Genomic DNA, 55,628 nt, shown 5'->3' with positions numbered 1-55,628 from the left:
TGCAGGACAACGAATTCTGGGCGGCGCAGTTCGAGGAGCACCGATCCCGCCTGCGGGCCGTGGCCTATCGGATGCTCGGCTCGTTCGCCGAGGCCGAGGACGCGGTGCAGGAGGCCTGGTTGCGGGTCTCGCGCGCGTCGGGCGACGACGTGGAGAACGTCGGCGGCTGGCTCACGACGATCGTCTCGCGCCAGTGCCTCAAAATGCTCCGCTCGCGGGAGACCCGACGCGAGGACCCGCTGGACGTGCGGGTGCCCGATCCGGTCGTGGAGTCCGGCGACGGGGTCGACCCGGCCGAGCAGGGTGTCCTCGCCGACTCCGTCGGGCTCGCGCTGCTGGTCGTGCTGGAGGCGCTCGACCCCGCGGAGCGGCTCGCGTTCGTGCTGCACGACATGTTCGCGGTGCCGTTCGAGGAAATCGCCCCGATGGTGGGGCGGACGCCGGCCGCGGCCCGGCAGCTGGCCAGCCGGGCCCGGCGGCGGGTCCAGGGTGCAACGTCTGGCGGGCAGCCCGATCGTGCCCGGCAGCGGGAGATCGTCGACGCCTGGCTCGCGGCGGCACGCGGCGGTGACTTCGCGGGGCTGGTCGCGCTCCTGCATCCGGACGCCGTGCTGCGCGTCGACACCGGCGGCGCGGGTTCGAAGCTCGTCCGGGGCGCGGCCGAGGTCGCCGGGCAGGCGACGATGTACCGGGCGGCCGGGCTCCGGGCGCGGTTCGCGGTGGTCAACGGCGGCCCCGGCATCGTGTCCACGATCGACGGCCGACCGGTGGCGGTGCTGGCGTTCACGGTCGCGGACGGGCTGATCGTGGAGATCGACATCCTGGCCGACCCGCAACGTCTGGCCGCGCTCGACATCGCGCCCTGACCGCCACGATGTCGTGGTCATGAGCGGGGCGCCGCAGGGTTCGGTCACGAGGATCGAGCAGCGCCGGCTCGATCGCGCGTGACGCCCTCGGCGCCCGCCGGCCTCCCGGTCGTGGCACTGTGACGGCTCGTTCACCCGGGTCGATCGAGGAGTGGTCATGGAACGGCTGCGCTGCGTCCCCGTCGACGGTTCCCCCGAACGGGTCGACGAACTGGTCGCCGCCGTGGACGCCGCCCTCGGCGGCGGCCCGCCCGTGCTCCCGGTCGGCCCCGGCGCGTCGGTGACACCGGCCGCCGAGCCCGAACCCGGCACGGCACTGGTGATCGCCACGTCCGGTTCGACCGGTGGCCCCAAGCTCGTGGTGCTCCCCGCCGCCGCGCTGCGGGCGTCCGCGCTCGCCACCGCGCAACGGCTGGGCGGGCGGGCGCGGTGGCTGCTGGCACTGCCGGCCGAGCACGTGGCGGGCGTCCAGGTGATCGTGCGCGCGCTGCTGGCCGGGCGGCCGCCCGTCGTGCAGGACGTGCGAGGCGGCTTCCGGCCCGAGGGCTTCGCGGCCGCGACGGCGGAGCTCGGCGACGGCAGGCGCTGCACGAGCCTCGTCCCCACCCAGCTCGGCAGGCTCCTGGACGCGGGGCGCGCCGGCCTCGACGCGCTGCGCAGCTATGACGGCGTGCTCGTCGGCGGGGCCGCGCTGGACCCGGGGCTGCACGCACGCGCGGGCGCCGCCGGGGTGCGGGTGGTCACCACGTACGGGATGAGCGAGACGTCGGGCGGGTGCGTCTACGACGGGGTCCCGCTGGCGGACGTGCGCGTCGACCTCGGCGCCGACGGCCGCATCCGCCTCGGCGGCCCCACGCTCGCCGGCGGCTACCTCGGCGACCCGGAGCGGACCGCGGATGTCTTCGCGGACGGCTGGTTCCGCACCGATGACCTGGGGCGGTGGCGCGACGGCCGCCTCGAGGTGCTCGGCCGCGCCGACGACGTGATCAACACCGGGGGCGAGAAGGTCGCCCCGGCGGCCGTGGAACGCGTGCTCGGGGCGGAGCCCGGGGTGCGCGCCGCGTGCGTGGTGGGGCTGCCGGACGCCGAGTGGGGGCAGGTCGTCGCCGCGGCCGTCGTCCTCCGGCCCGGCGACCCGGTGGACGAGAACCGGCTGCGCTCGGCCGTGCGGGCCGCACTCGGGCGGGCGGCGGTGCCCCGCGTCGTGCGGGGCGTCGACGAGATCCCGCTGCGCGGGGTGGGCAAACCGGACCGCGCAGCGGTCGCGCGCCTGCTCGCCGATGTCCGCCACCCGGGCCGAGAGCTCCCCTAAACGCCACTCCACCCCATGGTGGCGCTCACTCTGCGTTGATTGACCACTACCCGTCCATGCGATCTGCTGCGCCCCAAGCGGCACATTCGTCACAGCAGTCACACGGGGAGCATCGGCATGAGGTGGGGTACGGCGACGGCACTGCTGGCCATCACGAGCGCGCTCAGCGGCGCGCTCGCGGTCGGGGTCCCGGCGCCCGCCTCCGCACGCGAGGAACCTCCTGCCACCTGGTCACCGGATCTCGCCGCCGGCGACGCCGTCGGGGTCACCGTGGACGGCGGCACTGCACGCCTCGATCCCGCGGCGGCGTTCCCGGCCCCCGCCGGGGAGGGCCGGTCCACCGAGGCCGAGGCCGAGGCCGAGCCCATGGGTCTGCTCACGCTCCCGGTGCGGGAGCTCACGACCCCGACGGACCGGATCGGCGCCGCGGTCACGGGCGATGTCCCGCCGGGCGCCACCGCCACCGTGGACGTCCGGGGCAGGCGCGCCACGGGAGGCTGGTCCGAGTGGGTGCCCGCGATCGGAGGCGCGGAAGGGTCCGCCGCCGTCCTTCCCGAACCTGCCTCGGACGTGCAGGGCAGGCTCGTGCTCACCGGCTCGGACGCCGCGGCACCCGCGGTGCGTGGCGTCACGTTCACCGCCCTTCCCCCGACCGCACCGCTTGCGGAGTCCGGGGCCGAGCAGGTGCTGCCGTTGAGCTACCGCGTGTTCGCGACCCGGGAGGGCCTCGTCGGGCGCACCACGGCGAACGGGCACGTCATCGGCCCGCGCGACCACTTCGTCGCGCTGCCGTCGCGACGGGCGCTGTCGCCACGCGGCACCAGCGACTACTCGGTGAAGGTGTGCGCGCCGAACGGGCGCTGCGCGTTCGCACCGGTGTGGGACGTCGGCCCGTGGAACACCCGCGACGACTACTGGAACCCGCCGCACCAGCGGCGGGAGTGGCGCGACCTGCCGCAGGGCCTGCCGCAGGCCCAGGCCGCCAAGGAGAACGGCTACAACCGCGGCAGGGACCAGTACGGCCGCAAGGTGGCCAACCCGGCGGGCATCGACCTGGCCGACGGGCTGTTCTGGGACGCCCTCGGGCTGCAGAAGAACTCCTGGGTGCAGGTCGACTACCTGTGGACCGGCCTGCTGCGGCTGTCGAAGGTCGGCGCCGAGCAGCCGCTCCGCGCGGCACCGGACGCCGAGGCCGAGGTCGTGGGCGTCGCCGCGGAAGGCGCCGCCGTCCCCGTCGAGTGCGCGCTCGGCTCGGGTGAGGAGCGCTGGCTGCGGGTCGGCGTCGACCAGTACCTGCCCGCCACCGCGGTACGCGACGTCGGGAAGGTGGACGACTGCGCGCCCGAGGGTGCGCCCCAGGACACCGGCGAGGACACGGACGAGGACACGGGCACACCCGCGAACGCCGCGGAGGACGCCGGATAACGTTCCTGCCGTGGCGACCATGGTGCAGTGGATCGAGGGGGCGCGCCCGCGCACCCTCCCGATCGCCGTCTCCCCGGTACTGGTCGGCACCGGTGCGGCGATCGGCTCCGGCGTCGTCGCACCGGGCCGCGCGCTGCTGGCGCTCGTCGTCGCGCTGGCCCTGATCGTCGGCGTCAACTACGCCAACGACTACTCCGACGGGATCCGGGGCACCGACGACGAGCGGGTGGGTCCGCTGCGGCTCGTCGGGTCGCGGGCCGCGGCGCCGTCGGCGGTGCGCGCCGCGGCGATCGTCGCGCTGTCGGTCGCCGGCCTCGCCGGGCTCACCCTCGTGTCGTTGAGCAGGCAGTGGTGGCTCATCACCGTCGGCGCGCTGTGCATCCTCGGCGCCTGGTACTACACCGGTGGCAAGCGACCCTACGGGTACGCGGGGCTGGGTGAGGTCGCGGTCTTCCTCTTCTTCGGCCCGGTCGGCGTGCTCGGCACGGTGCTCACCCAGAGCGGGCCGCCGGGGGCGCTCGCGATCGTCGGTGCGGTGGGCGTCGGGCTGCTGGCGTGCGCGGTGCTGGTGGCCAACAACCTGCGCGACATCCCCACCGACGAGGTGGTGGGCAAGCGCACTCTCGCGGTCCTGCTCGGCGACACCGACACGCGCAGGTTGTACGCAGCGCTCGCCGCCGGGCCGTTCCTGCTGTCGGTGGCCGCGGGCCTGCGCAGCTGGCCGATGCTGCTCGCGCTGCTCGCAGTGCCGCTCGCCGTGCTGCCGATCCGTGACGTGCTGGGCGGCGCCACGGGCCGGAAGCTCATCCGCGTGCTCGCCCAGACGAGCCTGCTGCTGCTGGCCTGGTCAGCCCTGACGGCCGTCGGGCTCCTGCTGGGGCGGTTCGTCTGAGGCGGACGGCCCCTCACCGCGCAGCCGCGCCCGGAGCGCGTCCCGCTCCGTGGCCCGCCGGTGCTGCGCCGCGGCCAGCGCGGTGTCCAGCCGTCCGCGCAACCCGCGGAACAGCACCATCGACAGCGGCAGCGCGACGATCAGACCCACGAGCACGCTGATGACCAGCGGCGCCCCGGCCACCAGCAGGAGCGCCGTGACGACGGCGACGAGCCCGAGCCGTGCCAGCGTGTAGAGCGCGACCGTGACGCCCAGGCCCGGGTCCTGCCCGGCGGACGGAGAAGCCATACCCCGAGGGTACGACCCCTCGCCGCGAACCCGGCGTCCGGAACCGGCGACGCACGCGGCCGCCCGCCTTGTCCGCTTCGTCCTTGAAGAGGCCTTTACCTCCGGACAACCGTTCGAGTACCCGGGGTCCGAGGTGTCACGATGGCCGGGAAACAGTTCGCGGTGGAGGTCCCCACATGGCAGTGCCAACGTCAGCGATGGTCCAGTCCGGCAACAACGAGCGCCTGCTCACCCCGGGCGAGGTGGCATCGCTGTTCCGCGTCGACCCCAAGACCGTCACCCGGTGGGCGTCGGCAGGGCGCATCGGCTCCATCCGCACCCCTGGCGGGCACCGGCGCTTCCGCGAGTCCGAGGTGCGCACCATGCTGGCCGAGCTCACGAGCGAGGCCACCGTCGCGCCCACCCGGCCCTAGTGGATCTGGTAGCACACTTCACGTCCCTCATAGTTCACCCTCCGCTAATCTCGGTTGCGGAGGTGGTTCCATGTTGTTCCTCATCGCATTCGTCGGCGCCGCCCTCGTAGCGCTGGTGCTGTGGAAGGCGATGAACCCCGGCGGCATCGAGGTGGCGCGGGTGGCCCGGCGGCCCGTCGTGCGACCCGCCCGGCCCCGGGTGAGCGGTCCGGACGACGATCCCGACTTCCTGCGTCAGCTCGACGAGAAGGTCCGCAGGCGCGACGAGCCCCCGTCCGCCTGACCACACGGTCGGGCGGACGGGTCAGGCAGGCGGATCAGACGGGCGGGCCCTCGAAGGCGTCCGCCACGGCCGCGGCCAGTTCGAGCAGCGCCAGGCGCGTCGCTGGCTCCAGCCGATCCAGGTCCACCTCGGCACCTTCCTCGAGGTGCGCGTCGAACGGGATCCGCACCACGGCCCGGCAACGGGCGGCGAAGTGCTCCGCCACGCGGTCCAGGTCCACCCCGCCGGACCACCGGTGCACGCTGTTGATCACTGCGACCGAGTTCCGCACCAGGTCCCCGTGCCCGTGCGCGTCCAGCCAGTCCATCGTCGCCGAGGCGCTCCGTGCGCCGTCGATCGAGCCGGACGACACGATGATCAGCTGATCGGCCAGGCCGAGCACGCCGTACATGGCCGAGTGCATGAGTCCGGTGCCGCAGTCGGTGAGCACGATGTTGTAGAAGTGCTCGAGCAGCGTGACCGTGCGCCGGTAGTCGCCTTCGCTGAACGCCTCCGACACCGCGGGGTCCTGCTCGCTCGCCAGCACCTCCAGCCGCGACGGGCCCTGCGAGGTGTAGGCCCGCACGTCGGTGTAGCGGCGCACCCGCTGCGCGTCGCGCAGCAGGTGACGCACCGTGGCGCTCGTCTCCAGCGGGATCTTCTGGCTGAGCGTCCCGCGGTCGGGGTTCGCGTCCACGGCCACCACCCGGTCACCACGCAGTGACGCGAACGTCGCCCCGAGGGTAGCCGTCACCGTGGTCTTGCCCACCCCGCCCTTCAGGCTCAGCATCGCGATCTTGTAGCAGCCCAGCAGCGGCTGGTTGACGCGCGCGGTCAGCTCGCGACGCCGGATGTCGGCAGGGCTCTCCCCCGGGTTGATCAGCCGCCCGGACAGGACGTAGACCATCCGGCGCCAGCCCGACTGCGGCGGTCGCTTGGTCGGGCGCAGGAGGCGGGCCGAGGACAGGTCCGGCCGTTCGGAGTCGCTGCGGGCGCGCTGCGCCTCCTGCGCGGCCACCGCGCCGGGGTCGGTCCACCGCGGGGTACCCCGCGGCGGGGTGCGCCTGGCGGGGTCGGCAGCCTCCTCCGAGCGCGCGGCCGGCAGGCCCGTCGTGGGCTCCTCGTCGGCCTGCAGCGGCGGCGCCCCGGACGGCGGGGTGGCCGTGTCGACGTCACGCGCCTCCGGCTCGGATGCCCGCGGGGCGGGCGGCTCCGGCGGCGGCACATAGGGGCGCGTCGCGCTGGCCGGCGCGGCCCCCCAACGTTCCCGCACGTAGCGGCCCACTGACCCGTCCGGGTAGTCGCGCTCGTTCCCGGACTCACGCTCCGTCATCGGTACATCCCGCCGAACCCGTTGCGTCGACCGTTGAACCCGTGCATGGAAGCCGACGGTAGTCGCGTGACTGCTCGGGGTCGAGGCGCGGACGGGTGTCGGCGCGTCTCGTTCCTAACCGACCCCGGCGTAGCTGTGCAGGCCGGCGACGACCAGGTTGATGAAGAACAGGTTGAAGATCATCGTAGCGAAGGCGACCACGTTGATCCACGCGGCCCGCGCGGTGCGCCACCCCGCGGTGGCCCGGGCGTGCAGGTAGCCGGCGTAGATGACCCACGCGACGAACGCGACGGTCTCCTTGGGATCCCAGCCCCAGAACCGGCCCCACGCCGCCTCTGCCCAGATCGCGCCCGTGATGATCGCGAACGTGTAGAGCGGGAACGCGATGATCGTGGTGCGGTAGGCGAGCCGGTCGAGCACGTCCGCCTCGGGCAGCTTCGCGATCAGCCCACCCGTCCGGGCCGACCGGCGCAGGAGGTACAGCAGGCTCGCGACGCCGGGCACCAGCAGCAGCCCCGACGAGATGCTGACGGTCGTGACGTGGATGACGAGCCAGTACGACTGCAGGGCCGGCATCACCGGCGCCGCGGCCGTGTACAGCGACGTGCCCCCGAGGAACATGAGGATGACGACGGGGAGCAGCACGAAGATCCCCGCCGGTCGGGCCGCGAACGCCCGTCGCAGCACCACCAGCCACGTCACCACGGCGGCCAGGCAGATCGCCGAGATGAACTCGTACATGTTGCCCATCGGCCAGCGGCCGGCGGCGAACCCCCGCAGGACGATCGAGCCGAGGTGCAGCGCCGCCCCGAGCACGACCAGCGCCACGGCCATCCGGCCGAAGCGTTCCGACCTGCTGCGACCCCCGGGCTCGTCCTCGACGGCCGGCTCCCCGCCGACCGTGCTCTCCGGGCCGCCCGCCCCGACGAGTACGGGCTTCGCCGAGCGCTCGGAGGCGTGTTCGGCCCCGTGCAGGACCATGGCGAAGACGTAGATCCCGGCGGCGGCCATGTACAGCCAGTCGCTGTACGTGGCGAGTTCGAGGAGCATCAGTCGTCCTTCTCGGGTGCCGTGTTCTCGGAGGCGGTGGTCGGACTTCCCAGCAGCGCTGCCCGCATACGGTCGAACTCCTCGCCGTAGCCCGCCCGGTCGGTGCGGGCCAGGCCGCCGATCTCGACGACCGTACGGGCGCCGGCGTCGGTTGGCGTGATCCGGGCCCAGAAGCGCCGCCTGCGGATGCTCAGCGACAGCCCCAGGCCCACGAGCACGAGCACGGCGAACACGAGGACCCAGACCTGCCCGGGGTCGTGGCTGACCTGCAGGTTCACCCAGTCCCGGACGCCGTCGAACGTCACGACCGTGCCGTCGTCGAGCGTGACCGACTCGCCCGGCACCAGGTTCTCGCGCGCCACCCGGACGAGCTCACCGGACTCGATGTTGCCCTGGTCCACCTGGAAGATCGACTGCCCACGGCCGTCGTCGAGGCCGAGGTCGCCGCGGAGGACGTCCACCGCCACCTCGGGCGCGAGCAGGTCGGGGAACACCGAAGTCACGACGGCGCCACCGGAGCTCGTGGGCGCGAGCAGCCCGGTGATCGCGAGCTGGCTCGTGCGCCGTTCCTCCTCGTCGGTGATGCCGGGCGGCTCGAACTTCGTGGCACCCTCCGACAGCAGGGTCGCCTGGTCGACCGGGCGCCACTGGACCACGCCGGTGCGCTGCTCCCCGCCCGGGAAGGTGACGGTGAAGATCGGCGCGTACCCCTGGCCGAGCATGTAGACGCGGGTGCCGTCGAGCCGCAGCGGGTGGTTGACGGCGATCTCGGCGGGGCGCCACTGGTCCACCCGGCCCGCCTCGAGGTCGGCGGCGGTCTGGTAGCCCACGGTCGTGCGGTAGCTGTCGGCCTGCCCGCTCGGCAGGAACTCGGCCTCGACGTCCTCCACGCGGAGGCAGAACGGGTCGAGGTTCGTGCCGTCCACCCGCAGCCCGGCGCGGAAGCTGTCGTAGCCGAGGATGCTGGTGTTGCAGAACTGGCCGCCGTTCGACAGCACGATGACCTGGCCCTCGTAGCCGAACAGCTTGCCGGCGGCGAAGCCGAGGAGCAGCCCGATCAGGCTCAGGTGGAACAGCAGGTTGCCCGCCTCGCGCAGGTAGCCCTTCTCGGCCGAGAGCGTGCGCCCGGCACCGTCCGGGCGCTGCACGACGCGCCAGCCGCGCAGCATCCCGCGCACCCGGGCGGTGGCCTCGTCGGGCCCGCCGTCCAGGGTGCCGGTGGCGTGGTGCGGCAGCCGCCCGAGGTTGCGCGGCGTCGTGACCGGCACCGCGCGCAGCCCCTTGGCGTGCTCGACCGTCCTGGGCAGCACGCACCCGATCAGCGACACCATCAGCAGCAGGTAGATCGCGGCGAACCACGGTGCGGCGAAGACGTCGAAGAAGCCCAGGCGGTCGAGCGTGGGGGCGAGCCAGGGGTAGTCGGCGAAGTACTGGTCGACCAGCGCCTGGTTGAGCGAACGCTGCGGCAGCAGGGCCCCCGGCAGCGCGGCCAGCGCCAGCAGGAACAGCAGGATGAGCGCGGTGCGCATCGACGTGAGCGCGCGCCAGGCGTTCCGCAGCACCGCGAGTCGGGCCCTGGGTGCGCGCGAGTCGGGGTGTCCGTGCGCGCGAGTCGGGGTCTCGGTGTCGGTGGCCATCGCTACAGCACCGGGGTGAAGCCGGCGACGGACGTCTGCAGCTGCGCGAGTAGCCCGCCCCACAGGCCGCTGACCAGCAGCAGCCCGACGGCGACCATGAGCACGCCGCCGCCGATCTGGATGCCGCGGGTGTGGCGGCGCAGCCAGCCGAGTGCGCGCACCGCCCGGGAGGCCCCGAGCGCGATCAGCACGAACGGCAGCCCGAGCCCCGCGCAGTAGGCCAGCGTGAGCACCACGCCGCGCATCGACCCGCCACCGGTACCCGCCGCCACCGCGACGACGCCCGCGAGCGTCGGGCCGATGCACGGCACCCAGCCGAGCCCGAACACCGCGCCGAGCAGCGGGGCACCCCAGAGGCCGGCGCGCGGCACCCAGTGCACGCGACGCTCGTTCTGCAGCAGCGGGATCAGGCCGACGAACGCCAGCCCCATCGCGATCATGACGACACCGCCGACGCGCTGCAGCACGGCCTCGTTGGCCACCAGCGCGTCCGCCAGCCAGACGACGCCGACCAGGATCGCGCCGAACACGACCGTGAACCCGGCGACGAACAGCCCGGCGGCGCCCGCGACGCGCCACTTCCCCGACCGCTTCCGCTCGGCCTCCGACTCCGTGGCCGGCGGTGCGTCCGCGCCGACCAGGCCGGCGAGGTACGCGAGGTAGCCGGGGACGAGCGGGACCACGCACGGGGACGCGAAGCTCACCGCGCCCGCCAGCACGGCCACCACGGCCGCGACCAGCAGCGGGCCGGAGACCGCGAGGGTGGTCGAGGGGTCCATCACCATCGAGGGTAAGCGGCAGCCGCACCGGCCCGCGCACCGGGTTCTACAACGTGTAGTCGATCAGCACCCGCGGCGCGCCTGCGCGCACGGATCGTCCGACTCGCGCGCGCTCACATGCCGACTCGCGCACGCTCAGAGCCCGACTCCCGGGGTCAGGCGGCGGGTTCGGACTCGAGGCGCTCCACCAGTGCGATCACCTCGGACGGACGGATCGGGAGCAGGTAGACCGCGGCCACCCGGTGCTCCTCGTCCAGCACGATCGTGGAGGGCACGGCATTGCGCGGGTAGCCCTTGAGCTGCAGCAACGTGCGTCCCGGGTTGTCGAAGATCGAGTCGAAGGTGAGGCCCCGCGACCGGACGAAGTCGGCGGCGGCCTCGCGGTCGTCGCGCACGTCGATCCCGAGCACCACGGCCTCGGTCTGGTCCTGCACGAACTGCAGGTCCGGCATCTCCTCGCGGCACGGGCCGCACCAGGAGCCCCAGATGTTGAGGATGACGACCTGGCCGGGGTAGTCGTCCAGTCCCACCGTGGTGCCCGGGTGCAGCAGGCTCTCGCCCTCCAGCCCGGTCACACGGCCGCGGTTCCCGGGCGGGTCGTAGTGGATCGTCGTCTGCCCGTCGGGGGCGACGAACCGGAACTCCCCTCCCGTCGCAACTGCGTCCTGGCTGGTCGAGCAGGCCGCGAGCAGCAGCAGTGCCGCCAGTGCGAGCGCGATCCGGCGCATCGTCCTCCTCATGCGCCCGTCTGCCCCGGGTCGCTCGCGCCTGCGGGCTCGCAGTAGCGCAGCTGGGTCAGCTCGGTGCCGGTGAACACGAGCGAGGTGAGCGACGCCAGTGCGCACTGCCGCTTCCGCGGGTCGTGCCACATCCGCTGGCCGGTGAGGAACCGGCGCAGCGTCCAGATCGGCAGCTGGTGGGAAACGCACACCGCCTCTCTGCCCTCCGCCAGCGCGCGGGCCCGGTGCACCGCGCCCAGCATGCGGTGGGCGATCTGCAGGTACGGCTCACCCCACGACGGCGTGAACGGGTCGCGCAGCAGCGGCCACGTGCGCACGCTGCGCAGCGCGCCGTCGCCCACCGAGAACTTCTTGCCCTCGAACCGGTTGTCCGCCTCGATCAGCCGTTCGTCGGTGACGATCTCGAGGTCGTGCGCCGCGGCGATCGGGGCCGCCGTCTCCTGCGCCCGCTGCAGTGGGGACGCGACGACGGCGGCGAGGTCGTGCCCGGCGAGGGTCTTGGCCACGATCTCGGCCTGGTCGCGACCGTTCTCCGAGAGCCGAAACCCCTCCAGGCGCCCGTAGAGGATGCCGTCCGGGTTGTGCACCTCGCCGTGGCGCAGCAGGTGCACCACGCTGCGCTCGCTCGTCATTGGGCCGCCTCGGCCGGGGAGATCGCGGTGGCGGCCGCCTGCGCCGCGGCGGGCAGGGCGGCCTCGATCACCTGCCAGGTCTCGTCGTCGAGGGCGGCCGAGACGAACCATGCCTCGAACGCGCTCGGCGGCGCGTACACGCCGCGCTCCAGCAGCGCGTGGAAGAACGCCGGGAAGCGCCACGTGGCGGCGGCCTGCGCGCCGGCGTAGTCGTGCACCTCGTCCTCGGTGAAGAACACCGAGACCAGGTTCCCCGCGAACTGGACGCGGTGCGGCACGCCTTCGGCGCGCAGCGCGTTGCCGATCATCGCTCCGAGCCGCTGGGCGTTGGCGTCGAGCGCGGCGTAGACGCCGGCGTCGGCGGCCCGCAGTGTGGCGAGCCCCGCGGCGACGGCGACCGGGTTCCCGGACAGCGTGCCCGCCTGGTAGACGGGTCCGGCCGGGGCGAGGTGCGCCATGTGCGATGCCGCGCCGCCGAACGCCGCCGCGGGCAGCCCACCCGACATCACCTTGCCGAAGGTGTAGAGGTCGCCCGCCACACCGTCGAGGCCGAACCAGCCCGCCGGCGAGACCCGGAACCCGGTCATCACCTCGTCGATCACGAGCAATGCGCCGGCGGCGTGGCAGATCTCGCGCAGCCCGGCGTTGAAGCCGGGGCGCGGGGCGATCGCGCCCATGTTCCCCGCGGCCGCCTCGGTGATCACGCAGGCGATCTCGTCGCCGCGCTCGGCGAACACCGCGCGCACGGCGTCCAGGTCGTTGTACGGGAGCACCACGGTGTCGGCGGCCTGCGCACCGGTGACCCCGGGGCTCGTGGGCAGGCCCAGCGTGGCGACGCCGGAGCCGGCCTGGGCCAGCAGTGCGTCGACGTGCCCGTGGTAGCACCCCGCGAACTTCACCACGACCTTGCGGCCGGTGATCCCGCGCGCGAGCCGGATGGCGCTCATCGTCGCCTCGGTGCCGGAGTTGACCAGCCGCACCTGCTCCACCGGCGCGACCCGCCCGATGATCTCCTCGGCCAGCTCGATCTCGGCCGCCGTCGGTGCGCCGAAGGACAGACCGCCGCCCGCCGCCGCCCGCACGGCCTCGACCACGGCGGGGTGCGCGTGGCCGAGGATCATCGGGCCCCACGAGCTGATCAGGTCGACGTAGCGGTTGCCGTCGGCGTCGGTGAGCCACGGCCCCTCGGCGGAGACCATGAACCGCGGCGTGCCACCGACCGAGCTGAACGCGCGCACCGGCGAGTTCACCCCGCCGGGGATCGCGGCGCAGGCGCGGTCGAAGAGCGCGCGGGAGGTGTCGATGGCGATGCCGGATGACGTGCTGCCCACGGCTCCCAGTCTTACAGCCGCCCTGCGCCCCTGCCTCAGGGGTGGGGGCAGGTCAGCGCCGCGAGGCGAAGAACCGGCTGGAGTCCGGGAGGAAGTAGGTGATCGTGCCACCGACCGACGCCGCCACGATCAGCAGCAGGATCAGCAGGCTCCCCGGGTCGCCCGCGGCGCCGCCGAACGTGCTCAGGAGCAGCAGCATCGTGAACAGCACGGTCATGACGGTGAGGGCGATGCGCGCCCAGTTGCGGCCCCGGAAGGCCAGCACCGCGAAGAGGATGTAGAGCAGGGCGAGCACGAGCGCGACCGCGCCGACCACCCGCAGGAACGAGACCAACGTCTCGAGTGTGAGACCTGCCTGGGCGAGTTGCTGCTCGAGGTTGAGCTCCGGCGGCAGCACGCTGGTGTCGATGGGCACCAAGAGGATCAGCGTGCCGAAGGCCAGGAACGGCACCGTGCTGAGGATCAGCAGCACCAGCCCGAGGAGCATCACACCCGGCCGGGGCGCCGGCGTGTCCGAGTCGTCGTCCAGGCCGGCCGGATAGGACGTGCCATACGGGTTGTAGGCGTACTGGTGACCGCCCTGCTCGCCGCCGTACGGCTGACCCGGGTACGGCTGCTGCGCCCCGTACTGGCCGTACTGGCCGTACTGCCCCGGTTGCTGGCCGTACTGGCCGTACTGGCCGGGCTGCTGGCCGTACTGCCCGGGCTGCTGGCCGTACTGCCCGGGCTGCTGCTCGTACTGGCCGTACTGCCCGGGCTGCTGGCCGTACTGCCCCGGCTCCTGCTGCTGCCCGGCGTCCGGCTGCTCGCCGTAGGGGCCCTGGTCGGGCTCTTGGCCCCCGCGGTGCGGGTCGGACGGAGTGCTCACGGCGACACCGTAGAGCGGACATCAACTGCTGTCCACGCAGCTCCGCTCAGCGCTTGTGGTGGATGTCCTCCGACATCCGCACGACCGCGAAGTAGAACTCGAGCGAGACCCGCAGCATGGCGAGCATGAACAGCACCAGGACGGACCCGAAGACCAGGGTCAGGATGCCGATCATGGCGCCGACCTCGGGGATGGTGAACGCGGCGATGACGTAGCCCAGCCAGCCGAGCACGATCAGCACAGAGCCGACGATGTACAGCAGTTTCACCAGTCCGGGGGTCGCGAAGCTGGAGAAGCTGTAGTCGAACAGGGCCGAGAACGCCCCTCGCCGCGGCGGCGGCGCCGGCTGCATCCCGTAGCCGGGCTGCCCGGGCGGCGGGCCCCAGCCGGGCTGCTGCCCGTACCCGCCGGGGTACCCGGGCTGCCCGCCGGTCGGCCAGCCCGGGTTGCCCTGCTGCGGGTGCTCGCCGGACGAACCGGGGTCGTACGTCATCGCACACCTCCTGTGATCAAGGGGCGCGATCGTATCCCGCCGATCACTCCGCGGCGAGGCGGTGGGCGACCTCCGTGGCCCAGTACGTGAGCACGACGTCGGCGCCGGCGCGCCGGATGCCGGTGAGGGTCTCCAGGATCGCGCGGTCGCGCTCCAGCCAGCCGTTGGCGGCGGCCGCCTCGATCATCGCGTACTCCCCGGACACCTGGTAGGCGCCGACGGGCACGTCCGACACCTCGGCGACGGCCCGCAGCACGTCGAGGTAGGCCATGGCGGGCTTGACCATGACGAGGTCGGCACCCTCGGCGAGGTCGAGCGCCAGCTCCCGCAGCGACTCCCGGACGTTGGCGCCGTCCTGCTGGTAGGTCTTGCGGTCGCCCTGCAGCGACGACTCCACCGCGTCCCGGAACGGCCCGTAGAACGCCGACGTGTACTTGGCGGTGTAGGCGAAGATCGCGGCGTCGGTGTGTCCCGCCGCGTCGAGCGCCTCGCGGATCACGCCGACCTGGCCGTCCATCATCCCGCTCGGCCCGAGCATGTGGGCCCCGGCCTCGACCTGGGCCACCGCCATGTCGGCGTAGACGGCGAGCGTGGCGTCGTTGTCCACGCGGCCGTCGGCGTCGAGCACCCCGCAGTGGCCGTGGTCGGTGAACTCGTCGAGGCAGGTGTCGGCCATCACGACGGTGGCGTCGCCGACCTCCGCGCGCACGTCGCGCAGCGCGACGTTCAGCACCCCGTCGGGGTCGACGGCGCCCGACCCGCTCGCGTCCTTGTGCGCGGGCACCCCGAACAGCATCAGCCCGCCGACGCCCGCGGACACGGCCTCCGCGGCGGCCTTGCGCAGCGTGTCGCGGGTGTGCTGGACGACGCCGGGCATCGAGGCGATCGGCACCGGCTCGCTCGCGCCCTCACGGACGAACATCGGCAGGACGAGGTGCCGGGGCCGCAGGTCGGTCTCGGCGACGAGCCTGCGGAGGGCGGGCGTGGTGCGCAGCCGCCGCGGCCGCGAAGAGGGAAACCCCATAGGACCAGGTTACGACCCCGGTGGGCCCCGCCCGCCGCCGCGCCCCGCCCCGAACGCCAGAGGGGAGCGGACCCGCGGCGGCACCAATCAGCGGCGGCGGGCCTTGGCCTTCCGCGGGGGCGGGAGGGCGCCCTCGGCGCGCAGCCGCGCCGCGTGGGCGGCCAGCGCGTCGACCAGCGCGGGGACGCGGGCCTCCTCCGGCTGCACGTCCACACGGAGGCCGAACTCGCGGGCGGTCTCGGCCGTCTGCGGGCCGATGCACGCGACGATCGTGCGAGCGTGCGGCTTCCCGGCGATGCCGACCAGGTTCCGCACCGTGGACGACGAGGTGAAGCACACCGCGTCGAACCCGCCGGTCTTGATCGCCTCACGGATCGGGGCAGGCGGCGGCGCCGCGCGCACCGTGCGGTACGCGGTGACGTCGTCGATCTCCCAGCCGCGGTCGCGGAGGCCTGCAGCGAGGGTCTCGGTGGCGATGTCGGCCCGCGGCAGCAGGACGCGGTCCACCGGGTCGAGGACGTCGTCGTGCGGCGGGAAGATCTCCAGCAGCCCCTCCGACGAGGACTCCTGCGACTCCTGGATCGAGGGCACCAGCTCCGGGACGATGCCGAAGCTGCGCACCTTCTCGGCGGTCGCCGTGCCGACGCAGGCGATCTTGACGCCGGAGAACGCGCGGGCGTCGAGCCCGAACTCGGCGAACTTCTCCCACACCGCACGCACCGCGTTGGTGGAGGTGAAGACCACCCACTGGTAGCGGCCGTCGACCAGGCCCTTGACCGCGCGCTCCATCTGCGTGGGCGAGCGCGGGGGCTCGACGGCGATCGTCGGCACCTCCTCGGCGGTGGCGCCGTGGATCCCCAGCCGGTCGCTCATCACGCCGGCCTGGTCCTTCGTGCGCGGCACCAGCACCCGCCAGCCGTACAGCGCGCGCGACTCCCACCAGGACAGCTCGCCGCGCAGCCCCACCTGGTCGCCCACGGTGAGCACGAGCGGGCCCTCCAGGTCGGCCGCCTGCTGCGCCATCGTGCCGAGCGTGGCCTGCACGGTCTTCTGCGTGGTGGCGGTGCCGCTCACGGTGACCGCGACCGGGGTCTGCGCAGCGAGCCCGTGCTCGGTGAGCGCGGCGGCCGCCTCCGCCAGGTGCGACGCGGTGGCGTGCAGCACGAGCGGGCCGGGTGCGGCGGCGAGCCGGGCCCAGTCCACTCCCGTCCGGACGTCGGCCTCGATGTGGGCCGAGCCCAGCGGCACGCCGGCGTAGGCCGGGACGGCGGTGGTGGCCGGGACACCGGGCACGACGTCGAACGGCACGCCGGCGCCCGCGACCGCGACCGCCTCGGCCACCACAGAGTCGGTGGTCAGCGGGTCGCCGCTGATCAGCCGCGTGACGGTGCGGCCGGACCGGGCCTCCTCGACGAGGTCCCGCGCGACGTCGGCGGGCTCGCCCACCGCGGGGCGCACCTCGGCGCCCTCGGCCACGAGCGCGAGGATCACCTCGGGGACGTCCGCGTCGGTGACGACCAGCGGGGCGCTGCCGAGGGCCTCCCTGGCGCGCACGGTCAGCAGGCCGGAGTCGCCGGGGCCACTGCCCACGAAGGCGACCCGTCCCGGGGTGGTAGGTGCTCGGTTCATCTCGGAACTCCCGATCCAGCGGTTCTGGGCAGGGCGTCGAGGCCCCCCATGTCGAGCAGCTCGGCGGCCAGCGCGGCTCCGAGCTTCTCGGCGTCGTCCATGTCTCCGGTGACGGAGGCGCGCAGCAGCCCTCCGTCGGTCGTGCCGACCACGGCGCGCAGCGACACGCGGTCGACCGCACGTCCCTCGTCGTCCAGGTCGGACACCACGTCGGCCAGCGCGCCGACCGGCGCGCTGCAGCCTGCTTCCAGGGTCGCCAGCACCGCGCGTTCGGCGGTGACGGCGGCCCGGGTGAACCCGTCGTCCAGTGCGGCGGTGAGCGCGCGGGCCAGCTCGAGGTCGACGGCCCGGCACTCGATGGCCAACGCCCCCTGCGCGGGCGCCGACAGCATCTGCACGGGGTCGAGCAGCTCGGTGGCCTCGTCGATCCGGCCGAGCCTGCGCAGCCCGGCCGCGGCCACGACGACGGCGTCGAGCTCCCCGGAGCGGACCTTGCCGATCCGGGTGTCGACGTTGCCGCGGATCGCGACGACCTCCAGCCCGAGGCCCAGCGCCTCGAGCTGCGCTGCGCGCCGCGGCGAGCCGGTGCCGACCCGCGCCCCGGCGGGCAGCTCGCCGAGGACCAACCCGTCGCGGGCGACGAGCGCGTCGCGGGGGTCCTCCCGCTGCGGGACGGCCGCGAGACGCAGCAGCGGGTCGGGGGCCGTGGGCAGGTCCTTGTAGGAGTGCACCGCCACGTCGACCTCGCCCCGGTGCAGGGCGTCGCGCAGCGCCGAGACGAACACGCCGACGCCGAGCTGGGCGACGGGCGCACTCGAGCGGTCGCCGGACGTACTGATCTCGACGAGCTCGACGGCGTGCCCCGCCGCGCGGAGCCGGTCGGCGATCTGGCCGGTCTGCGCCATGGCGAGGGCGCTGGGCCGGGTACCGATGCGAAGGGTCATCGGCCGTGCTCCTCTGTCGCGGGGAATTCGGGCCGGGCCTCCAGCGCGGCGAGGACGTCCCCACTGCGCTGGACGGCCACCGCGGCCGGCGTCTGCGGGTCGAGCTCGAACAGGGCGCGCAGCGCGGCGGCGTAGCTGTCGCCGTCGGGCCCCTCGGCGAGCCGCTTGACCTGCACGGTAGGGGTGTGCAGCAGCTTGTCGACGACGCGGCGGACGCTGCGGCCGAACTCCTCGCGCACCCGCGCGTCGAGGTCGGGCAGCCGCGAGTCGAGCCGCAGCAGCTCGGCGTCGATCACCTCGGAGGCGCGCCTGCGCAGCGCCGTGACGGTGGGGGTGACCTCGGCGGAGCGCTGAGCGGCGAGGTAGGCCTGCGCCTCGTCGGCCACGAGCTCCTGGGCAGCGGCGACGGCGGCACCGCGCTCGCCGACGGCGAGCCTGCGCTGCAGCGCGATCAGGTCGATCACGGTGACGCCGGGCAACACCGCGACGCTCCCGTCGACGTCGCGCGGGAGGCCGAGGTCGCAGACGGCGAGCGGCCGTCCGCCCCGTCCGGCGACGGCGGCGGCCACGGCGGCGTGCTCGACGACGGTGCCGACAGCCCCGGTGCAGGCGACCATCAGGTCGGCGGCGGCCAGCTCGGTCGTCAGCGCGTCGAGGCCGGCGGCGCGGGCGGGCGTGCCCTGCTCGGCGGTGATCTCGGCCAGGCGCTCGGCGCGCTCCGGCGAGCGGTTCAGTACCACGATCTCGGCGACGCCGGCGCGGCGCAGGTGCGCCGCGGCGAGGCCGCCCATCGCGCCCGCCCCGACGAGCACGGCACGACGACCTGCGAGGTCCCCGCCGAGGGCGGTCTCGGCGTCGGCGAGTGCCTCGGACACGACGGAGGCACCGGCGGCGTCGATCCCGGTGCTCGCGTGCACCAGCTTGCCGACGCGCAGCGCCTGCTGGGCGAGCTCGTGCAGCATCCGGCCGACGGTGCCCGCCTCGTCGGCGGCGGCGTAGGCGGTGCGCAGCTGGCCGAGGATCTGGGCCTCGCCGACGACCATCGAGTCGAGGCCCGAGGAGACGGCGAACAGGTGCTGCACGGCCGACCCGGCGTAGTGCACGTACACGTGCTCGGTCAGCTCGGGCAGCGGCATCCCCGCGTGCCGCGAGAGCACCGCGGAGACGTCGGCGAGGCCGCCGTGGAACGCGTCGACGACGGCGTAGACCTCGATGCGGTTGCACGTGGACAGCAGCACGGCCTCGGACACGTGTGATCCGCGCAGCAGCTCGTCGAGCAGCTTCGGCACCTCGCCCGACCCGACGGCGGCGCGCTCCAGCACCTCCACCGGCGCGCTCCGGTGCGACAGCCCCACCACCAGCACACTCACGACACGAACCCTCCAGACCCGATCACCGCATGCCCGTTGACCTCCGGAGCGGCAGCACCGGCGGCACCGGCGAGGTGCTTGCGGGCCACGTGGAAGGCCAGGATCTGCAGTTCGACGGCCAGATCGACCTTGCGAACCTCGACCTCACCGGGCACCTGCAGGACGACCGGCGCGAAGTTCAGGATGCACCGCACGCCGCACTCCACGAGCAGGTCGCACACGGCCTGTGCGGCCGGGCCGGGGGTCGCGATCAACCCGATCGTGACGCCCCGCTCGGCGCACACCTGCGGGATCGACCGGACGTGCTCGACGAGGATGCCGTTGATGTGGATCCCGACGAGGTCCGGGTCGACGTCGAACAGCGCGACCACCGGGAAGCCGCGCCCGCCGAACCCGCCGTAGCCCGCGAGCGCGTGGCCCAGGTTGCCGACCCCGACCACCGCGACGGCCTGCCGGTGGTTGAGCCCGAGCGTGCGCTCCAGCTGGCGGACCAGTGCGGCCACCTCGTAGCCGACGCCGCGGATGCCGTAGGACCCGATGTAGGACAGGTCCTTGCGCAGCTTCGCGGGGTTGACCCCGGTGGCGGCGGCGAGCTCGTCGCTGGAGACGGTCTCCGCGCCCTGCTCGGCGAGCTCGCCGAGCATCCGGAGGTAGACGGCGAGCCGGGCGACGCTGGCTTCGGGAATGGACCGCAGCCTCTCGGCGGCCGTATCCTCGGAGCCGGCCTGCGGCGGCGTGCTCACGACGGTTGCGTCTCCTCGGTGATGCGTGACGGGCGGCCGACGGCCACACCGCACAGCCGGATGTACCGATGGGGTACCCCGGGTTCGGGCGTTGACGGCGACTGGATTACACGGTAGTCGCTTGTGAAGGCATGCACAAAGTTGCGATCATGAACGGGATCGTGCTCGCGCGGCCTGCTCGCAGCCCGCACCAGTGGTCGCTTCGGAAGGCCCGCTCGGCGCAGCCGCGCCGGTTCCGGACAACGCAGCAGGGGCGGCCCCGGAATCCCGGGACCGCCCCTGCGGACGTGCTGCGTACTACCCGATGATCAGCTCGCGGCCGGCATCAGCACATTGTCGATCACGAACACGGTGGCGTTCGCGGTGGGGATGTTGCCGCAGAGCACGTTGACCGTGTTGCCCATGGCGTCGGTCAGCGTGGGGGCGTCGGCGGTGCCGCCGATGGTCACCTCGCCGCCGTTCAGCATGGTCGTGGTGCCGGCCTCGACCAGGCCCTCGGCGTCGTAGCGGGTGTCGGTGACGTGGTACTGCAGGATCGGGGCGAGCTGGTCGGGGTTGGCGACCAGAGTGTTGACGGTCTCCTCACCCAGCGCCTCGAACGCTCCGTTGTACGGCGCGTAGACGGTCAGCGCCTCGGCGGAGTTCAGCGTGTCGGCGAGCCCGTCGACGGCCCCGACCGCCGTGACCAGAGTCGAGAGGAGCGGGTTGTTCGACGCGGCGGTGGCCACCGGGTCATCGACCATGCCCTCGGCCGACCCCTCGCCCTCGGTCGGGACCTGGTCGCAGGCCGGGCCGAAGATGTCGGAGGTCTGGGTGACCCCGTCGCCACCCGCGGCGGCCATGTCCGACGTCGGCGCGGCAGCGCTGCTGGTGGCCGCCGTGTCGCCGCCCGTGTCGGCACCGGCACCGGTGTCGGCCGGCTGCTCGGAGCCGCCACAGGCCGCCAGCGCCACGGTCAGGGCCGCCATCGTGCCGACGGCGGCCAGTCGCTGGATCTTTCGCACGTGTTCCTCCTCGAGCACGGCCCGGTAGATCCGGGCCTGTCATCAGAACCTTCGGCTTCGAGCCAAAGGCAGTTCACTTACAGTGTGTAACGATTCGACTACGGCCGCGGGGCGGGCTGCCGGGATCATCCAAGCGTCGCCCGCAGCTGCGCCAGTCGGAGGAGCTATTTAGGTCGAACGGGCTAGGATGCGACCCGGATGATGAGGGACGGCCAGCCCGACGCGCCGTCCGGGATCGGGGGCACTCGTACCTCGGTCTGGGTGACCCCGTTGCGGTCCGTCGCCCGCGACTGGATGGTGTGGCTGCCCGGAGCGAGGTCGAGCGCGATGTGCCACATCCGCCACGTGTCGGTGTTCACCGGCGCCCCGAGCTCGGCCTCCTGCCAGGGCCCGCCGTCCACCCGGACCTCCACCTTGCTGATCCCGACCGGCTGGGACCAGGCGATCCCCGCGACGGTCACCCGCCCGGCGGGCACCTCCTCGAACGCCCGCGGGCTGTCAATCCGGGACTGCGTCTTGATCGGGGCGCGCTGCGCCCACCCGCGCTGCAGCCAGTAGCTCTGCTTGGCGTCGAAGGTGGTGACCTCCAGGTCGGTGAGCCACTTCGTCGCCGACACGAACCCGTACAGCCCCGGCACCACCATCCGCACCGGGAACCCGTGCTCGGGCGGCAGCGCCTCCCCGTTCATCCCGATCGCGAGCATGGAGTCGCGGCCCTCCTCCATCACGACGTCGACCGGAGTGCCCGCCGTCCACCCGTCGATGCTCGTGGAGAACAGCTGTTCCGCGTCCGGGCGGACCCCGGCCTCGAGCAGCAGCTCCCGCAGGTCCACCCCGATGAAGTTCGCGGTGGAGATGTACGGCCCGCCCACCTCGTTGGACACGCAGGTCAACGTGATCGCCCGCTCGACGAGCGGACGGGCGAGCAAGTCGTCGAAGGTGAGCGTCAGCTCCTCGTCCACCATCCCGTGGATGCGCATCGACCAGTCCTGCGCGGCCTGGGTCGGGATCCGCAGCGCCACGTCGACGCGGTAGAAGTCCGGGTTCGGCGTGAGAAACGTCGGCGTCCCGAGCCCCGGGAACGCCGCGTCCGGCGGGATCGCCGGGGCCCGCTCGACCAGCCCGGCCCGCGCGAGCTGCGCGGTGACCGTCTGCCGGGAGTTCGTGACCCCGCCGCCGAGCAGCACGCCGCCCGCCGCGGCGCCGAGCGACGCCACACCGACCGCGGCGGACGACCCGATCAGGACGTTGCGCCGCGACACCCCGGCGCCGGACGCGGGCTGCTCGGGCCCCTCGGTCGTGCGGAGCGCCAGGCCGTGCAGCAGACGGAACACACCGACGCCCACGACCAGCGACACCGCAGGCGCCACCAGGTCGAGCGGCGCGAAGGCGGGCGCGAACAGCACCGCGAGGAAACCCAGCACACCCAGCACCGCCACGACGACGACGCCCGGGGTCGGGCTCCGGCGGGACGCGATGCCGGCCGCGGCGGCGATGATCGCGATGACCACGCCCATCCCGGCGAGCAGGATCGGCTTGTCGGCCGTGCCGAACGTCGTCTTGGCGAACTCCGTGAGCCACTGCGGGGACAGCCGGATCACCCAGTCGCCCACCGCGAGGTAGGGCGACGACGACGGCGAGACGATGGCCGCCACCAGGTGCCCGGCAGCGAGCGCGGCCCCGACTGCCAGCACCCCGATCGCGGCGGCCCACCCCAGGGGGACGCCGGGCCGTGCCGGTCGGGTGGTGTGCGGTGCTGCTGTGGCGCTCACGTCAAGAGGTTCGTCCGCCCGGCGGTTGCGGTTCACGTGCGCGGCCCCACAGCCCGACTCGCGCACCCTCACAGCCCGACTCGCGCACCCTCACAGCCCGACTCGCGCACCCTCACAGCCCGACTCGCGGGGGAACGGCACCGCTTCCGCGAGTCGGGCGATCCGGGCGTGCGAGTCGCGCGATCAGGACTGCAGGGCCGCCCGCAGCCGCTGTTCCTCGACCCGCCAGAAGCCGTGCTCGCGCCCGTCCACCTCGATGACGGGCACGCGGTCGCCGTACTCCGCCCGCAGCTCCGGGTCGGAGTCGACGTCGACGGCCGTCCAGCCCTGGCCGAGATCGCCGCAGATCCGGGCCACGTCGGCCTCGGCGGCCACGCACGCGGTGCACCCGGCGCGCGTGTAGACCGTGACCCGCGGGCTCGGTGGCGTGGTCACGACCGCCCCGCCAGCTGCCGGCGCGCCACCTTGCCGGTCGGCGTCCTCGGCAGCGCATCGATGAACTCGATCACCGTGGGCACCTTGAACCGGGCCAGCCGCTCGACGCAGTGCGCCCGCACCTCGTCCTCGGTGAGCTCCGCGCCGCCCGTCAGCACGAGCACGGCCTTGACCGCCTCCCCGGACCGCTCGTCCGGCACGCCCACGACCGCGGCCTCCGCCACCCCCGGCAGCTCGGCGAGCACCTGCTCGACCTCGCGCGGGTAGACGTTGAACCCGTTGACGATCACGAGGTCGGAGGACCGGTCGACGAGGTGCAGGTCGCCGTCGGCGTCGAGGAACCCGACGTCGGCGGTGACGAACCAGCCGTCGGCGTCCGGACCGCCCGCCCCGCCGGGCCAGTAGCCGGAGAACAGGTTGGGCCCGCGCACCGCGACCAGCCCGGTGTCCTGGGCCGGGTCGAACACGTCGTCGGCGATCTCCTCGGGGTCCGGCTCGGGCACCGTGTCGATCGGCCTGCCGTCGGGGTCGACCAGGCGCAGCTCGACGCCCGGCAGCGCGCGGCCCACCGACCCCGGCTTCGCGACCCCGCCGATGGCGGTGGTGGTGACCACCGGGCCGGCCTCGGTGAGCCCGTAGCCCTCGTAGATCGGCAGCCCGGTGGCCGCCCGGAAGTCCGCGAGCAGCTGCGGCGGCAGCGGCGCCCCGCCCGAGGTGCACAGCCGCAGCCCTGCGGTGGCGCTCCGCAGCCGGTCGGGCGGCAGGTCGAGCAGCGACCGGAACATCGTCGGCACCGCCGCGACGCCGCTCACCCGCTGCTCCACGAGCACCGCGGCGACGTGCTCGGGTTCGAACCGCTCGGTGATCACCGCGGTGGCCCCGGCCCAGCAGACCTGGAGGAAGCCCGCCGCCAGGCCGAAGACGTGGAACAGCGGCAGCGAGAGCAGCACGCGGTCCACCGGGGTCACCGGCGCCGGGCGCAGCGCCGCCGCCTGCTCCCGGTTGGCGAGCACCGCCCGGTGGGAGAGGCGGACACCGCGCGGGCTCCCCGTGGTGCCCGATGTGTAGATCAGCAGGGCGATGTCATCACCCCCCCGGGCGACCTGCGGCGCCTGCTCGTCCGTGCGCGCCGTGACGTCCGGCGGCGGGAGCACGGCGCCCGCCACGGTCGCGGCGCACCGGACGGCGTCGCCGTCACCCTCCGCAGTCACGACCGCGGCGGGCCGGCAGTCGTCGGTGACGATCTCCAGCTCGCGCGCGACGGCGATCGGACCGAGCGGCACGGCGATCGCGCCGGCGCGCAATGCGCCGAGCACCGCCACACAGAACGCCGCGCCGTTGCCGAGCCGGACGAGCACCCGATCGCCCGCCGTGACGCCCGCGGCGGCCAGGCGGACGGCCTCCGCGGTGACTGCGCCGTCGAGGACCTCCCAGCTGAGGGTGTTTCCGCTGGTCACGTCCACGATCGCGGGGTGCTCGGGCACCCGGGAGGCGGCCCGGGTCACCAGGTCGGCCACCGACTCCGGTGCCCGCTCCTCGGGGTTCTCACGGCTCGTGCTGTCCACGGTTCTCCAGGGATCGGCGCGGCTGTCGGAGCTGACCGGCGCTGCTCGCAGGCCTTCGGCCGAGATGGCCTGGCTCCGAGTCTGGCACGAACCGGGCGGCGCGGCGGCGATGACGCTCGGCGCACCCCGGGCAACCTCCGTCCACGACGACAGGCGGTCACCGATGACGTTGACCGCGCGTAGTCGTCCGCTCACCGGAACATGCCCACGGCGAGCGGTGGTGCGTGTTTCGCCACACCTGGGCGGCCGTATGCTCCGCCGCTACAGCCGACCTAACGCCCCGACGCACCGATCCGTCGCGAGTCTCACCCAAGGGAGTGGCATGCAGCCTGTTGTTGTCAGCACACCGCGGGCCGTCCCGCGGGGTCCTGTCCGACACGGCTGCGAGGCTCGCCGGGAGCCATGACCCACCCGATGCGCCCCCGGCTGCTCCCCACCGACGCCCCCCGCCGCCCGGCGGGTGGAGAGGTACAGATGCCCCCGACCACCGCTCCCCCCGGCCCGCCGGTACCCCGGCAGCGACCGCACAGCCCGGTCGAGTCGCCGGCGCCGTCCGACCACCCGGCGGCAACCGCTCCCCCCGACCGGCGCGCCGACGCCGCCGACGTCGCCGCAGGCCCCGACGATGCCGTGACCGCCGGCGCCCACGCCGGAGAAGCGGCTGACCACCCCGACGAGACCGGCGCCTGGGCGCTGGTCAAGGCCTCCCAGGCCGGGGACATGGTCGCCTTCGGCGAGCTGTTCGACCGGTACTACGACGTGGTCTACCGCTACGTCCTGTTCCGGATGGGCGACCGCACGCTGGCCGAGGACGTCACGCAGGAGACGTTCGTCCGCGCCCTGCGCCGGATCACCTCGGTGAGCTACCAGGGTCGCGACATCGGGGCCTGGTTCGTCACGATCGCCCGCAACCTGATCTTCGACCACGTGAAGTCGAGCCGGTACCGGCTCGAGCAGACCACCAGCGAGATCGTCGAGCTCTCGCCGAGCACCGGTGGCCCGGAGCAGCAGGTGCTCGACGGCGCCACGAACGACGAGCTCCTGCGGTGCGTCCGCAAGCTGAACCCCGACCAGCAGGAATGCATCCAGCTCCGCTTCCTGCAGGGCCTGTCCGTCGCCGAAACGGCGCGGATCATGGACCGCAACGAGGGGGCCGTCAAGGCCCTGCAGCACCGGGCGGTCCGTCGGCTCGCCCAGCTGCTTCCGGAGGGGCTGCGATGACCGAACACGCCATCGTCGGAACAAGCCCCGGCGTTACGGGTGCGACGAACGAACGACTCGATGCGGTGAACGGTCCTCAGCCCGTAACCGGCCGGGTCCTGGCTCGTTGTACGGCTGAACGTCGCGTCGCGCACCACCGCCACGGCGCGAGGACAGACAGCGCAGGGATGCAGTGAGGACGGCCAACATGCCCGCCGCACAGGGCAAGGACGCAGAGCGGTTCGACGCCGCCGTGGAGCTCGGGACACCCCCGGGCGCCGCAGGCGACGCCGAGCTCGCGCGGGATCTGGAGATCGTGGCGATGCTGCGGTCCCGGGGAGCGGCCTCCGCGCCGGACGCTGACGCCAAGGCGCGCGCCAAGCAGCGGCTCATGGCCGCGCTCGCCGCCGACCCGGGCGAGGCGGGCGACGCGCCGGACGGACCGCGACCGCCCGTGGAGTCGGCGGCCGAGCGGACCGCGCCCATCGGACGGATCCGCGAGACCCCCTTCGCCGCAGCGCGCGACGACGTCGACGCCACGGCCGTGACCGCGCGCATGGCGCCGGTGACCGAACACCCGGACGGCGGCGACGCGCCGGAGGCGGGCGGTGGGGGCACCCCCGGCAAGCTGAGCCGGCCGGGGCGTCGGGCCCGGCACAGCATGCCGAGCCGGCCCAGCGGTGCGCCCCGCGGCTCCCGGCGACCCGGTCAGGGCAGCATGCGCAGGCGCACCGCCTTCGTCGGCGCCGCCGCGCTCGTCATGATGGTCGTGCTGACCGGGGCTGGGATCTTCGCGAGCCGCGACGCGCTCCCGGGCGACGCGCTCTACGGGATCAAGCGCGCCGCCGAGTCGGCAGGCCTCGCCCTCACGTTCGACGACACGGAGCGGGCCCAGCGGCACCTGGAGATGGCCACCACCCGGCTGGACGAGGTGGAGCGGCTGGTCCGGGGCGGTTCGACCGTCGACCCCGAGCTCGTCACGTCCGCCATCCAGGAGTTCGACGTCGCGACCGACGAGGGCTCGCGGATGTTGCTGAGCACGCAGGACGCGGGCGACCCGGCCGCACTGGACGACCTGCACTCGTGGGCGGGCGCGCAGTCCGACCGGCTGGCCGAGCTGCGCCCGGTACTGCCCGCCCCGGCCACGGACGACGCCGACACCGCCATCGCCCAGCTCGAGCAGCTCGCCGGTCGCACCGCCCAGGCCGACACGGGCGTGTCCGCACCGGGCAGCCCCGACCCGGGCACCTCCGGCTCCGCCGACGCGACCGGCGGCGCCGAGGACGGCACCACGGACGAGCCCGACGCGGGGAGCTCCACCACCCCGGACGGCTCGGAGGCACCCTCCGGCTCGGCCACGAGCACTCCTGGCTCCGAGGAGGACGAGGACCGCGGTGGCGGCGGCCTGCTCCCCGACCTCGGTCGCGACGACGAGTCGTCGGAGGCCGAGTCCTCCGAGACCCCCGACGGGCAGTCGACGACGCCCACCACCACCACGGCACCGGGTTCGGCGGAGGAGGACCCGCAGATCTCGGTGCCGCTCCCGCTGCTGCCGCCGATCACGCTCCCCCCGCTGCTCCCGGGCATGCCGGGGATCACGATCGGCTGACGCGGCAACCAACGGGACGTGCGCCGGAGGCCGCCGTGGGACGTCGTCCCGAGGCGGCCTCGGTGTCTTCCCGGGCGGTCGTGACCACACCCGTCGACCGGGTGCGCCGCCAGTAGGCTGGAACGACACGTCCCCCATCCGGAGGCCCGCAGGTGGTAGGAGAAGAAGAGCGGCCCGAGCCCCTCACGCCCACCGGTGACGGCGAGCTGACCGGAGCCACGGAGTCGCCCGGCGTGCTCGACTCCGCCACCGCCGCCGATCCGGCGGTCCGGGCCGGCGAGGCGGCTGCCGCCGCGGCGGTCGCGGCCGGGGACAGCGGGCCACCGGAGGTTCCTCCCACCGACCTCACGGCCGCCGCCTTCTTCGACGTCGACAACACGATGATGATCGGCGCCTCGATCTTCCACTTCGCCCGCGGACTCGCCGCCCGGAAGTTCTTCACCACCGCCGACCTCCTCGGTTTCGCCTGGCAGCAGTTCAAGTTCCGGGCGGGCGGTCGCGAGACCAAGTACTCGACGACGACCGGCCGCGACACCGCGCTGTCCTTCGTCGCGGGCCGCCCGGTCGCGGAGATCACCGAGCTGGGCGAGGAGATCTACGACGAGCTGATGGCCGACCGGATCTGGGCGGGCACCCGCGCGCTCGCGCAGATGCACCTCGACGCCGGGCAGCGCGTCTGGCTCGTCACGGCCACCCCCGTCGAGCTCGCCCTCATCATCGCGCGCAGGCTGGGCCTCACCGGTGCGTTGGGCACCGTCGCGGAGAGCGTCGACGGGCACTACACCGGGCGCCTCGTCGGCGAGATCCTGCACGGGCCCGCCAAGGCCCACGCGGTGCGTGCCCTCGCCGTCACCGAGGGGCTGGACCTGCGCCGCTGCACCGCCTACTCCGACTCGGTCAACGACGTGCCGATGCTCTCGGCGGTCGGCACGGCCGTCGCCGTCAACCCCGACTCGGAGCTGCGCGACGTCGCGAAGGAGCGCGGCTGGCAGATCCGCGACTTCCGCACCGGTCGCAAGGCGGCGAGGATCGGCGTGCCCTCGGTGCTGGGCGCCGGCGCCGTGGCCGGCGCGGTGGCGGCAGGCCTGGCGTACCGGAAGCGCTGAGCCGCGTCGGGAAACGCCAGCAAGGTGGCAATACTGTCACTGGATGGCAGTATTGCCACCTTGATTGCACGACGGGTGGCGCGAGCGGACGCCTGACGTTCAGCCGAGGAAGGCGTTGCGGCGCTGGCTCAGCAGCCGGTAGAGGGTGTGCTGGATCGTCTCGCGCACCTGGTCGGTGAGGTTGAACACCGTCATCGGGTCGTCGGCCTCGGCCGCGCCGATCGTGTCGGTGCGGATCGGCTCGCCGAACTCGATGTACCACTTCGACGGCAGCGGGATCAGGCCCAGCGGACCGAGCAGCGGGAACAGCGGTGTGACCGGGAAGTACGGGGCTCCGAACAGCCGGGCGAGCGGCTTCAGATCGCCGATCTTGGGATAGATCTCCTCGGCGCCCACGATCGCGCACGGGATGATCGGCACGCCGGTGCGCAGAGCGGCCGACACGAACCCGCCCCGCCCGAACCGCTGCAGCTTGTAGCGGTCCCGGAACGGCTTGCCGATGCCCTTGAAGCCCTCCGGCCACACCCCCACGAGCTCGCCGCTCGACAGCAGCCGCTCGGCGTCCGGACTGCAGGCCAGCGTGCTGCCCTGCTTGCGGGCGAGCGGGCCCATCACCGGCAGCCGGAACATCAGGTCGGCGCCGAGCATCCGCAGGTGCCGCTGCGCCGGGTGGTCGTCGTGCAGGGCCACCGAGGCCATCAGCGAGTCCAGCGGCAGCGTGCCGGAGTGGTTGGCCACCACGAGGGCACCACCCTCGTCGGGTACGTGGTGCATACCGATCGTCTCGACCCGGAACCACTTCTCGTACAGCGGGCGCAGCGCGGGCAGGAGCAGGTTGTCGGTGAGGTCGGCGTCGAACCCGAACTCGTCGACCGCATAGTCGCCCGACAGCCGCCTGCGCAGGAACGCCAGCGCGTTGACGAGCGCGTCCTCCCACTCCGGCCCCTCCGGATCAGCGGTCGGGGGCGGCCCCTGCTCGCCGGCGTCGGAGGCATCGGCCGCGGGGCGGGACGCGCCGTCGAGCCGCCAACGCGCACGGCCGCCTGCGCCGTCGGCGTGCAGCGGGATGACGCGGGCCTCGGACACGCCGGCCTCCTTCCGCGGGGTCATCGCACGGCCCTGGCCAGGGCGAGCAGGCCACGCTCCAGCGACTCGACCTGCTCGGGCCCGAGCACGGGCCGCAGCGCGCGGCCGCGCACGTAGTCGTCGAACGCCTGCACCGTGGTCCAGCGCGGCGTGAACCCGAACTGGCGGCGCAGCCTCCCGTTGTCGACCACCCGGCCGAAGTTCAGCAGCCGCATCTGCTCGGGGGAGAAGTCGACCAGGCGGGCGCTGCGGAAGAGCCGGCTCACCGGGCCGACGGCCGGGCTCGGCACCGGCAGCGGGACGCGACCGGCCCGTCGGATGGCCTGCGACAGCAGGAGCACCCCGTCGGCGGCGACGTTGAAGACGCCCGGGATCTCCTGGCTGGCGGCGCGCTCGAGGACCGCGAGCCCGTCCTCCTCGTGGATCAGCTGCACGCGCGCGTCGTAGCCGAGCACGGTGGGCACCACGGGCAGCGCGAAGTAGCGGGTGAACACGGTGTCGATGCGGGGGCCGATGAAGTTGGCGAACCGCAGCACCGTGACCGAGACGTCGGGGCGACGGCGGGCGAAGCCGCGCAGGTAGCCCTCGATCTCCGCCGCGTCCTTGGCGTAGCCCCCGGACGGGAGGTCCTTGGGCGTCATGGTCTCGTTGAACAGCGCCGGGTCGCGCGGGCTGGAACCGTAGACGGCCGTGGTGGACTTGAGCACCATCCGCCGCACCGACGGCGCCTTCTGGCACGCCGCGAGCAGCTGCATCGTGCCGATGACGTTCATCTCCTTCATCGTCACCCGGCCCCCGGACGAGCCGGGGTTGGCCGAGAGCGACGCGTGGACGACGGTGTCGACCGACGCGTGGGAAATGACCTTGCTGATCAGCGGGTTGCGGATGTCGGCGCGCACGAACTCGGCGCGCCCCATCCGGCGCAGCAGATCCCGGGGCGGCGGCACGGTGTCGACGCCGAGGACGCGATCGATGTCGGGGTTCGCCGCGAGACGAGCGGCGAGGTGACCACCGAGGAAGCGACTGACCCCGGTGACGAGCACGACGGACGGCGTCACAGGCCTACCCCAGGGATGCGGACGGATGCGGCGAGTGACCGATGCTAGTCCCCGCGGCGCGCCCGCGGGCAACTCACGGACTAGACGTGTGCCACGGCGAGCCGAATCATCGACACAGCGCCTGCGCGAAGCGCAGGCCCAGCGAGGAGCCGTGGCGCGGCCGGCGGGTCACCACCGGCCGCCGCACGTCACTTGCCGAGCCTGCGACGCTGCACGCGGGTCTTGCGAAGGAGCTTGCGGTGCTTCTTCTTCGACATCCGCTTGCGGCGCTTCTTGATGACTGAGCCCATGCGTCGGGACCCTTCCTGGTCGTGGTACGGCCCGTGCGGGCCGCTCATGCGGTGGGGATGCCCGGCCGGAGAGCGTGCGACGAGCGCACGCGTGGCCGGGCGAGGACCGGGGGCCCACTCTACCGGGGGGTTCCCGCCGCCCCGCGCCCACCGCTGCGGAACGACCGGCTCGCGCCGACGTCCGCCCGGACGGGGTACGCCCGGGAGGCTCAGCCGGCGTCGAAGTAGGCGTTGCGGAGGTACTCCTCCACGGCCCGCTTGGGCACCCGGAAGGAGCGGCCGACCCGGGCGGCGGGCAGATCGCCCCCGTGCACCAGGCGGTACACGGTCATCTTCGAGACCCGCATCATCGACGCGACCTCGGCCACGGTCAGGAACTGCACCTGAGCGAGGTGGATCTCAGAGGGCTCGGACGGCATCCGATCACCGCTTTCGTGGTCGCACCGGACGTCCCCGGCTCCGCGGTCGGGCACGCGCCTGATGTTCCCGGTGAGCTTAGCGGTGCGCCTGTGACGACTTCGACAGGCCACTCACTCCGCGGTGGAGTTCAGTTCCGCGTCAGGGTGATGCATCTCGCCCGATGGGGGCACCGCTGTGTCGGTGCGCTCGCGTCAGCGGCGTTCCGCGGCGCGGCCCAGTTCGACCGATCGGTCCCGCGCCGCCTCGATCGCCGCGATGAGGGCCGCCCGCACCCCGTGCTTCTCCAGCTCTCGGATCGCGGCGATCGTCGTCCCGGCCGGCGAGGTGACCGCCTCGCGCAGGATCACCGGGTGGTCATCGGACTCCCGCAGCATCGTCGCGGCGCCGAAGGCCGACTGCACGATGAGGTCGGCCGCGACCGTGCGCGGCAGGCCGAGCAGGATGCCGGCGTCGATCATCGCCTCGACCAGGAAGAAGAAGTAGGCGGGACCGGAACCCGACAGCGCCGTCACCGCGTCCTGCTGCGACTCCGGCACCCGGACGACCCGCCCGACCGCGCCGAGCATCTTCTCGACGACGGCGAGCTGCTCGTCGGTGGCGTGAGTGCCCGGGGAGATCGCGCTCATCGCCTCTCCGACGACCATCGGGGTGTTCGGCATGACCCGCACGACCGGCGTGCCGGCCGGCAGCGCGTCCTCGAAGAGCGCGGTGGGCAGGCCCGCGCACAGCGACACCACCAGGGTGCCGGGGCGCAGCGCCGGGGCGAGCTCGGCGAGGACGGGCGTGATGTCCTGCGGCTTGACCGCGACCACCACGATGTCGGAGCGTTCGACGGCCGCCGGCACGTCCACCGCGGTCACGCCGTGGCGGCCGGTCAGCTCGGCGACCCGCTCCGGGTGCCGCTCGACGAACACCAGATCCTCCGGGGCCTGCCCCGACGCGACGAGTCCCGCGAGCAGCGCCTCACCGATCTTCCCGGCCCCGAGCAGCGCGATCCGTGTCATGGCGCTGACGGTAGCCGCAGCGCCCGGCGGTACCGGCGTCCGCCCAGTGCCGGCAAGGTGGCGATGCTGCCGTCCAGTGGCAGCATTGTCACCTTGCTGGCGCCTCCCAGGCGGCACCTCAGCGCTGCAGTGGGGCCAGGGCCAGTTGCCGCGCCTGGCAGACCAGCCGGCCCGCCGCGTCGACCACCGCGACGTCCTCGTCGAACCAGGTGCCCGCCACCACCGTCGAGCGCGACTCCAGGCGCAACCACCCGGGCGCCGGGTGGGCGCGCAGCAGGGCGGTGAGCTGGACCGTGGGGGCCCAGCCGAACCGGCCGCCGACGTTGAACACCGTGGGCGGCAGGATGTCGCCCGCGAGCAGCGCGAACAGCACGTCGGCCGGCTCGCCGCGCGGGCGCACCCATCCGCGCAGCACCGGAGGGGCCTGCTCGCCCCGGCGGAACGCGGCGGTCGACTCGTCGAGGCGCAGGTCGCACGCCGAGGCCAGGCCGAAGACGCGGCCGTCCGCACCGGGGTCGGTCGCATCGGCGGTCGGCTCGGGCGCCAGGTCCGGCAGGTCGGCCCACTGCGGCTCGTCCGCGGGCAGGCGCCCCGCGGTGACCGTGGCGGCCAGCATCGGCCGGTCGCCCTGCGTCATCCGGACCGCCACGACCGACGCCGTGCGGCCCGCCTTGAGCACCTCGGTGCGCAGCTCCACGGGCCCCGGGTCGGGGGCGCGGAGGAAGTCGGCGGCGATGGCCAGCGGGTCGGGCGCGGCGCCCGGGGCGTCGGCGTCGAGGCGCGCCAGCCCGGCCCGGGTCAGGAGCGCGAGCAGCAGGCCACCGTGCGCCTTCGTCCCCACGGTCCACAGCGGACCCAGCTCGGCGCCGTAGCGCCCCTCGCCGAGCGGCTCGATCGCCACGGCGTCGCGGAAGGGCTGGGCCCGGTCGACCTCGGCGTCGGCGGTGTCGACGGCGGAGTGCTGGCGCATCCGACAAGAGGTATCACCGCGGTGCGGCGGGCCGGGGGCGATGTGACCGACGTCTAACGCGCGGGCGCGGGGTCGGGCCGCGGCGCCGGACGCTCACCTGCCGTGGGCTGCAGGTGCAGCCGGGCGAACAGCAGCGACTCGGCCAGCACCGCGGTGCGCTCCTGCCGGGTGCGGCACCGCCGGGTGCTCACCTCGATGACGACGACACCGCCGAACCCACGCTCGGTGAGCCGCTCGCACACCTCGGCGCACGGCTGGTTGCCCCGCCCGGGGACCAGGTGCTCGTCGCGCGGCGCCCCGCTGCCGTCGGCGAGGTGCACGTGCGTGAGCGACTGCCCCATCCGGTCGAGCATCGCGAGCGCGTCTGACCCGGCGGCGGCGGTGTGCGACAGGTCGAGTGTGTAGTGGGCGTGCCCGACCTCGGTGGGATCGAAGCCCGGGCTGTACGGGACGCTGCGGACCCGGCCACGGACCACCGGGAACATGTTCTCCACCGCGAGGGCGACCCCGGCGTGCTCACCGGCGCGCGCCACCTCGGCAGCGAACTCCTCGGCGTAGCGACGCTGCCACCGGAACGGCGGGTGCAGCACCACGGTGCGCGCGTCCAGCGCGGCCGCCGCGGCGACCGACCGCCGGATCCGGCCGATCGGGTCGGCACCCCACACCCGCTGGGTGACGACGAGGCACGGGGCGTGGACGGCCAGCACGGGCACGCCGTACCGCTCGGCGAGCCGGGCCACCGCGGGCACGTCCTGGCTGACCGGGTCGGTCCACACCATCAGCTCGACGCCGTCGTACCCGAGCTCGGCCGCCAGCTCGAACGCCGCCTCGACCCGCTCGGGGTAGACCGACGCGGTGGACAGGGCGACGGGTGGGGCGGGCCGCATCGCGGGCAGCGCGGCGTTCATTGTCCCAGCAGCACGAGTATCGCCGGGGACACCGTCAAGAGCAGGCCGACGAGCACGGCGAACGCCGTGGTGCGCATGTCGTCGTTGCGCAGCAGCGCGCGGACGACCACGACGAGCCCCACGGTGACGAGCACCGCCGCCGCCAGCGCCACCACCGGCAGGCTGCGCCACAGGAACCGGAAGGCCACCCACAGCACCGCCCCGCCGAGTGCGCCGGCGATCCACTGGGCCAGCACCGCGGCCCAGGCCTGGCCCGCCGACCCCTCGGCCATCTGCCTGAGCCCGCGCCGGGGCCGCTCGGCGCCGGCGGCCTCGTCGTCTGGCTCGTCGGCGTACGCCGGCTCCGCCTCGTCGAGATCGGCGGCGCCGAGTCCGGCGGGACGGTCGTCGAAGTCCACCGGTGCCGCCGCCTCGGTGGGCGGCCCGCCGTCGTCCGGCTCGTCGCGCCGGGACGCGGTGCGGGCGCGGTGCCACGCCTCCGCGCCGGCCGGGGCCGCGCCGACCATGGTGGACCGTCCGCCGTCGTCGGCGGCGTCGTGCTGCGGCTCGGCGTCGTCGACCGGCCGTTGCTGCTGGATGGGGGCGGTGAGGCCGGCGTCGGCGGCCGCTTCCTCCCGGAAGCGCGGGATCTGCTCCGTGGGGCGCTCGCGCACCGGCTCGGGCGCCGGCGCGGACCGGCGGGCGGCGGGGGGTGGCGGCCTGCCCTGGTCCGATTCGACCGCGAAGTTCGGCAGCGGCGTCTCCCGGGAGGGCGCCTCCCGCGCCGGAACCTCCCAGGGCATCGGCTCAAGCGGCTCGGGCTCGGGTGCGCGCCTGCGACCGCCCTGCTCCCGGGCCTGTGGGTCGGCCACCCGCTCCCGCAGCACCGAACGGTCGGGCTCCGGAGCCGGTGCGACGTGCCAGGGCGCTGCGCCGTTGCCGTTGCCGTTGACCGGGCGGGCCTCCTCCTCGTCCCCGTCGGCTTCCCGCCTGCGGCGCCGACGACCGGTGGCACCGGCGTCGCCGTGCTGGGCGAGCAGCTCGGCGACCGTGCGCTGGCGTGGCTGATCGGTCTCGGGACTCATCCAGTACACCGTGCCTCGTACGTCGTCAAGCGTCCAAGCCCGTCCGGCGCGTCCTGCGCCGAGCGGTCGATCTGAGCCGTCCCATCGAGCGTGTCGAGCCTCCGAAGGATGACGCCTTCGCGCAGCGCCCACGGGCAGATCTCGAGCTGTGTGACCCGCAGCGCGCGCATCGCCGCCTCCGCGACGAGCGCCCCGGCCACCAGCTGCCGCGACCTGCTCGCGCTGACGCCCTCGAGCTCGGCGAGGTCGCCCGCGGACATCCGCGTGATGAACGAGGCGAGCTGCCGGAGCCCGACGTCGGTGAGCACCCGGCGGACCCGCGGCCCCGCGCTCGACGGCGCCGCCCCGGTGAGCCGGGCCAGCGAGCGGAACGTCTTCGAGGTGCCGACCGCGAGCTCGGGATCGCCGGCGCGTCGCAGCCTGCGCGCCACCGGGGCCAGCTGCGCGTCGAGGTGGTCGCGGAGCGCAGCGATGTCCCTGCGGGCGGGCGGGTCGGAGCGGAACCAGTCCCGGGTGAGCCTGCTCGCACCCAGCGGCAGCGACGCGGCCGCGGCGGGCAGCTCGTCCAGGCCCGCGGCGAGCTCGAGGGAGCCACCACCGATGTCGAGCACCAGCAGGCGCCCCGCCGACCAGCCGTACCACCGGCGGACGGCGAGGAACGTGTACCGCGCCTCGTCCTCCCCGGGGAGGACCTGCAGCGCCACCCCGGTCTGGTCCCGCACCTTCGCCAGCACAGCCGCCGAGTTCGTGGCGTCGCGCAGCGCGGAGGTGGCGAACGCGAGCAGATCGGTGCAGCCCGCCTCCGCCGCGGCGGCGTTGGCCCGGTGCACGGCGCGGATCAGCGCGTCCGCCCCCACCTTCGTCAGCGCGCCCGACGCGTCGAGGTTCTCCGCGAGCCGCAGCTCGGTCTTGTCGGACGTCATCGGGGTGGGGTGGCCACCGCGGTGCGCGTCCACGACGAGGAGGTGGACGGTGTTGGAACCGACGTCGATCACACCGAGGCGCACGGGCCCAGGCTACTGCCCCGTCGTGATGATCTCGTGACCAAGTCCGCCGGTCCGCACTTCCGGGTGAGCCGAACCCCGCTGATCAAGGCGCTGACGTCCCTTGTCGATCTGTCAGAGCGACGTCTTCGCCTTGATCGCGGGGGTTCGAGCGGGCGCCCAGTTGCGAGGGTTGTCCACATGCCCTCCGGGTTGTCCACAGCTTCGTGGATCGGGCCCCACGACGACGGCTCCGGCGCCATCGTCTCGGCATGCGAAGCCCGCTCCGCGCCATCGCCGCGGCCCAACACGGCGCGTTCAGCGCCCGTCAGGCAGTCACCTGCTACAGCCCGCGCGAGCTCCGCTCCCGAGTGAGCGCTGGGCGCTGGCTACCGGTGCACGAGCGCACGTACCGCTGCCGGACGAGCGAGCCAAATGCCCGGCTCCGGCTCGCCGCCGCCGCCGTGCTCAGCATCGGCCGGCCGGTCCCGGCATGCCTCCACACCGCCGCCGAGCTGCACGGCTTCGGGGTGCTCGACGACCCCGTCACACACGTCGCGGTCGGAACCGACCTTCCGTGTCGGCATCGGGACGGGCTCTGGCCCCACCAACTCGCCCTCGCCCCGCGCGACGTGGTCACGCTGCGCTGCGGGGCCACTCGCCACCTCCGCCGACCGCACCGCCGTCGACCTCGCCCGCCTGCTCCCCGGCTGGACGTGCTGCCGGTGCTCGACGCGGCCTCGGCGGCAGGTGTCTGCACCCCGGAGTCGCTGGCAGCAGAGGTGGAACGGCATGCCGGGTTGCGCGGCGTGCGGCAGGCCCGCGAGCTGATCCCGCTCGCCGACCACCGCCCCGAGTCGCCGCAGGAGTCCCGCCTGCGCCTGCGCTGCCACGACGCCGGGCTGCCGCCACCGACGCTCCAACTACCGGTCCCGGACGCACGCGGAAAGGCCTGCCGGTGGATCGACCTGGGGTGGGAGGAGGTCAAGGTCGGCATCGAGTACGACGGGGAGCAGTACCACGACGACACGCCGGACCGCCGGCGCTCCGACCGCCGCCGCCACAACTTCCTGCAGGACGACGGCTGGTCGATGTTCTACGCCACCGACCTGGACGTCTACCGCGACTTCGGCGACCTCATGGCCAAGGTCGGAGCGGCGATCGACCGGCGCTCCCGTCGCTGACCCCGCCGAGGTGAAGCGGCGACGCTGCGTGCCTCGGAACCCCGCTGATCAAGGCGCAGACGTCGCCCTGACAGATCAACAAAGGACATCGGCGCCTTGATCAGCGGGCTTTCGTCGACATCGCGCAGACACCGCGCGCCGGCCGCTCAGCTCTCGAACTTGTAGCCCAGCCCGCGCACCGTCACCAGGTGCTGCGGTGCGCTCGGGTCCGACTCCACCTTCGACCGCAGCCGCTTGACGTGCACGTCGAGGGTCTTGGTGTCGCCGACGTAGTCGGCCCCCCACACCCGGTCGATGAGCTGGCCGCGGGTGAGCACCCGCCCGACGTTGCGCAGGAGGTACTCGAGCAGGTCGAACTCCTTGAGCGGCAGGGCGATTTCGGCGCCGTTCACCGCGACCACGTGCCGCTCGACGTCCATCCGCACGGGGCCGGCCTCCAACACGCCGGGCAGCCCGTCGGTCTCGGGTCCGCCCTCGCCGCCGCGGCGGAGCACGGCGCGCACCCGGGCGATCAGCTCGCGGGCCGAGTAGGGCTTGGTGACGTAGTCGTCGGCGCCGAGCTCCAGGCCGACGACTTTGTCGATCTCGCTGTCCCGGGCGGTCACCATGATCACGGGGACGGCCGAGCGGGTGCGCAGCGCCTTGCAGACGTCGGTGCCGCTCATGCCGGGGAGCATGAGGTCGAGCAGCACGATGTCGGCGCCGTTGCGGTCGAACTCCTCCAGCGCGTCCTGCCCCGTGGTGGCGATGGCCGTGGTGAACCCCTCCTTGCGGAGCAGGAACGCGAGCGGGTCGGCGAAGGACTCCTCGTCCTCCACGATGAGCACCCTGGTCATGTGATCCTCTCAACTCACCCGACGCGGTCGGGTAGGTCTGCGGTGCGGCGGACGGCGCCGTCGGGCTCGTCCCCGGCCTCGTCGTCGGACACGGTGGAGACGGGCAGCCGCATGGTGAAGGTCGAGCCGGTGCCCGGGCTGCTCCACAGGCGCACCTCGCCGCCGTGGTTGGCGAGCACGTGCTTGACGATCGCGAGCCCGAGCCCCGTCCCGCCGGTGGCGCGCGACCGGGCGGGGTCGACGCGGAAGAACCGTTCGAACACCCGCTTCTGGTGCTCCGGGGCGATGCCGATGCCCCGGTCGGTCACCGCGATCTCCACCCAGTCCCCCGCCCGGCGCCGCGACACCGACACCGACGCCTCGGCCGGCGAGTAGGCGATCGCGTTCTCCACGAGGTTGGACAGGGCGGTGACCAGCAGCGTCCGATCGCCGTCGACCTCGAGGCCCGACGGCGCGTCCACGATGATCTCGATCCCCGCCGACTCCGCCGACAGCTTGCACCGGGCCAGTGCTTCCCGGATGACCTCGTCGACGTCGACGGTGCACAGCTCGGGCAGCCGCTCGGCGCCGGTGAGCCGGGAGAGCGCGATCAGCTCGGTGACGAGGTTGCCCAGCCGCGTGGCCTCGTTGAGGATCTTCGTGCCGAACCGGCGGACCTCCTCGGGGTCGTCCGCCGCGTCGAGCACCGCCTCGGCCAGCAGCCCGACGGCGCCGACCGGCGTCTTCAGCTCGTGGCTGACGTTCGCGACGAAGTCGCGGCGGGTCGCCTCCAGCCGCACGGCCTCCGACGTGTCGTCGGCCTCCACCATGCTGAACCCGTCGCCGAGCGGCCGGACGTGGGCGAGCACCGCGGCCGGCTGACGGCCCCGGTGGTCCAGCGGGGACAGGTCGACCGCGATCGTGGTGCCGGCCTGCAGCACCTGCTGCCCAGCGGCGGCGGCCCGGGCGTCAGGGCGCCCCGCCCGGACAACGCCGAGCTCCTCGGCGCGCTCGTTGTGCAGCACCACGTCGCCGCTGCGGTTCAGCACCGCGAGGCCCTCGTCCGACGAGCGGAACACCCGTTGCAGCAGGTCCGCCACCGGCGGGCCCGGCAGGTCCTCCACAGGGGCGGGGGCGCCCTCGGCCTGCCGGGTACCCCAGCGGGCCCCGAGCACCAGGCCGAGCGCGAGCGCCCCGGCGGCGATCGCCACCCACAGCAGCGCGTTCACGGCCGCATCGTAGGCAGGCCGACGGGTCGGAAGGCCAGTCCACAGGCCCCGCCGTGACGCTGCTGACGTCGGAAAACGGCAGATTTCCGCCCTCGTTCACACAGAGTTCACCCGGTCGGGGAACCCGTCCGGTCAGCACGGGTCCGCCCCGCGAGCTCCGCTCAGCTCTCCCGGTTCGCTCCGCAAGCTCCGCTCAGCGCCCCTGGGACGCCACCGCCGCCGCTGCCGTCGCCGCCGCCTCCGGGTCGAGGTAGGTGCCGCCGCTGACCGTCGGGCGCAGGTCCTCGTCGAGCTCGTAGCGCAGCGGGATGCCGGTGGGGATGTTCAGCCCGACGATGTCGCTGTCGGAGATCTGGTCCAGGTGCTTGACGAGCGCCCGCAGCGAGTTGCCGTGCGCGGCGAGCAGCACGACCTTGCCCGCGCGCAGGTCGGGGACGACGCACTCCTCCCAGTACGGCAGGAACCGCTGCACGACGTCGGCGAGGCACTCGGTGCGCGGCACCTCGCCGGGCGCGTAGCGCGGGTCGCCGTCCTGGTCGAACTCCGAGCCCGGCTCGATCGGGGGCGGCGGGACGTCGTAGGAGCGGCGCCACTCCATGAACTGCTCCTCGCCGAACTGCTCGAGGGTCTGCTTCTTGTCCTTGCCCTGTAGGGCGCCGTAGTGCCGTTCGTTGAGTCGCCAGTCGCGCCGCACCGGGATCCAGTGCCGGTCGCAGGCGTCCAGCGCCAGGTTCGCCGTGGAGATCGCCCGGCGCAGCAGGGACGTGTGCACGACGTCCGGCAGGAGCCCGGTCTCGCGCATCAGCTCGCCGCCGCGGCGCGCCTCCTGCTCGCCGGTCTCGGACAGGGGCACGTCCACCCAGCCGGTGAAGAGGTTCTCGGCGTTCCACACGCTCTGTCCGTGTCGCAGCAGCACCAGTGTTCCCATGGGTGCAACTCTGCCAGGCGGCGGCGACTTCTCAGGCGGCCACCGTCAGGGTGCGCAGCGACGTGTCGATGGCCGCTTCGTAGTCCGCCCAGGCCTCCACCGGCGCCGTGCCGGTGATGATGACGGTGGCCCCGTCGTGCACGGTGAACAGCTGGAGGTTGCGCAGCTCGAACCCGATCTCCGGGTGGCGGAACGTGCCTCCGAACAGGTGCGCGGGCGTGCCGTCGGCGAGGACGACCGATTCGTCGGCCGTGGAGCCGTATCCCGGCACGTCCGCCAGCTCGCGGCGCACCCCGGCGACGGTGGCCTGCAGGTCCGTCGCCCGCTCCTGCACCAGGACGTTGATGTTGGCGCTGAACGGGCCGGCCGTGGCGTGGAACGGTTGCGGGTCGACGAACAGCACGGCCGTGTTCTGGACACCGCTGGTGTCGGCGACCCACCCCGCCGGGGGGACGAGCGCGAAGCGACCCTGCGCGTCGGTGAACTCCCCCTCCCGCGGAGGGAGCGGTACGGCGGTGGGGGACGGCGGGGTCGACAGCGCAGCCGGGTCCGGGGCGGCGCGGCCGGCGACGGTGGCGGTGCAGCCGGCGGCCGCCAGTGCGACGGCCAGCGCCAGCGCGACGCGCGGCACCGCGTTCCGCATCGGTCCCCCTCCCGATCAGGGACATGGTCGCCCACTCGCGGCCGCGGCACCAGGGGTGACACCGGTCGGGCGGGCGCCGTCAGTGCGTGTCGTCGGTGCCGGTCGGGTCCGCCTCGGCGAGCGCCTGCGGCAGCCGCGTCGGCTCCGCGTCGGGCGACAACCCGGAGACGACGGCCCGGCAGATGTCGCGCAGCTGGCCGACCTGCTCAGGGGTCAGCCGGTCGAACAGGTGCTCGCGCACGGCCCGCACGTGTCCGGGCGCGGCCGCGGCGAGTGCGGCGAACCCGTCGTCGGTGAGCCGGGTCAGCGTGCTGCGGCGGTCGTTCGGGCAGGGCGTCCGGCGCACCCAGCCGTTGCGCTCGAGCCGGGCGACGGCATGCGAGAGCCTGCTCTGCGAGCTCTGCGTGATCGCGGCCAGGTCGCTCATCCGCAGGGTGCGGCCCGGGACCTCGGAGAGCATCGCGAGGATCTGGTAGTAGGCGTGCGGCATGCCGGAGGCGCGTTGCAGCTGCCGGTCCAGCGCCGCCTCCAGGAGCGCGCTCGCCGCGACGTAGGACAGCCACGCGTCCAGCTCGTCGGGTTCGAGCCAGCGCTCGTCGTTGCGGTTCACACACCCAGATTACGGGAAGACAGTTGAGTGTTCATGTGTTCTGCCGTACCGTTCTAGTTGAACACTCAATAAAAGGGGATCGTGATGCCCGTCCAGCGCCTCAACCACGCCGTGCTCTACATCCGCGACCTCGACGCCAGCGTCGAGTTCTACAGCCGGGCCCTCGGGTTCCGCGTCGTCGCCGGTGCACCCGGCCGCGCCGCCTTCCTCCAGGCCGAGTCCTCCACCAACGACCACGACCTGGGACTGTTCGCGATCGGCCCCGACGCGGGCGCCTCGCAGGCTGGCCGCACGACCGTGGGGCTCTACCACCTGGCGTGGGAGGTCGACACCCTCGCCGAGCTGCAGCGGATCGCCGGTGTGCTGAGCGGGCGTGGCGCGCTCGCCGGTGTGTCCGACCACGGGTCGACGAAGGCGCTCTACGCCCGCGACCCGGACGGGATCGAGTTCGAGGTCAGCTGGCTGGTGCCCGCCGACCGGCTCACCCCCGACGTGCAGATGACCACGGCACCGCTCGACCTCGAGGCCGAGATCGCCCGGTACGGCGCCGACACGAAGGGCGGGATCGGGGTCTCGGTCGCCGCGACCGCGTGACCCCGTGCGTCACGCCCCGATGTCCATCCGGTAGCCCTCGATGGCGGAGAAGCGCGCGGTCACGCTGAACCGGTCGGCGCGCACGAGCGTCTGCCGCCACTCGACGGGCCGCTCGCCTGCGATGCCGAGCCGGTCGATGGCGAAGGCCGCCACGCCCACGTCGACGCCGAGCAGTTCGCGTTCGGCAGGAGCCGGGACGACCGCGCGGATCCGCTCGCTGCCGCCCGTGACGCGCACGCCGCAGCGCGCCGCGTACTCGGCGTAGAGGCCGGTGCGCCCGAAGTCGACGTCGAGCAGCGGCGCCGCGAGCTCCTCCGGCAGCCAGACGCGGTCGACGGCCAGCGGATCGGAGTCGGCGAACCGCAGGCGCTCCAGGTGCACCAGCGGCGTCGACTCCTCCAGCCCGAGCCGTGCCGCCACCACCCCGTCCGCCCGCACGTCCAGCGTGCGCACGACGCTTCGCTGCACCTGCCCGGTCGCCTCCACCGCGGAGAACAGGCTGAACATCTCCCCGAGGGACTGCTCGATCTCGGCAGGCTCCGCACGCCGCGGGGTGCGGCCGCGTCCGGCGATCACGAGCCCCTCCTCGCGCAGTCTGCGCACCGCCTCGCGCACCGTGTGCCTGCTGACGCCGTACTCGGCCACGAGCGCCAGCTCGCCGGGGAAGGCCGAGGTGAACTCGTCGTGCTCCAGACGGCGGCGCAGGTCGGCGAGCAGCTGCGCCCACAGCGGCTCACCCGCGAGGCGGTCGAGGGTCCGCGCGGTCATGGTCGGGACGGCGCACGGTGCGACGTCGGCCGGGGGATCACCGGGAAAGTGCACCACCGGGGCTGCCGCGCAGGCAAGCGGCTGTGGTCGACGGCGCGGCGGCCGCTGATCACACGGTAGGGTCAAAGGCAGGTAAAGACGGAGGTAGCGGATTCGTGCAGCAGGCAGCCGGGGGTTTTCGGCGCCTGCTGGGCACCGCGATGGCGGTCCTGACCGTGCTCGCCGGGCTCACCTTCATCGGGCAGGCGGCGGCCGCGCCGACCGCCGGACCCCCGACCCCGCCCACTGCGGATGCCCGCGGGTCGCTGCTCGACGTGCTCGAGGGCGCGGACGACGACGCGACCGCCGGGACGCGCAACGGCCTGCCGACCTGGCCAGGGGCGGCCGGGCAACCGGACGCGGCACCGGGCGGACACCAGGCGGCCGAGCGCCGCCGGCGACAAGTACGTGAACGTCCTCGGCGCGAACGTCGCCGAGCAGTGCATCGAGGCAAGGCTGCTCGACGAGGTCCTCGTGTTCGTCGCCCCGGTGCTGCTCGGTGACGGCGTGCGCCTGTTCCACCACCCCGGCGGGACGAACGTGCGACTGACCCCGATCCCGGGCGAGGCGGCGCACTGGTACAGCGTCGTCCACTGAACGGTCATCTGCTGACCTGCAGTGTCGGCGTCCTGGTGAGGCCCCGAACGCTCAGACTCCCGCCGCAGCCGGTGAACACCGCGCCTGCTCGACCGCGCCGCCGTCGGCGCCGCGATCGATGCTCGACGAGTCATCCGGACGACGAGTGCCCCGGCGCCTGAGTGGGTGCCGGGGAAGTCGCCTGTTCCGCACCGGTCCCGTGGACGGCCCCGGAAGCGACCGACGGCTCAGCTCGTCGCCGCTTCCCGAGCCCGCAGGTCCTTGCGCAGGATCTTGCCCGACGCCGACTTGGGGATCTGCTCGATGAACTCGACCACCCGCACCTTCTTGTGCGGGGCGATTCGCTCGGCGACGAAGGTCATCACGTCCTCGACGGTGAGGTCGGCGGCCGACTCCTGGCGCACGACGAACGCCTTGGGCACCTCCTCGCCCTCCTCGTCACGCACCCCGATCACGGCGGCGTCGGCGATCTTGTCGTGGGTGAGCAGCAGGGCCTCCAGCTCGGCGGGCGGAACCTGGTAGCCCTTGTACTTGATCAGCTCCTTCACCCGGTCGACGATCGTGAACACGCCGTCGTCGGTGACCGTGGCCACGTCGCCGGTGTGCAGGTAGCCGTCGGCGTCCAGGGTGGCCGCGGTGGCCTCCGGGTTGTTGAGGTACCCCACCATCACGTTGGGGCCCTTCACCCACAGCTCGCCGCGCCCGCCGGGGCCGACCTCCTCGCCGGTGTCGGGATCGACGAGCTTGCTCAGCACGTTCGGGATGGCGACGCCGACGCTGTTGAGGTCGATGTCGGGCCGGTCGTCGGGCATCGCGTGGCTCACCGGGCTGAGCTCGGTCATGCCGTATCCCTGCAGCACGGTGCAGTTCAGGCGCTTGGCCACGGCGTGGCCGAGCTCGGCGTCGAGCGGGGCGGCGCCGGAGAAGACGATGTCGACGCAGGACAGGTCGTACTGGTCGACGATCGGGTGCTTCGCGAGCGCGACGGCCACCGGCGGCGCGATGTAGACCCGCTGGACCTGGTACTCGGAGATGACCCGCAGGAACTCCGGCAGGTCGAACTTGGGCATCGTGACGACGGTGGCCCGCGCGTGCAGGCCCTGGTTCATCATCACCGTCATGCCGTAGATGTGGAAGAACGGCAGCACCGCGAGGATCTTGGTGTCGGTGCCGACGTTGCCCAGCGGCTTGATCTGCTGGAGGTTCGCCACCAGGTTGCGGTGCGTGAGGATCACGCCCTTGGCCCGGCCGGTGGTGCCCGAGGAGTACGGGAGCACGGCCGTGTCGGCCGGGCCGACGGTCGCGGCGGGCGGCTCGGCGGAGGTGGCCAGCAGGTCGCGCAGTGAGGTGTAGCCCTCGGCACCGTCCAGCACGATGATCGAGTCGGCCGGCATGCCCGCCTCGGCGACGGCCGCTGCGGCCCGGTCCACGAACGGGGACACGGTGAACAGCAGCTTCGCGCCGGAGTCGGAGAGCTGGTGTGCGAGCTCGCCCGGGGTGTAGAGCGAGTTGGCGCTGGTGACGATCGCGTTCGCCCGCAGGATGCCGTGGAACACGGCCGCGTAGTACGGGGTGTTGGGCGCGAACACGCCGACGACGTCGCCCGCCCCGATGCCGCGCTCGGCCAACGCAGCGGCGATCTTCAGCACCATGCCCTTCAGCTCGGTGAAGGTCACCGCCGCCCCGGATCCGCCGTCGATCAGCGCGGGCGCGTCCGCCCGATCACCGAAATCGGTGAAAAGGAAGTCGAACAGCGAGACCTCGGGGATCTCGACGTCCGGGTAGGGGCTGCGGACTGGCATGCGACGCTCCCTTGCGAGTTGCCGTACCGATGGACCGGCCGCACCGGTCGGGCGAATCATGCTAGATCCGGTTGCGGTTGCGAGCACCGTAAGTCGAACCACCCGAACGGCCTAGCCCTCAAGGGTTGTCGCCTCAATCACGCGGCTGCCATGGTGGGTCGGCCCGCGTGACGAGCTCGCTCGCCGGCGGGCCGGTCCCGGCGTCCCCTCGCCGTGACCGAGGCCCAGCCCGCGTGATACCCCCGATCCCGCGGCTGTGGCGGTTACCGCGGAGTGGCCCGAGTTCATGACTCCCCCTCAGATCCCGGGCCGCTCCGCCCCACCGGTCGCACCGACCCAATCCGTCCTTGCGCGCCGTCCGACACGCTGTCCCCATGGCACGAGCCCCGGAACCCGCGGCCGCGGCGATGTACGCAGCGATCACCGCCGTCAGGGCCGTCCTGGCCGACGACGCGAGCGGCGAGCGCCCGCACGCCGTCGACGACGTCGTCCGGGAGACCTCGCGGCGGCACGGCCCGGACGGGCTGACCGAGCTGGTGTTCCAGCTCGCGCACCTGGCCGCGGAGCCGTTCCGGCACGCGGACGACCCCCTCGGCGAGCTGGAGGCCTACGAACGCGACGTGATGCGGCTCGAGGTCGAGGCCGGCAGGGCGATCGAGGAGGGCGACACCGGCGGGTAGCCGGCCGAGGACCCGGGGGAGTTCCCGCCGCGACGAGGCACGGCTCAGGTCTCCCCGTCCGCGACCGGGCCGTCACCCGATACCCGCCGCCTCCGCACCGCGCGGCGCACCAGCCATGCGATTCCGCCGAGCACGGCCAGCGCCGGCAGGAACGGCACCAGGAACCCGACCGCGGCGGCCGCGACCGATCCGATCGCCCGCAGCCCCTCCCACCCGCTCGCGAGGCCGTCGAGGAAGCCCGGTGCGGGCGGGTCGGTCACCTGCGGGCCGCCGGGCGCCCGGAGGTCGACGGTCAGGGTCGACAGCGCCACCTGGTCACGCAGCATCTCGAGGCGGCGCGTCAGGGAGTCCAGCTCGGCCTCCCGAGTCGCCAGCTCGGACTCGATCGCGACGACGTCGCCGATCGACTCGGCCTCCGCGAGCAGCGCCCGGATCCGCGCCACGCTCGCCTGCTGGCTCGCGACGCGCGCGTCGAGGTCGACGACCTCCTCGGTGGCGTCGAGCGTCTGCGTGCTGCGCGCGGCGACGTGCCCGAACGCAGCGATGTCGGCCATCAGGCGATCGAGGGCGTCGGCGGGCACTCGCAGCACCAGCCAACTGCCGGTGTCGCCCGACTGCTCCTCGGTGACGAACCCGCCCGCGCCGGCTGCCGCGGTACGCGCCTGTCGCGCCGCCCCCGCCGGGTCCTCGACCTCGACGGTGAGCTGCGCCGTGCGCACCAGCGCGCGCTGCACGCCGCCCACGGGAACGCCCTGCGCGGGCGCGTCCGGCACGGCAGCGGAGCCGCTCGCCTCGCCGGATGACGTGCTCGCGTCGCGTTCCATCGCGATCTCGGGCTCCGCCGTCGCGATGGAGGGACGGCCCGCGGAGGCGCCACCACTGCTGCCGAGGCCCGCCACGGCCACGGCGACCACCACGAGGACCACCGCGCCGAGCCCGACCAGCACCGCCGTGCGCCCGCGCTTCCGTCCCGTCACGGCGCCAGGACGGCCACCGCCGGCACCGCGGTTGGCCGGGCGCGGTCACGATCCGATCTCGGGACCCGCTACGAGAACAGGTGCTCGAACGCCCGTAGGTTGGCCAGGCTCTCGCCGCGCTCCTGCCGCCAGGCGTACTCGCGCCGGATCGAGGCGGCGAAGCCCAGCTCCAGCAGGGTGTTGAAGTCACCGTCGGCGGCCTCCAGCACCTGCCCGAGCACCCGGTCGAGCTCGGCGGCGGTGACCGCGTGCAGACCGACGCGGCCGATCAGGTGAATGTCACCGACCCGGTCCAGCGCGTAGTGCACGCCGTAGAGCCGCGCGTTGCGCTGCAGCATGAACCGGTAGACGCCCTCGTGACCCTCGTCGGGCCTGCGGCACACGAACGCCTGCACGAACAGCGCGTGCTCGCGGACCAGCAGCCAGCAGTGCGTCTGGAGCCGGTTCGTGCCGGGCAGCGTGACGATGAACTGCCCCGGTTCGCGTCGGTGGTGGTCGACCTCCAGCTCGGCCAGCGCGGCGGTCACCGTCGCGTCGACCGCGCGCCCGTCCTCCGTACTCACGATGCGATCATCCCTGCGCGACCGCCCGCTCGCACGCCAGCCGCTGGCGGGCGGCGAACTCGGCGGCGGCGTCGGTGTAGGTCTCCAGCAGGGCGTCGGTGGTGCGCTCCCAGGAGAACCTCTGCGCGTGCTCGACCGCTCCCGCGGCCAGCTCGGCGCGCCGCCCGGGCACCAGCGCCACCGCGGCCAGCGCGTCGGCCCACTGGTCGGCGCCGTGACCGGGTACGAGCAGGCCGGAACGGCCGTCGGCCACGGCCACCGGCAGCCCCCCAACGCGGGCCGCGACCACCGGGGTGCCGCAGGCCTGCGCCTCCAGCGCCACCAGGCCGAACGACTCGTTGTGACTGGGCACGGCGACCACGTCGGCCGCCCGATAGACGTCGACGAGGCCGGCGCCGCCCTGCGGCGGGAGGAAGCGCAGCACGTCGCTGATCCCGAGGGATGCTCCGAGCTCGTGCAGGGCGGTGGGCTCGGTGAGCCCGCTGCCGGACGGGCCGCCCGCGACGAGCACGACGAGCCGGGAGCGCAGCGCCGGCTCGCGGCGCAGCAGTTCCGCCGCGGCGCGCAACAGCACGTCCGGGGCCTTGAGCGGCTGGATCCGGCCGACGAACGCGAGCACCACGGCGTCCGGCGTGATGCCCAGTGCGCGCCGGGCCGCCTGCCGGTCACCCGGGGCGAACCGGACGAGGTCGACCCCCGGCGGGATCGTGACGGTACGCGTCGGGTCGGCGTCGTACAGCTCGACGAGCTGGCGGCTCTCCTCGTCGGTGTTGCCGATCAGCCGGTCGGACTCGGCCACCACCTGGTCCTCGCCGATCACCCGCACGTTCGGCTCCGGCGCGTCACCGTCGGCGAGCGCGGCGTTCTTGACGCGGGCGAGCGTGTGGGCGCTGTGCACGAGCGGCACGCCCCAGCGGTCCTTGGCCAGCCACCCGACCTGTCCGGAGAGCCAGTAGTGGGAGTGGACGACGTCGTAGTAGCCAGGCTCGTGGCGGGCCTCCGTGCGGAGGACGCCCGCGGTGAAGGCGCACAGCTGGCTGGGCAGGTCGTGCTTGCCGAGGCCTTCGAACGGGCCCGCGACGACGTGCCGGACGAGCACGCCCGGCGCCAGCTCGGCCACCGGCGGGAGGTCCGAGGAGGTCGCGCGCGTGAAGATCTCGACGTCGACGCCGCGGCGGGCCATCCGGGTGGCGGTCTCCACGACGTAGACGTTCATGCCGCCCGCGTCACCCGTGCCCGGTTGCTCCAACGGCGAGGTGTGCACCGAGAGCAGGCAGACCCGCCGGGGTCGCCAGAACGCGCGGTTGCTCGCGGAAGTCACGACCCTGTGTAGCACGCCGCGAAGTCGTTCACTCCACAAGAGTGTCGTCGGCGAGCAGGCCGAGCAGCGCGCGCACGGGGTCGGCCGCGTGCCACCGGCCGGACCCGTCTCTCCAGGTCGGGACCGAGAACCGCCCGGTCACCGGCCGGGAGACGCGCACCCACAGCTCGTCGTGCAGCATCAGCTCGCCGTCCGGGACCGCCGGCCCCAGCGTGTGGCACGCCACGACGACCTCCGCCACATCCGCCCAGCGCACGGCCTTGCCGTCGCTCTCCACCTCGCCCGCGACGACGTCGGACGCGAGCGGCAGGTCGAGCAGGTCCGCCAGCGCGGCCGGGTCGTCGCCGCCGATCACGAGCTCGCCCGCTCCGAGTACGGCCGCGAGCCACGGCGCGTCGAGCACCATCGCCACCTCGACGTCGGTGACCGACCCGTCCAGCGCCCTGACCTGCTGCGGAAGCTCCAGGTCCGCCGGGTGCACACGGCCGGCGGCCACCGCGCCGGCCAGCGCGGCGTGCGCCTCGGCGACGAGCGCGGCGTGCGGGTGCCGCTCCGGATCGCCGAGGCGGGCCAGCAGGTCGGCGGCCGCGCGGGTGTCGGCGACGGTGAGGTCGGCGCGCACCCCGATCGCGGCGAGGACGGCCTCATCGACCTCGAGGGGCGGGGGCGGGTCGTAGACGGCGGCGAGGTGTTCGGCCGACGGGAGGCGCCAGTGCCCGGGGCGGCGGCCGCCGAGCCGGGCGTGGCGCGCCAGCCACCACGAGGTGTAGCCGTGCGCATCGCCGGTGATCGCCGCCCGGGTGTCGCGGTCGGCGGCGAGGACGGCGAGCGCGGCGGGCCACGCGTCGTCGGCCACCAGGTCCAGGTCCCGGACGGCCACCAACCGCGCCGGCGGCTCCTCCAGGCCGTCCCACCAACGGTCCTCGTCGTCGAGGTCGTGGTCGGGGCCTGCCAGGTCGTCCTCGGCGACCACGGTGAACCCGTCCAGCACCCCGACGGCGGTGAGCGCCGACCGCGGCAGCTTCGCCGCGAGGTCCGCATCCAGCACGTCGAGCGGGACGTCGTCGGCGAGCAGCGGCCGCAGCGCCGCGTCGGGCAGCATCAGCTCGTCGGCGCGGGCGGGGCGGCCCTCGGCGTCGGGGAGCGCCAGCGCGGCGAGGCCCGCGGGCGCCTCGCCCCGGTCGGCGACGAGCTGCAGCACGGCCTCGGCGAGCGGGGTGACGTCGAGCCCGGCCTCGGCGTCGTCCAGCGACCGATCGACGGCGTCGAGCAGCGCCGGGTGTTCGAGTAGACCCCCCGGGTCGGCCTCGGCCGCCCCCAGCCGGGTGAGCAGCGGGTGGAGGGCCGCCGGGTCTGCGAGGTGCAGCCCCGGCAGGGCCAGCGCCGCGATCGCGTCCACCGCGGCGGACGGCGGCTGCGGCGGGAGCAGCACGGTGGCCGGGCCCGGCGCGCTACGGCCGTCGCCGAGCGGGACGGGCAGGGCACGCAGCTCGTCGAGCAGCCCCGGCACGGTCTCCGCGAGCGGTTCCAGTGCGGCGTACACCGTACGCCACCACGCCGGCGGGCACTCGACGCCGAGCAGCCGGTCCACCAGTGCGGCCGTGCCGATCTGGGACACGCCGAGCGCTGCGGGCGGGGCCTGGTCGGTGGCCAGGAGCGCGTCGAACCCGGCATCGGCCTTGGCGAGCAGCGCGAGCAGGCGGTCGGCGGCGCCGGGCAGGTCCAGCCACTCGGCGCGGCCGGGCGCCACCTCGGCGCCCGTCACAGTGGGCAGCCAGTCCGCGCCGCGCAGCGCGTCGAGCAGCAGTTCCCGCAGCCGGCCGTCGAGCTCGGAACGTGGGAACCCCGCCTCGGGCACCAGCGCGACCCGCTGCTCGGGCGCGACGGCGCGGACCAGGTCGAGGTAGGCCGTCGCGGCACCGGCCAGCACGCGGTCGGCCGCCGGGCCGGGCCGCACGCGGCGCCGGTCGGGCTCCAGCGGGAGGGTCGCGATCAGCCGGGCGGGCAGGGCCAGCCGCTCGCCGCTCGCGGTCGGGGCGTGCAGCACGTCGTCGCGAACCGGATCGAGGGCGCCCTCGGCGGTGAGCGGCAGCGCCCAGCAGACGGTCCAGTCGCGCCGTCCGCGCTGCTCGGTGGCCTGTCCCAGCGCGTCGGCGTCGGTCAGCGTGCCCGTGGCGCGGACCAGCCGGAAGCGGCGGCCCCCGACCGTCACCTCGCCGTCGCCCGGGCCGTCCTCCCGGCGGACGACCTCGCCGTCCACCGCGATCTCGACGACGTCGGGCAGGGCGAGCAGCAGGTCGGCCGCGGTGGCGCGGGCCTGGGCGAGCAGCGCCGCCCCGTCGGTGCCGGGCCGCAGGGGCAGCCGCACCTCGGTGTCGAACCCGGCGGGCGGCTCCTCGTCCGCCGGCCAAACCAGCCGCAGGATCGGCGGCTCGCCGCGGCGGGCCAGCTCGGCAGCCGGACCGGGGAGCGCGGCGACGGCCTCGGCGGTGCGGGCCGCGGAGAAGGCGACGCCACCTCCCGAGCCGACGATCCGCGGGGCGTCGGAGACGGCCAGCACCGCGGCGAACCCGACGCCGAACCGGCCGACCGACCCGGCGTCGTCCCGCTTGGCGGACGCGCGCAGCGACGCGAGCGCCGCGACGCCGGCCGCGTCCAACGGCGCGCCGGTGTTGGCGACCCGCAGCTCGTTCCCGTCGAGCGCGACGCGCAGGCGGCCGGGAACCCCGGCGGCGCGGGCGGCGTCCGCAGCGTTCTGGGCCAGCTCGACGAACCAGGCGTCGGCGTAGCCGCCGAGGCGCAGGTCCTCCTCGGCGTTGGCGTCCTCCCGGAACCGGGTCGGCGAGGCCCCCCAGGCCTGGAGTACCGCAGCCCGCAACGAGCCGGTCCCGAACGGATCCGTCACCGCCGTCGCCCCGGCCCCGAACGGCAGCAAGGTGGCAATACTGTCACTGGACGGCAGTATTGCCACCTTGCTGGCATCTGCGGCGGGCGGGGGTGGCGCGCGGGGCGGCTCACGCGTTCGCGCTCGGCTCCAGGTCGACCCCGTCGTCGTAGACGAGCTCGGCGACCGCAACCGGCGACGCGGGCTCGAGCTGCACGTCGGAGTGGGCGCCGCAGCCGAAGGCGACGTCGACGACCGCGCCGTCGGCCGGGGAGTACTCGTTGCCGCAGACGCCGAACGCGCCCCGCATCGAACCCGCGAGCGGCAGCAGGAAGCCGCAGGTGACACACGGGGCGGGGGCGGAGCGGGCCATGTCGGAGCGGGGACCGTGCGGCCCGTCGTGCCAGCGCCGCGCCGCGGACTCCCGGCCCGCCCGCGACAGCACCTTCGACCGGCCGAGGCCGACCTCGCGGGCGACCTCCTCGATCGCCGGGTCGTCCGAGGCGAGGTAGCCGGGGACGAGGCGCTCGTCGCCGTCGGGCGTGGGCAGCAGGTCGCCGACACCGAGGTCACCGGGTCGGACCCGCTCGTGCCAGGGCACCCATTCGGGCGCGACGAGCGCGTCGGGGCCGGGCAGCAGCACGACCTCGCTGACCGTGACCGGCGTGTCGTCGCCCGCCCAGCCGAGCGTGACCGACCACCGCCAGCCGCGGTAGCCGCCCTGCGTGGCGGCGAAGTAGTGGGTGACCGCGCCCGGCCCTTCCGCGACGGCCTCCAGGTGCTCGCCCACCGCGTCGGCGGCGGCCTGCCGGCCGAGATCGGCAGCGGCTTCGTCGACGGCGGCGGACCGGGCCTGCGCCACCGCGTCCACGAGCCGGGTGGGCGCGTCGAGGGTCGGTACGGCGTTCATCGCAGGAATTGTGCCACCCTCTCCCGCTATGACCTTCGGCCGTGCACTGCTGGGCGCGCTGCTGCTGGTGATGGCGGGATGCGCCGCCGCGGCGCCCGCCCCCACCACCGCCGTCCTGCGGCCCGAGGTGCTGGCCGAGGTGCCGCACGACACCGCGGCGTTCACCCAGGGCCTCGAGATCGCCGACGGCAGGCTGTACGAGGGCACGGGGCTGGAGGGGCGGTCACAGCTGCGCGAGCTGGACCCCGCCACCGGCGCCGTGCTGCGGGCCGTCCCCCTGCCGGGTGAACTGTTCGGCGAGGGCATCACCGTCGTCGACGACCGCATCTGGCAGCTCACCTGGCGCGACGGCGTGGCGCTCGAATGGGACCGCGCCACGTTCACGCTGCTGCGGCAGGTCCCGATGGACGGCGAGGGCTGGGGGCTGTGCCGCGACGGCGACCGGCTCGTGCGCAGCGACGGCACCGAGCGGCTGCGCTTCCACGACCCCGTCACGTTCGCCGAGACCGGGTCGGTGACCGTGACGCTCGACGGAGAGCCGGTGACCCGGCTCAACGAGCTGGAGTGCGTGGCCGGGCAGGTCTGGGCCAACGTGTGGCAGACCGAGCGGATCGTCCGCATCGACCCGGGCGACGGGCGGGTCACCGCCGTGGTCGACGCCGAGGGTCTCCTCGACGCCGACCAGCGCGCCGCCGCCGACGTCCTCAACGGGATCGCGGCGGCGGGCGACGGGGAGTTCCTGATCACCGGCAAGCTCTGGCCGACGATGTTCCGCGTGCGGTTCGTCCCGGCCTCCTGACGGTCAGGGCGACACGTCCTCCAGCTTCCGGCCGGCGGTCTCGGGGCCGGCGAGCGCCACCACCACGCCGACCAGGCTCACCACACCCAGCACCGCGAACGCGACGGCGATGCTGCCGCTGGTGACGGCCGCGGCCACGACGATCGGGCCGGTGATGACGCCGATCCGGTTCCAGGCCGCCCCGATGCTGGTGCCGAGCGCCCGGGAACGGGTCGGGAACAGCTCCGGGGTGTAGAGGTAGAGCGTGATGTTGGCCGCAAAGCTGCACGTCGCCGCCACCGTGCTCAGCAGCGCCACCTGCCCGGCCGTGCCCGCGCCGGTCACCGCGAGGGCGAGCAGCGCCAGGCCGGCGAGGCTCATCCCGCCCAGCAGCACGCGACGGCGGCCGATCCGGTCGACGGTGAACGCGGCCGCCACGCAGCCGGTGAATCCGGCGACGGTGCTGAGCAGCGACAGCTGCAGCGCGTGGTCGAGGCTGAGGCCGTAGGTGCCGGTGTAGATCGTCGGCAGCCACGACGTGAGCCCGTAGTTGACGAAGAACGCGGTGAACCACAGCGCGGAGACGACCACGACACGGCGCCGGTACATCCCCTGGAACAGCTCGGCGAGGCGGGTGGTCGGCGCCGGGGCCGCCACCGGGGCCGCGGCCGGGGCAGGCGCGGGCAGCGGCCGCCCGGTGGACGCCTCGACGGCCCGCTCGATGCGCTCGACCTCGGCCTCCGCCTCCGCGAGCCTGCCCTTTGCCGCGAGCCAGCGCGGCGACTCCGGCACCGCCCGGCGCAGCAGCACCAGCATCACGACCGGCAGCACGCCGACCAGGTAGATCCACCGCCACCCGAACGCCGGCACGATCCACGTCGCCAGCAGGGCGGCGGCCAGGGTGCCCGCCGGGAACACCAGCTCGTAGAGCAGCACGAACCGGCCGCGGTTCTTCGCCTTCGCCAGCTCCCCGATGTAGGCGGCCGCGACCGGTACCTCCCCGCCGATGCCCATCCCCTGCACGAACCGGAGCAGCACGAACGCCCAGAACCCGGGGCAGATCGCGAGCCCCAGGCTGGCGATGACCGTGATGGCGAGCGCGATCCGGATCGTGCGCACCCGGCCGAACGTGTCGGCGGACCAGCCGGAGGCGACGGCACCGACGAGCATGCCCACCGAACCCGCCGTCACGGCGAGGGTGAGCTGCCACGGGGCGAGCGCCCACTCCTGCCGGATCACCGGGAGGGTGTAGGCGACCAGGAGCTGGTCGAAGGCCTCGAAGAACGTGACGATCCCGACGATCACCCGCACCTTGACGTGCCATCGGGAGAACGGGACGCGTTCCAGTCGGGCCACCAGCGCGGCGCTGGTGAGCTGCGGCGAGGGTCGGGCTGTGGTCATGGCGGATCCTTGTCGCGGGTCGTGGTGGAGTGTCCCTGTCCGGCAGGGCCCTGTCAGCGGGGCGATGCCGGGTCGTGCGTCACTGCGCGTGCGGGAGGGGTCGCCGGTCGAGCGCCTCGTGCAGGCGGTCGGCGGCGGCGGTCCACGACGCGACGGGCTCGGGGTGGGAGCCCGCCGGCGTCCCCACGCCATCGGGTGGTGGATCGAGCACCACGGTCGTGGCGAAGGGATGGCGCCGCGCCGCACGGGCGGCGGGCACCGCGCCGGACCCGGTGCCGAGGCAGCTGATCGCCGCCGCGGGGAGCCCGATCCGGGAGGTCAGGTGGGTGACGGCGGCGTCGACGTCGGCGTCGAGGTCGGCGTCGGTGAGCCGCGCGTAGGCGGCGTCGGCCGCCGGCCC

Annotated in this window: 55 protein-coding genes and 1 pseudogene (1 of these 56 running past the window's edge); 14 read left to right on the top strand and 42 right to left on the bottom strand. The window is 74.0% G+C overall.

Annotated elements, in window-relative coordinates:
- The 4 genes from KME75_RS04270 to KME75_RS04255 all read left to right on the top strand — a co-directional run.
- Window positions 1-866: the 3' portion of a sigma-70 family RNA polymerase sigma factor gene (locus KME75_RS04270; protein ID WP_219413196.1), read on the top strand. 1 nt of this gene lie to the left of the window's left edge; the window shows 866 of its 867 coding nt (coding positions 2-867); its start codon straddles the left edge of the window (only 2 of its three bases are visible, at window positions 1-2); it ends in the stop codon at window positions 864-866.
- Window positions 867-1,023: 157 nt separating this feature from the next.
- Window positions 1,024-2,178, top strand: coding sequence for an o-succinylbenzoate--CoA ligase (menE, locus tag KME75_RS04265; protein WP_219413195.1), 1,155 nt, complete (start codon window positions 1,024-1,026; stop codon window positions 2,176-2,178).
- Window positions 2,179-2,295: 117 nt separating this feature from the next.
- Entirely contained in the window at window positions 2,296-3,603 is a 1,308-nt protein-coding gene (locus KME75_RS04260) for a DUF8814 domain-containing protein (RefSeq protein ID WP_219413194.1), read from the top strand.
- Between the two features lie 10 nt (window positions 3,604-3,613).
- A complete protein-coding gene (locus KME75_RS04255; RefSeq protein WP_219413193.1) occupies window positions 3,614-4,495 on the top strand; it encodes a 1,4-dihydroxy-2-naphthoate polyprenyltransferase in 882 nt (293 codons plus the stop codon).
- Here the strand turns inward: KME75_RS04255 and KME75_RS04250 are convergent.
- Window positions 4,451-4,783 carry a DUF4229 domain-containing protein gene (locus KME75_RS04250; protein ID WP_219413192.1) on the bottom strand — a complete coding sequence of 111 codons (333 nt, stop codon included), beginning with the start codon at window positions 4,781-4,783 and terminating at the stop codon, window positions 4,451-4,453. The two genes, KME75_RS04255 and KME75_RS04250, sit on opposite strands and share 45 nt — an antisense overlap.
- A gap of 176 nt (window positions 4,784-4,959) precedes the next feature.
- Here KME75_RS04250 and KME75_RS04245 point away from each other — a divergent pair, with 176 nt between their 5' ends.
- Together KME75_RS04245 and KME75_RS04240 are read left to right on the top strand one after the other, a co-directional pair.
- Window positions 4,960-5,196, top strand: coding sequence for a BldC family transcriptional regulator (locus KME75_RS04245; protein ID WP_281424403.1), 237 nt, complete (start codon window positions 4,960-4,962; stop codon window positions 5,194-5,196).
- Between the two features lie 70 nt (window positions 5,197-5,266).
- Window positions 5,267-5,479: a hypothetical protein gene (locus tag KME75_RS04240; protein ID WP_219413191.1), complete on the top strand. Its 213-nt coding sequence runs from the start codon at window positions 5,267-5,269 to the stop codon at window positions 5,477-5,479.
- Window positions 5,480-5,513: 34 nt separating this feature from the next.
- Here the strand turns inward: KME75_RS04240 and KME75_RS04235 are convergent, their stop codons facing one another.
- The 18 genes from KME75_RS04235 to KME75_RS04150 form a co-directional block, all read right to left on the bottom strand.
- The gene (locus KME75_RS04235) at window positions 5,514-6,791 is read right to left on the bottom strand and encodes a MinD/ParA family ATP-binding protein (RefSeq protein WP_246631430.1); all 1,278 of its coding nucleotides are present in this window, start codon (window positions 6,789-6,791) and stop codon (window positions 5,514-5,516) included.
- A gap of 114 nt (window positions 6,792-6,905) precedes the next feature.
- Entirely contained in the window at window positions 6,906-7,841 is a 936-nt protein-coding gene (gene ccsB, locus KME75_RS04230; RefSeq protein ID WP_372452556.1) for a c-type cytochrome biogenesis protein CcsB, read from the bottom strand.
- Entirely contained in the window at window positions 7,841-9,478 is a 1,638-nt protein-coding gene (gene resB, locus KME75_RS04225) for a cytochrome c biogenesis protein ResB (RefSeq protein WP_219413190.1), read from the bottom strand. The genes ccsB and resB overlap by 1 nt, the downstream gene beginning before the upstream one ends.
- A gap of 2 nt (window positions 9,479-9,480) precedes the next feature.
- A complete protein-coding gene (locus tag KME75_RS04220; RefSeq protein ID WP_219413189.1) occupies window positions 9,481-10,257 on the bottom strand; it encodes a cytochrome c biogenesis CcdA family protein in 777 nt (258 codons plus the stop codon).
- A 155-nt stretch (window positions 10,258-10,412) separates the two neighbouring features.
- The gene (locus tag KME75_RS04215; RefSeq protein ID WP_219413188.1) at window positions 10,413-10,985 is read right to left on the bottom strand and encodes a TlpA family protein disulfide reductase; all 573 of its coding nucleotides are present in this window, start codon (window positions 10,983-10,985) and stop codon (window positions 10,413-10,415) included.
- Between the two features lie 8 nt (window positions 10,986-10,993).
- Window positions 10,994-11,629: a histidine phosphatase family protein gene (locus KME75_RS04210; RefSeq protein ID WP_219413187.1), complete on the bottom strand. Its 636-nt coding sequence runs from the start codon at window positions 11,627-11,629 to the stop codon at window positions 10,994-10,996.
- The gene (gene hemL / locus KME75_RS04205) at window positions 11,626-12,960 is read right to left on the bottom strand and encodes a glutamate-1-semialdehyde 2,1-aminomutase (protein ID WP_308282542.1); all 1,335 of its coding nucleotides are present in this window, start codon (window positions 12,958-12,960) and stop codon (window positions 11,626-11,628) included. Before hemL ends, KME75_RS04210 begins: the two co-directional genes overlap by 4 nt.
- Before the next feature lie 52 nt (window positions 12,961-13,012).
- Complete coding sequence (locus KME75_RS04200) at window positions 13,013-13,828, bottom strand: hypothetical protein (protein ID WP_219413186.1); 816 nt, start codon at window positions 13,826-13,828, stop codon at window positions 13,013-13,015.
- Between the two features lie 46 nt (window positions 13,829-13,874).
- A complete protein-coding gene (locus KME75_RS04195; RefSeq protein WP_219413185.1) occupies window positions 13,875-14,321 on the bottom strand; it encodes a DUF4282 domain-containing protein in 447 nt (148 codons plus the stop codon).
- Window positions 14,322-14,364: 43 nt separating this feature from the next.
- A complete protein-coding gene (hemB, locus tag KME75_RS04190) occupies window positions 14,365-15,345 on the bottom strand; it encodes a porphobilinogen synthase (protein WP_219413184.1) in 981 nt (326 codons plus the stop codon).
- Window positions 15,346-15,432: 87 nt separating this feature from the next.
- The gene (locus tag KME75_RS04185) at window positions 15,433-16,974 is read right to left on the bottom strand and encodes a bifunctional uroporphyrinogen-III C-methyltransferase/uroporphyrinogen-III synthase (protein ID WP_219413183.1); all 1,542 of its coding nucleotides are present in this window, start codon (window positions 16,972-16,974) and stop codon (window positions 15,433-15,435) included.
- Complete coding sequence (gene hemC, locus KME75_RS04180; RefSeq protein ID WP_219413182.1) at window positions 16,971-17,918, bottom strand: hydroxymethylbilane synthase; 948 nt, start codon at window positions 17,916-17,918, stop codon at window positions 16,971-16,973. The genes KME75_RS04185 and hemC overlap by 4 nt, the downstream gene beginning before the upstream one ends.
- Window positions 17,915-19,288, bottom strand: a complete 1,374-nt coding sequence (locus KME75_RS04175; protein WP_219413181.1) for a glutamyl-tRNA reductase — start codon at window positions 19,286-19,288, stop codon at window positions 17,915-17,917. The genes hemC and KME75_RS04175 overlap by 4 nt, the downstream gene beginning before the upstream one ends.
- Window positions 19,285-20,031 (bottom strand): redox-sensing transcriptional repressor Rex, encoded by a 747-nt coding sequence (locus KME75_RS04170; RefSeq protein ID WP_308282541.1) that lies wholly within the window; start codon window positions 20,029-20,031, stop codon window positions 19,285-19,287. The genes KME75_RS04175 and KME75_RS04170 overlap by 4 nt, the downstream gene beginning before the upstream one ends.
- Window positions 20,032-20,339: 308 nt before the next feature.
- On the bottom strand, window positions 20,340-21,035 hold the full coding sequence (locus tag KME75_RS04165; RefSeq protein WP_219413179.1) for a fasciclin domain-containing protein: 696 nt from the start codon (window positions 21,033-21,035) through the stop codon (window positions 20,340-20,342).
- Between the two features lie 182 nt (window positions 21,036-21,217).
- Window positions 21,218-22,807 carry a molybdopterin-dependent oxidoreductase gene (locus KME75_RS04160; protein WP_219413178.1) on the bottom strand — a complete coding sequence of 530 codons (1,590 nt, stop codon included), beginning with the start codon at window positions 22,805-22,807 and terminating at the stop codon, window positions 21,218-21,220.
- A 183-nt stretch (window positions 22,808-22,990) separates the two neighbouring features.
- Window positions 22,991-23,242: a glutaredoxin family protein gene (locus KME75_RS04155; RefSeq protein WP_219413177.1), complete on the bottom strand. Its 252-nt coding sequence runs from the start codon at window positions 23,240-23,242 to the stop codon at window positions 22,991-22,993.
- On the bottom strand, window positions 23,239-24,807 hold the full coding sequence (locus KME75_RS04150; protein ID WP_219413176.1) for an AMP-binding protein: 1,569 nt from the start codon (window positions 24,805-24,807) through the stop codon (window positions 23,239-23,241). Before KME75_RS04150 ends, KME75_RS04155 begins: the two co-directional genes overlap by 4 nt.
- A gap of 474 nt (window positions 24,808-25,281) precedes the next feature.
- Between KME75_RS04150 and KME75_RS42585 the strand changes: the two genes are divergently transcribed.
- The 3 genes from KME75_RS42585 (at window position 25,282) to KME75_RS04135 (ending at window position 28,722) form a co-directional block, all read left to right on the top strand.
- Window positions 25,282-26,028, top strand: coding sequence for a sigma-70 family RNA polymerase sigma factor (locus KME75_RS42585; RefSeq protein ID WP_372452559.1), 747 nt, complete (start codon window positions 25,282-25,284; stop codon window positions 26,026-26,028).
- A gap of 187 nt (window positions 26,029-26,215) precedes the next feature.
- On the top strand, window positions 26,216-27,616 hold the full coding sequence (locus tag KME75_RS04140) for a DUF5667 domain-containing protein (protein ID WP_219413175.1): 1,401 nt from the start codon (window positions 26,216-26,218) through the stop codon (window positions 27,614-27,616).
- 233 nt (window positions 27,617-27,849) lie between these two features.
- Window positions 27,850-28,722, top strand: coding sequence for an HAD family hydrolase (locus tag KME75_RS04135; protein ID WP_308282545.1), 873 nt, complete (start codon window positions 27,850-27,852; stop codon window positions 28,720-28,722).
- 99 nt (window positions 28,723-28,821) lie between these two features.
- Here KME75_RS04135 and KME75_RS04130 read toward each other — a convergent pair whose 3' ends face one another.
- The 9 genes from KME75_RS04130 to KME75_RS04090 all read right to left on the bottom strand — a co-directional run bounded on the left by KME75_RS04130 (window position 28,822) and on the right by KME75_RS04090 (window position 36,529).
- On the bottom strand, window positions 28,822-29,808 hold the full coding sequence (locus KME75_RS04130; RefSeq protein WP_308282540.1) for a lysophospholipid acyltransferase family protein: 987 nt from the start codon (window positions 29,806-29,808) through the stop codon (window positions 28,822-28,824).
- Window positions 29,809-29,828: 20 nt separating this feature from the next.
- Window positions 29,829-30,866, bottom strand: coding sequence for an NAD-dependent epimerase/dehydratase family protein (locus KME75_RS04125; protein ID WP_219413173.1), 1,038 nt, complete (start codon window positions 30,864-30,866; stop codon window positions 29,829-29,831).
- A gap of 188 nt (window positions 30,867-31,054) precedes the next feature.
- A complete protein-coding gene (locus tag KME75_RS04120; protein WP_219413172.1) occupies window positions 31,055-31,156 on the bottom strand; it encodes a 30S ribosomal protein bS22 in 102 nt (33 codons plus the stop codon).
- 209 nt (window positions 31,157-31,365) lie between these two features.
- Window positions 31,366-31,575, bottom strand: a complete 210-nt coding sequence (locus tag KME75_RS04115) for a helix-turn-helix domain-containing protein (RefSeq protein ID WP_219413171.1) — start codon at window positions 31,573-31,575, stop codon at window positions 31,366-31,368.
- Window positions 31,576-31,767: 192 nt separating this feature from the next.
- The gene (gene proC / locus KME75_RS04110; RefSeq protein ID WP_219413170.1) at window positions 31,768-32,580 is read right to left on the bottom strand and encodes a pyrroline-5-carboxylate reductase; all 813 of its coding nucleotides are present in this window, start codon (window positions 32,578-32,580) and stop codon (window positions 31,768-31,770) included.
- 118 nt (window positions 32,581-32,698) lie between these two features.
- Entirely contained in the window at window positions 32,699-33,550 is an 852-nt protein-coding gene (locus tag KME75_RS04105; RefSeq protein WP_219413169.1) for a thioesterase family protein, read from the bottom strand.
- Window positions 33,551-33,603: 53 nt separating this feature from the next.
- Window positions 33,604-34,458 (bottom strand): sugar phosphate isomerase/epimerase family protein, encoded by an 855-nt coding sequence (locus KME75_RS04100; protein WP_219413168.1) that lies wholly within the window; start codon window positions 34,456-34,458, stop codon window positions 33,604-33,606.
- The gene (locus KME75_RS04095) at window positions 34,455-35,522 is read right to left on the bottom strand and encodes an Rv0497 family membrane protein (RefSeq protein WP_219413167.1); all 1,068 of its coding nucleotides are present in this window, start codon (window positions 35,520-35,522) and stop codon (window positions 34,455-34,457) included. Before KME75_RS04095 ends, KME75_RS04100 begins: the two co-directional genes overlap by 4 nt.
- Window positions 35,519-36,529 (bottom strand): Ppx/GppA family phosphatase, encoded by a 1,011-nt coding sequence (locus KME75_RS04090; RefSeq protein ID WP_219413166.1) that lies wholly within the window; start codon window positions 36,527-36,529, stop codon window positions 35,519-35,521. The genes KME75_RS04095 and KME75_RS04090 overlap by 4 nt, the downstream gene beginning before the upstream one ends.
- A 248-nt stretch (window positions 36,530-36,777) precedes the next feature.
- On the opposite strand from KME75_RS04090, the gene KME75_RS04085 reads away from it, so the two are divergent.
- A complete protein-coding gene (locus tag KME75_RS04085) occupies window positions 36,778-37,689 on the top strand; it encodes a putative endonuclease domain-containing protein (protein WP_219413165.1) in 912 nt (303 codons plus the stop codon).
- Between the two features lie 146 nt (window positions 37,690-37,835).
- Here KME75_RS04085 and KME75_RS04080 read toward each other — a convergent pair whose 3' ends face one another.
- From KME75_RS04080 to KME75_RS04060, 5 genes are all read right to left on the bottom strand, one after another.
- Complete coding sequence (locus tag KME75_RS04080; RefSeq protein WP_219413164.1) at window positions 37,836-38,525, bottom strand: response regulator; 690 nt, start codon at window positions 38,523-38,525, stop codon at window positions 37,836-37,838.
- Window positions 38,526-38,539: 14 nt separating this feature from the next.
- Window positions 38,540-39,733, bottom strand: a complete 1,194-nt coding sequence (locus KME75_RS04075; RefSeq protein WP_219413163.1) for a sensor histidine kinase — start codon at window positions 39,731-39,733, stop codon at window positions 38,540-38,542.
- Window positions 39,734-39,926: 193 nt separating this feature from the next.
- Window positions 39,927-40,661 carry a phosphoglyceromutase gene (locus KME75_RS04070; protein ID WP_219413162.1) on the bottom strand — a complete coding sequence of 245 codons (735 nt, stop codon included), beginning with the start codon at window positions 40,659-40,661 and terminating at the stop codon, window positions 39,927-39,929.
- A 31-nt stretch (window positions 40,662-40,692) separates the two neighbouring features.
- Window positions 40,693-41,304 (bottom strand): hypothetical protein, encoded by a 612-nt coding sequence (locus tag KME75_RS04065; protein WP_219413161.1) that lies wholly within the window; start codon window positions 41,302-41,304, stop codon window positions 40,693-40,695.
- A 79-nt stretch (window positions 41,305-41,383) separates the two neighbouring features.
- A complete protein-coding gene (locus KME75_RS04060) occupies window positions 41,384-41,914 on the bottom strand; it encodes a MarR family winged helix-turn-helix transcriptional regulator (protein WP_308282539.1) in 531 nt (176 codons plus the stop codon).
- 84 nt (window positions 41,915-41,998) lie between these two features.
- Here KME75_RS04060 and KME75_RS04055 point away from each other — a divergent pair, with 84 nt between their 5' ends.
- Window positions 41,999-42,508, top strand: coding sequence for a VOC family protein (locus KME75_RS04055; protein ID WP_219413160.1), 510 nt, complete (start codon window positions 41,999-42,001; stop codon window positions 42,506-42,508).
- 9 nt (window positions 42,509-42,517) lie between these two features.
- Here KME75_RS04055 and KME75_RS04050 read toward each other — a convergent pair whose 3' ends face one another.
- On the bottom strand, window positions 42,518-43,276 hold the full coding sequence (locus tag KME75_RS04050; RefSeq protein ID WP_219413159.1) for a GntR family transcriptional regulator: 759 nt from the start codon (window positions 43,274-43,276) through the stop codon (window positions 42,518-42,520).
- A gap of 447 nt (window positions 43,277-43,723) precedes the next feature.
- Here KME75_RS04050 and KME75_RS42580 point away from each other — a divergent pair, with 447 nt between their 5' ends.
- On the top strand, window positions 43,724-43,912 hold the full coding sequence (locus tag KME75_RS42580) for a dihydrofolate reductase family protein (protein ID WP_372452555.1): 189 nt from the start codon (window positions 43,724-43,726) through the stop codon (window positions 43,910-43,912).
- Between the two features lie 227 nt (window positions 43,913-44,139).
- Here the strand turns inward: KME75_RS42580 and KME75_RS04040 are convergent, their stop codons facing one another.
- The gene (locus tag KME75_RS04040; RefSeq protein ID WP_219413157.1) at window positions 44,140-45,714 is read right to left on the bottom strand and encodes an AMP-binding protein; all 1,575 of its coding nucleotides are present in this window, start codon (window positions 45,712-45,714) and stop codon (window positions 44,140-44,142) included.
- 374 nt (window positions 45,715-46,088) lie between these two features.
- Here KME75_RS04040 and KME75_RS04035 point away from each other — a divergent pair, with 374 nt between their 5' ends.
- Window positions 46,089-46,394, top strand: coding sequence for a hypothetical protein (locus KME75_RS04035; protein ID WP_219413156.1), 306 nt, complete (start codon window positions 46,089-46,091; stop codon window positions 46,392-46,394).
- A 44-nt stretch (window positions 46,395-46,438) separates the two neighbouring features.
- Here the strand turns inward: KME75_RS04035 and KME75_RS04030 are convergent, their stop codons facing one another.
- From KME75_RS04030 to KME75_RS04010, 5 genes are all read right to left on the bottom strand, one after another.
- Window positions 46,439-47,371, bottom strand: a complete 933-nt coding sequence (locus KME75_RS04030) for a DUF4349 domain-containing protein (protein WP_219413155.1) — start codon at window positions 47,369-47,371, stop codon at window positions 46,439-46,441.
- A gap of 68 nt (window positions 47,372-47,439) precedes the next feature.
- A complete protein-coding gene (locus tag KME75_RS04025; protein WP_219413215.1) occupies window positions 47,440-47,937 on the bottom strand; it encodes a type III secretion system chaperone family protein in 498 nt (165 codons plus the stop codon).
- Between the two features lie 4 nt (window positions 47,938-47,941).
- On the bottom strand, window positions 47,942-49,255 hold the full coding sequence (gene mshA / locus KME75_RS04020; protein ID WP_219413154.1) for a D-inositol-3-phosphate glycosyltransferase: 1,314 nt from the start codon (window positions 49,253-49,255) through the stop codon (window positions 47,942-47,944).
- Between the two features lie 28 nt (window positions 49,256-49,283).
- Window positions 49,284-52,160, bottom strand: coding sequence for a sacsin N-terminal ATP-binding-like domain-containing protein (locus tag KME75_RS04015; RefSeq protein ID WP_219413153.1), 2,877 nt, complete (start codon window positions 52,158-52,160; stop codon window positions 49,284-49,286).
- 109 nt (window positions 52,161-52,269) lie between these two features.
- Window positions 52,270-53,049 carry a DUF3027 domain-containing protein gene (locus KME75_RS04010; RefSeq protein WP_219413152.1) on the bottom strand — a complete coding sequence of 260 codons (780 nt, stop codon included), beginning with the start codon at window positions 53,047-53,049 and terminating at the stop codon, window positions 52,270-52,272.
- 28 nt (window positions 53,050-53,077) lie between these two features.
- Here KME75_RS04010 and KME75_RS04005 point away from each other — a divergent pair, with 28 nt between their 5' ends.
- Entirely contained in the window at window positions 53,078-53,848 is a 771-nt protein-coding gene (locus KME75_RS04005; protein ID WP_219413151.1) for a glutaminyl-peptide cyclotransferase, read from the top strand.
- A 3-nt stretch (window positions 53,849-53,851) separates the two neighbouring features.
- Here the strand turns inward: KME75_RS04005 and KME75_RS04000 are convergent, their stop codons facing one another.
- Both KME75_RS04000 and KME75_RS03995 read right to left on the bottom strand, forming a co-directional pair.
- Window positions 53,852-55,228, bottom strand: a complete 1,377-nt coding sequence (locus KME75_RS04000; protein WP_219413150.1) for an MFS transporter — start codon at window positions 55,226-55,228, stop codon at window positions 53,852-53,854.
- A gap of 79 nt (window positions 55,229-55,307) precedes the next feature.
- A pseudogene (locus KME75_RS03995) lies at window positions 55,308-55,628 on the bottom strand (hypothetical protein); the annotation flags it as partial.

Source organism: Pseudonocardia nigra, assembly GCF_019396355.1.
Classification (GTDB): Bacteria; Actinomycetota; Actinomycetes; order Mycobacteriales; family Pseudonocardiaceae; genus Pseudonocardia; species Pseudonocardia nigra.
This window is presented reverse-complemented; position numbering and strand designations above follow the sequence as displayed.

Excerpts from the sequence above, each read along its gene's own strand:
- menE (WP_219413195.1), top strand. The coding sequence starts at position 1,024 with ATGGAACGGCTGCGCTGCGTCCCCGTCGACGGTTCCCCCGAACGGGTC.
- KME75_RS04260 (WP_219413194.1), top strand. The coding sequence starts at position 2,296 with ATGAGGTGGGGTACGGCGACGGCACTGCTGGCCATCACGAGCGCGCTC.
- KME75_RS04250 (WP_219413192.1), bottom strand. The coding sequence starts at position 4,783 with ATGGCTTCTCCGTCCGCCGGGCAGGACCCGGGCCTGGGCGTCACGGTC.
- KME75_RS04245 (WP_281424403.1), top strand. The coding sequence starts at position 4,960 with ATGGCAGTGCCAACGTCAGCGATGGTCCAGTCCGGCAACAACGAGCGC.
- KME75_RS04240 (WP_219413191.1), top strand. The coding sequence starts at position 5,267 with ATGTTGTTCCTCATCGCATTCGTCGGCGCCGCCCTCGTAGCGCTGGTG.
- KME75_RS04235 (WP_246631430.1), bottom strand. The coding sequence starts at position 6,791 with ATGACGGAGCGTGAGTCCGGGAACGAGCGCGACTACCCGGACGGGTCA.
- ccsB (WP_372452556.1), bottom strand. The coding sequence starts at position 7,841 with ATGCTCCTCGAACTCGCCACGTACAGCGACTGGCTGTACATGGCCGCC.
- resB (WP_219413190.1), bottom strand. The coding sequence starts at position 9,478 with ATGGCCACCGACACCGAGACCCCGACTCGCGCGCACGGACACCCCGAC.
- KME75_RS04220 (WP_219413189.1), bottom strand. The coding sequence starts at position 10,257 with ATGGACCCCTCGACCACCCTCGCGGTCTCCGGCCCGCTGCTGGTCGCG.
- KME75_RS04215 (WP_219413188.1), bottom strand. The coding sequence starts at position 10,985 with ATGCGCCGGATCGCGCTCGCACTGGCGGCACTGCTGCTGCTCGCGGCC.
- KME75_RS04210 (WP_219413187.1), bottom strand. The coding sequence starts at position 11,629 with ATGACGAGCGAGCGCAGCGTGGTGCACCTGCTGCGCCACGGCGAGGTG.
- KME75_RS04195 (WP_219413185.1), bottom strand. The coding sequence starts at position 14,321 with ATGACGTACGACCCCGGTTCGTCCGGCGAGCACCCGCAGCAGGGCAAC.
- hemB (WP_219413184.1), bottom strand. The coding sequence starts at position 15,345 with ATGGGGTTTCCCTCTTCGCGGCCGCGGCGGCTGCGCACCACGCCCGCC.
- KME75_RS04185 (WP_219413183.1), bottom strand. The coding sequence starts at position 16,974 with ATGAACCGAGCACCTACCACCCCGGGACGGGTCGCCTTCGTGGGCAGT.
- hemC (WP_219413182.1), bottom strand. The coding sequence starts at position 17,918 with ATGACCCTTCGCATCGGTACCCGGCCCAGCGCCCTCGCCATGGCGCAG.
- KME75_RS42585 (WP_372452559.1), top strand. The coding sequence starts at position 25,282 with ATGCCCCCGACCACCGCTCCCCCCGGCCCGCCGGTACCCCGGCAGCGA.
- KME75_RS04140 (WP_219413175.1), top strand. The coding sequence starts at position 26,216 with ATGCCCGCCGCACAGGGCAAGGACGCAGAGCGGTTCGACGCCGCCGTG.
- KME75_RS04120 (WP_219413172.1), bottom strand. The coding sequence starts at position 31,156 with ATGGGCTCAGTCATCAAGAAGCGCCGCAAGCGGATGTCGAAGAAGAAG.
- KME75_RS04115 (WP_219413171.1), bottom strand. The coding sequence starts at position 31,575 with ATGCCGTCCGAGCCCTCTGAGATCCACCTCGCTCAGGTGCAGTTCCTG.
- proC (WP_219413170.1), bottom strand. The coding sequence starts at position 32,580 with ATGACACGGATCGCGCTGCTCGGGGCCGGGAAGATCGGTGAGGCGCTG.
- KME75_RS04105 (WP_219413169.1), bottom strand. The coding sequence starts at position 33,550 with ATGCGCCAGCACTCCGCCGTCGACACCGCCGACGCCGAGGTCGACCGG.
- KME75_RS04100 (WP_219413168.1), bottom strand. The coding sequence starts at position 34,458 with ATGAACGCCGCGCTGCCCGCGATGCGGCCCGCCCCACCCGTCGCCCTG.
- KME75_RS04095 (WP_219413167.1), bottom strand. The coding sequence starts at position 35,522 with ATGAGTCCCGAGACCGATCAGCCACGCCAGCGCACGGTCGCCGAGCTG.
- KME75_RS04085 (WP_219413165.1), top strand. The coding sequence starts at position 36,778 with ATGCGAAGCCCGCTCCGCGCCATCGCCGCGGCCCAACACGGCGCGTTC.
- KME75_RS04080 (WP_219413164.1), bottom strand. The coding sequence starts at position 38,525 with ATGACCAGGGTGCTCATCGTGGAGGACGAGGAGTCCTTCGCCGACCCG.
- KME75_RS04070 (WP_219413162.1), bottom strand. The coding sequence starts at position 40,661 with ATGGGAACACTGGTGCTGCTGCGACACGGACAGAGCGTGTGGAACGCC.
- KME75_RS04065 (WP_219413161.1), bottom strand. The coding sequence starts at position 41,304 with ATGCGGAACGCGGTGCCGCGCGTCGCGCTGGCGCTGGCCGTCGCACTG.
- KME75_RS04055 (WP_219413160.1), top strand. The coding sequence starts at position 41,999 with ATGCCCGTCCAGCGCCTCAACCACGCCGTGCTCTACATCCGCGACCTC.
- KME75_RS04050 (WP_219413159.1), bottom strand. The coding sequence starts at position 43,276 with ATGACCGCGCGGACCCTCGACCGCCTCGCGGGTGAGCCGCTGTGGGCG.
- KME75_RS04040 (WP_219413157.1), bottom strand. The coding sequence starts at position 45,714 with ATGCCAGTCCGCAGCCCCTACCCGGACGTCGAGATCCCCGAGGTCTCG.
- KME75_RS04035 (WP_219413156.1), top strand. The coding sequence starts at position 46,089 with ATGGCACGAGCCCCGGAACCCGCGGCCGCGGCGATGTACGCAGCGATC.
- KME75_RS04010 (WP_219413152.1), bottom strand. The coding sequence starts at position 53,049 with ATGAACGCCGTACCGACCCTCGACGCGCCCACCCGGCTCGTGGACGCG.
- KME75_RS04005 (WP_219413151.1), top strand. The coding sequence starts at position 53,078 with ATGACCTTCGGCCGTGCACTGCTGGGCGCGCTGCTGCTGGTGATGGCG.
- KME75_RS04000 (WP_219413150.1), bottom strand. The coding sequence starts at position 55,228 with ATGACCACAGCCCGACCCTCGCCGCAGCTCACCAGCGCCGCGCTGGTG.